General features: G+C 63.8%; 55 protein-coding genes, 1 tRNA gene and 3 pseudogenes (1 of these 59 running past the window's edge). 26 read left to right on the top strand and 33 right to left on the bottom strand.

Features of this window, described 5'->3' with window-relative positions; all coding sequences use genetic code 11:
* The 3 genes in view from dnaX to recR are tightly spaced (at most 46 nt apart) and all read left to right on the top strand, a layout consistent with a single transcriptional unit that may run on beyond the window.
* Positions 1–1,488 carry the 3' portion of a DNA polymerase III subunit gamma/tau gene (gene dnaX, locus CON76_RS00705; protein WP_101101097.1) on the top strand. Its footprint begins 306 nt before the window's first position, so only the last 1,488 of its 1,794 coding nucleotides appear in the window; its start codon lies beyond the left edge, outside the window; it ends in the stop codon at positions 1,486–1,488.
* A gap of 46 nt (positions 1,489–1,534) precedes the next feature.
* Positions 1,535–1,867, top strand: coding sequence for a YbaB/EbfC family nucleoid-associated protein (locus tag CON76_RS00700; protein WP_101101095.1), 333 nt, complete (start codon positions 1,535–1,537; stop codon positions 1,865–1,867).
* A 19-nt stretch (positions 1,868–1,886) separates the two neighbouring features.
* On the top strand, positions 1,887–2,501 hold the full coding sequence (recR, locus tag CON76_RS00695; protein WP_101101093.1) for a recombination mediator RecR: 615 nt from the start codon (positions 1,887–1,889) through the stop codon (positions 2,499–2,501).
* A gap of 30 nt (positions 2,502–2,531) precedes the next feature.
* On the opposite strand, the gene CON76_RS00690 is transcribed toward recR, so the two are convergent.
* From CON76_RS00690 to cobA, 8 genes are all read right to left on the bottom strand, one after another.
* A complete protein-coding gene (locus tag CON76_RS00690; protein ID WP_101101091.1) occupies positions 2,532–4,157 on the bottom strand; it encodes a transglycosylase SLT domain-containing protein in 1,626 nt (541 codons plus the stop codon).
* 108 nt (positions 4,158–4,265) lie between these two features.
* A complete protein-coding gene (gloB, locus tag CON76_RS00685) occupies positions 4,266–5,042 on the bottom strand; it encodes a hydroxyacylglutathione hydrolase (protein WP_101101089.1) in 777 nt (258 codons plus the stop codon).
* Positions 5,043–5,279: 237 nt separating this feature from the next.
* Complete coding sequence (locus CON76_RS12670) at positions 5,280–5,843, bottom strand: CFI-box-CTERM domain-containing protein (protein ID WP_145995283.1); 564 nt, start codon at positions 5,841–5,843, stop codon at positions 5,280–5,282.
* Complete coding sequence (locus CON76_RS12665) at positions 5,836–6,687, bottom strand: CFI-box-CTERM domain-containing protein (protein WP_169928942.1); 852 nt, start codon at positions 6,685–6,687, stop codon at positions 5,836–5,838. The genes CON76_RS12670 and CON76_RS12665 overlap by 8 nt, the downstream gene beginning before the upstream one ends.
* A gap of 179 nt (positions 6,688–6,866) precedes the next feature.
* Positions 6,867–7,223, bottom strand: a complete 357-nt coding sequence (locus tag CON76_RS00675) for a hypothetical protein (protein ID WP_101101085.1) — start codon at positions 7,221–7,223, stop codon at positions 6,867–6,869.
* Positions 7,224–7,230: 7 nt separating this feature from the next.
* Positions 7,231–7,416 (bottom strand): hypothetical protein, encoded by a 186-nt coding sequence (locus CON76_RS00670; protein ID WP_145995281.1) that lies wholly within the window; start codon positions 7,414–7,416, stop codon positions 7,231–7,233.
* A 127-nt stretch (positions 7,417–7,543) separates the two neighbouring features.
* A complete protein-coding gene (locus CON76_RS00665; protein WP_101101081.1) occupies positions 7,544–8,377 on the bottom strand; it encodes a CsgG/HfaB family protein in 834 nt (277 codons plus the stop codon).
* Positions 8,378–8,537: 160 nt separating this feature from the next.
* Positions 8,538–9,329, bottom strand: coding sequence for a uroporphyrinogen-III C-methyltransferase (cobA, locus tag CON76_RS00660; protein ID WP_101101079.1), 792 nt, complete (start codon positions 9,327–9,329; stop codon positions 8,538–8,540).
* 126 nt (positions 9,330–9,455) lie between these two features.
* Between cobA and tsaD the strand changes: the two genes are divergently transcribed.
* The gene (gene tsaD, locus CON76_RS00655) at positions 9,456–10,520 is read left to right on the top strand and encodes a tRNA (adenosine(37)-N6)-threonylcarbamoyltransferase complex transferase subunit TsaD (RefSeq protein WP_101101077.1); all 1,065 of its coding nucleotides are present in this window, start codon (positions 9,456–9,458) and stop codon (positions 10,518–10,520) included.
* Here the strand turns inward: tsaD and CON76_RS00650 are convergent.
* Complete coding sequence (locus CON76_RS00650) at positions 10,503–11,045, bottom strand: Fur family transcriptional regulator (RefSeq protein WP_240592696.1); 543 nt, start codon at positions 11,043–11,045, stop codon at positions 10,503–10,505. The two genes, tsaD and CON76_RS00650, sit on opposite strands and share 18 nt — an antisense overlap.
* 61 nt (positions 11,046–11,106) lie before the next feature.
* Here CON76_RS00650 and CON76_RS12660 point away from each other — a divergent pair, with 61 nt between their 5' ends.
* The 12 genes and pseudogenes from CON76_RS12660 to CON76_RS13360 form a co-directional block, all read left to right on the top strand.
* Positions 11,107–11,334, top strand: coding sequence for a hypothetical protein (locus tag CON76_RS12660; RefSeq protein ID WP_145995280.1), 228 nt, complete (start codon positions 11,107–11,109; stop codon positions 11,332–11,334).
* On the top strand, positions 11,331–12,077 hold the full coding sequence (gene aztA, locus CON76_RS00645; RefSeq protein ID WP_101101075.1) for a zinc ABC transporter ATP-binding protein AztA: 747 nt from the start codon (positions 11,331–11,333) through the stop codon (positions 12,075–12,077). The genes CON76_RS12660 and aztA overlap by 4 nt, the downstream gene beginning before the upstream one ends.
* Positions 12,074–12,979, top strand: coding sequence for a metal ABC transporter permease (locus CON76_RS00640; protein ID WP_101101073.1), 906 nt, complete (start codon positions 12,074–12,076; stop codon positions 12,977–12,979). Before aztA ends, CON76_RS00640 begins: the two co-directional genes overlap by 4 nt.
* 6 nt (positions 12,980–12,985) lie before the next feature.
* Positions 12,986–13,942, top strand: a complete 957-nt coding sequence (locus CON76_RS00635; protein WP_101101072.1) for a metal ABC transporter solute-binding protein, Zn/Mn family — start codon at positions 12,986–12,988, stop codon at positions 13,940–13,942.
* The gene (gene guaD / locus CON76_RS00630; protein WP_240592695.1) at positions 13,939–15,315 is read left to right on the top strand and encodes a guanine deaminase; all 1,377 of its coding nucleotides are present in this window, start codon (positions 13,939–13,941) and stop codon (positions 15,313–15,315) included. Before CON76_RS00635 ends, guaD begins: the two co-directional genes overlap by 4 nt.
* 65 nt (positions 15,316–15,380) lie before the next feature.
* Positions 15,381–16,868 (top strand): efflux transporter outer membrane subunit, encoded by a 1,488-nt coding sequence (locus CON76_RS00625; protein WP_101101116.1) that lies wholly within the window; start codon positions 15,381–15,383, stop codon positions 16,866–16,868.
* 66 nt (positions 16,869–16,934) lie between these two features.
* Positions 16,935–18,254, top strand: a complete 1,320-nt coding sequence (locus tag CON76_RS00620; RefSeq protein WP_101101070.1) for an efflux RND transporter periplasmic adaptor subunit — start codon at positions 16,935–16,937, stop codon at positions 18,252–18,254.
* Positions 18,251–19,039, top strand: a complete 789-nt coding sequence (locus CON76_RS00615) for an ABC transporter ATP-binding protein (RefSeq protein WP_240592693.1) — start codon at positions 18,251–18,253, stop codon at positions 19,037–19,039. Before CON76_RS00620 ends, CON76_RS00615 begins: the two co-directional genes overlap by 4 nt.
* Complete coding sequence (locus CON76_RS00610; protein WP_101101066.1) at positions 19,039–20,247, top strand: ABC transporter permease; 1,209 nt, start codon at positions 19,039–19,041, stop codon at positions 20,245–20,247. Before CON76_RS00615 ends, CON76_RS00610 begins: the two co-directional genes overlap by 1 nt.
* A 73-nt stretch (positions 20,248–20,320) precedes the next feature.
* A pseudogene (locus CON76_RS13370) lies at positions 20,321–20,671 on the top strand (dCTP deaminase); the annotation flags it as partial.
* Positions 20,645–21,793 (top strand): annotated as a pseudogene (locus tag CON76_RS13365) (Hint domain-containing protein); the annotation flags it as partial. The pseudogenes CON76_RS13370 and CON76_RS13365, both read left to right, overlap by 27 nt.
* Positions 21,794–21,799: 6 nt before the next feature.
* A pseudogene (locus CON76_RS13360) lies at positions 21,800–22,018 on the top strand (dCTP deaminase); the annotation flags it as partial.
* Positions 22,019–22,025: 7 nt separating this feature from the next.
* Here the strand turns inward: CON76_RS13360 and CON76_RS00600 are convergent.
* Both CON76_RS00600 and aroE read right to left on the bottom strand, forming a co-directional pair.
* The gene (locus tag CON76_RS00600; RefSeq protein WP_101101062.1) at positions 22,026–23,036 is read right to left on the bottom strand and encodes a thymidylate synthase; all 1,011 of its coding nucleotides are present in this window, start codon (positions 23,034–23,036) and stop codon (positions 22,026–22,028) included.
* 22 nt (positions 23,037–23,058) lie between these two features.
* Positions 23,059–23,892, bottom strand: a complete 834-nt coding sequence (gene aroE, locus CON76_RS00595; protein WP_101101060.1) for a shikimate dehydrogenase — start codon at positions 23,890–23,892, stop codon at positions 23,059–23,061.
* Positions 23,893–24,064: 172 nt separating this feature from the next.
* Between aroE and CON76_RS00590 the strand changes: the two genes are divergently transcribed.
* Complete coding sequence (locus tag CON76_RS00590) at positions 24,065–24,925, top strand: DODA-type extradiol aromatic ring-opening family dioxygenase (RefSeq protein ID WP_101101058.1); 861 nt, start codon at positions 24,065–24,067, stop codon at positions 24,923–24,925.
* 50 nt (positions 24,926–24,975) lie between these two features.
* Here CON76_RS00590 and gcvH read toward each other — a convergent pair whose 3' ends face one another.
* The 10 genes from gcvH to hemH form a co-directional block, all read right to left on the bottom strand.
* The gene (gcvH, locus tag CON76_RS00585) at positions 24,976–25,347 is read right to left on the bottom strand and encodes a glycine cleavage system protein GcvH (protein ID WP_101101056.1); all 372 of its coding nucleotides are present in this window, start codon (positions 25,345–25,347) and stop codon (positions 24,976–24,978) included.
* A 61-nt stretch (positions 25,348–25,408) separates the two neighbouring features.
* Positions 25,409–26,758, bottom strand: coding sequence for a methyltransferase family protein (locus tag CON76_RS00580; protein ID WP_169928941.1), 1,350 nt, complete (start codon positions 26,756–26,758; stop codon positions 25,409–25,411).
* Positions 26,759–26,777: 19 nt separating this feature from the next.
* Entirely contained in the window at positions 26,778–27,644 is an 867-nt protein-coding gene (locus CON76_RS12980) for a hypothetical protein (protein ID WP_169928940.1), read from the bottom strand.
* Entirely contained in the window at positions 27,645–28,727 is a 1,083-nt protein-coding gene (locus tag CON76_RS00570) for a pilus assembly PilX family protein (protein ID WP_169928939.1), read from the bottom strand.
* 17 nt (positions 28,728–28,744) lie between these two features.
* A complete protein-coding gene (locus tag CON76_RS00565) occupies positions 28,745–29,593 on the bottom strand; it encodes a PilW family protein (protein WP_101101050.1) in 849 nt (282 codons plus the stop codon).
* On the bottom strand, positions 29,584–30,105 hold the full coding sequence (locus CON76_RS00560) for a GspH/FimT family pseudopilin (RefSeq protein ID WP_101101048.1): 522 nt from the start codon (positions 30,103–30,105) through the stop codon (positions 29,584–29,586). The genes CON76_RS00565 and CON76_RS00560 overlap by 10 nt, the downstream gene beginning before the upstream one ends.
* Entirely contained in the window at positions 30,102–30,578 is a 477-nt protein-coding gene (locus CON76_RS00555) for a type IV pilin protein (protein ID WP_276308985.1), read from the bottom strand. The genes CON76_RS00560 and CON76_RS00555 overlap by 4 nt, the downstream gene beginning before the upstream one ends.
* Positions 30,579–30,678: 100 nt before the next feature.
* A complete protein-coding gene (locus CON76_RS00550) occupies positions 30,679–32,322 on the bottom strand; it encodes an electron transfer flavoprotein-ubiquinone oxidoreductase (RefSeq protein WP_101101114.1) in 1,644 nt (547 codons plus the stop codon).
* Positions 32,323–32,488: 166 nt separating this feature from the next.
* Positions 32,489–32,941: an RNA-binding S4 domain-containing protein gene (locus CON76_RS00545; RefSeq protein ID WP_101101044.1), complete on the bottom strand. Its 453-nt coding sequence runs from the start codon at positions 32,939–32,941 to the stop codon at positions 32,489–32,491.
* A gap of 15 nt (positions 32,942–32,956) precedes the next feature.
* Positions 32,957–34,051: a ferrochelatase gene (gene hemH / locus CON76_RS00540; RefSeq protein WP_101101042.1), complete on the bottom strand. Its 1,095-nt coding sequence runs from the start codon at positions 34,049–34,051 to the stop codon at positions 32,957–32,959.
* Positions 34,052–34,072: 21 nt separating this feature from the next.
* Between hemH and CON76_RS00535 the strand changes: the two genes are divergently transcribed.
* Positions 34,073–34,774, top strand: coding sequence for an HAD family hydrolase (locus CON76_RS00535; protein WP_101101040.1), 702 nt, complete (start codon positions 34,073–34,075; stop codon positions 34,772–34,774).
* 7 nt (positions 34,775–34,781) lie between these two features.
* Here CON76_RS00535 and hpnE read toward each other — a convergent pair whose 3' ends face one another.
* The 5 genes from hpnE to CON76_RS00510 form a co-directional block, all read right to left on the bottom strand.
* On the bottom strand, positions 34,782–36,116 hold the full coding sequence (gene hpnE, locus CON76_RS00530; protein ID WP_101101112.1) for a hydroxysqualene dehydroxylase HpnE: 1,335 nt from the start codon (positions 36,114–36,116) through the stop codon (positions 34,782–34,784).
* 5 nt (positions 36,117–36,121) lie between these two features.
* On the bottom strand, positions 36,122–36,991 hold the full coding sequence (gene hpnD, locus CON76_RS00525; RefSeq protein ID WP_101101038.1) for a presqualene diphosphate synthase HpnD: 870 nt from the start codon (positions 36,989–36,991) through the stop codon (positions 36,122–36,124).
* A gap of 54 nt (positions 36,992–37,045) precedes the next feature.
* Positions 37,046–38,002: a squalene synthase HpnC gene (gene hpnC / locus CON76_RS00520; RefSeq protein WP_101101036.1), complete on the bottom strand. Its 957-nt coding sequence runs from the start codon at positions 38,000–38,002 to the stop codon at positions 37,046–37,048.
* Between the two features lie 29 nt (positions 38,003–38,031).
* Entirely contained in the window at positions 38,032–38,376 is a 345-nt protein-coding gene (gene fdxA, locus CON76_RS00515; protein ID WP_101101034.1) for a ferredoxin FdxA, read from the bottom strand.
* Positions 38,377–38,457: 81 nt separating this feature from the next.
* Positions 38,458–38,545, bottom strand: a tRNA-Leu gene (locus tag CON76_RS00510).
* A gap of 121 nt (positions 38,546–38,666) precedes the next feature.
* Between CON76_RS00510 and cysM the strand changes: the two genes are divergently transcribed.
* Both cysM and CON76_RS00500 read left to right on the top strand, forming a co-directional pair.
* Positions 38,667–39,572 (top strand): cysteine synthase CysM, encoded by a 906-nt coding sequence (gene cysM, locus CON76_RS00505; RefSeq protein WP_240592697.1) that lies wholly within the window; start codon positions 38,667–38,669, stop codon positions 39,570–39,572.
* A gap of 54 nt (positions 39,573–39,626) precedes the next feature.
* Positions 39,627–39,857, top strand: coding sequence for a sulfurtransferase TusA family protein (locus tag CON76_RS00500; RefSeq protein WP_101101030.1), 231 nt, complete (start codon positions 39,627–39,629; stop codon positions 39,855–39,857).
* Between the two features lie 13 nt (positions 39,858–39,870).
* Here CON76_RS00500 and CON76_RS00495 read toward each other — a convergent pair whose 3' ends face one another.
* Positions 39,871–42,768, bottom strand: coding sequence for a valine--tRNA ligase (locus CON76_RS00495; RefSeq protein ID WP_101101110.1), 2,898 nt, complete (start codon positions 42,766–42,768; stop codon positions 39,871–39,873).
* A gap of 38 nt (positions 42,769–42,806) precedes the next feature.
* Complete coding sequence (locus tag CON76_RS00490) at positions 42,807–43,508, bottom strand: pseudouridine synthase (RefSeq protein WP_101101028.1); 702 nt, start codon at positions 43,506–43,508, stop codon at positions 42,807–42,809.
* Between CON76_RS00490 and yaaA the strand changes: the two genes are divergently transcribed.
* From yaaA to queF, 3 genes are read left to right on the top strand one after another with little or no spacing between them, the layout of a single operon-like run.
* Positions 43,507–44,286 carry a peroxide stress protein YaaA gene (yaaA, locus tag CON76_RS00485; protein WP_101101108.1) on the top strand — a complete coding sequence of 260 codons (780 nt, stop codon included), beginning with the start codon at positions 43,507–43,509 and terminating at the stop codon, positions 44,284–44,286. The genes CON76_RS00490 and yaaA overlap by 2 nt on opposite strands.
* 17 nt (positions 44,287–44,303) lie before the next feature.
* Positions 44,304–45,239 (top strand): 2OG-Fe(II) oxygenase, encoded by a 936-nt coding sequence (locus tag CON76_RS00480; RefSeq protein ID WP_101101107.1) that lies wholly within the window; start codon positions 44,304–44,306, stop codon positions 45,237–45,239.
* Positions 45,240–45,245: 6 nt separating this feature from the next.
* Positions 45,246–46,124, top strand: coding sequence for an NADPH-dependent 7-cyano-7-deazaguanine reductase QueF (queF, locus tag CON76_RS00475; protein WP_101101025.1), 879 nt, complete (start codon positions 45,246–45,248; stop codon positions 46,122–46,124).
* Between the two features lie 38 nt (positions 46,125–46,162).
* On the opposite strand, the gene CON76_RS00470 is transcribed toward queF, so the two are convergent.
* Both CON76_RS00470 and CON76_RS00465 read right to left on the bottom strand, forming a co-directional pair.
* The gene (locus tag CON76_RS00470) at positions 46,163–47,722 is read right to left on the bottom strand and encodes a methyl-accepting chemotaxis protein (RefSeq protein WP_101101023.1); all 1,560 of its coding nucleotides are present in this window, start codon (positions 47,720–47,722) and stop codon (positions 46,163–46,165) included.
* Positions 47,723–47,825: 103 nt separating this feature from the next.
* Positions 47,826–48,407, bottom strand: coding sequence for a PAS and helix-turn-helix domain-containing protein (locus tag CON76_RS00465; protein WP_101101021.1), 582 nt, complete (start codon positions 48,405–48,407; stop codon positions 47,826–47,828).
* A 101-nt stretch (positions 48,408–48,508) separates the two neighbouring features.
* On the opposite strand from CON76_RS00465, the gene CON76_RS00460 reads away from it, so the two are divergent.
* Together CON76_RS00460 and CON76_RS00455 are read left to right on the top strand one after the other, a co-directional pair.
* Positions 48,509–49,213 carry a CoA transferase subunit A gene (locus tag CON76_RS00460; RefSeq protein WP_101101019.1) on the top strand — a complete coding sequence of 235 codons (705 nt, stop codon included), beginning with the start codon at positions 48,509–48,511 and terminating at the stop codon, positions 49,211–49,213.
* A 14-nt stretch (positions 49,214–49,227) separates the two neighbouring features.
* Positions 49,228–49,866, top strand: coding sequence for a CoA transferase subunit B (locus CON76_RS00455; RefSeq protein ID WP_101101017.1), 639 nt, complete (start codon positions 49,228–49,230; stop codon positions 49,864–49,866).
* 72 nt (positions 49,867–49,938) lie between these two features.
* Here CON76_RS00455 and CON76_RS00450 read toward each other — a convergent pair whose 3' ends face one another.
* The 3 genes from CON76_RS00450 to recJ all read right to left on the bottom strand — a co-directional run bounded on the left by CON76_RS00450 (position 49,939) and on the right by recJ (position 53,886).
* A complete protein-coding gene (locus CON76_RS00450) occupies positions 49,939–51,378 on the bottom strand; it encodes a DNA cytosine methyltransferase (RefSeq protein ID WP_101101015.1) in 1,440 nt (479 codons plus the stop codon).
* Between the two features lie 61 nt (positions 51,379–51,439).
* Positions 51,440–52,144, bottom strand: coding sequence for an RluA family pseudouridine synthase (locus CON76_RS00445; protein WP_240592692.1), 705 nt, complete (start codon positions 52,142–52,144; stop codon positions 51,440–51,442).
* Positions 52,141–53,886, bottom strand: coding sequence for a single-stranded-DNA-specific exonuclease RecJ (recJ, locus tag CON76_RS00440; protein ID WP_101101012.1), 1,746 nt, complete (start codon positions 53,884–53,886; stop codon positions 52,141–52,143). The genes CON76_RS00445 and recJ overlap by 4 nt, the downstream gene beginning before the upstream one ends.
* A 134-nt stretch (positions 53,887–54,020) precedes the next feature.
* Here recJ and CON76_RS00435 point away from each other — a divergent pair.
* A partial coding sequence (locus CON76_RS00435; protein WP_145995279.1) for a helix-turn-helix domain-containing protein occupies positions 54,021–54,353 on the top strand: 333 nt, incomplete at its 3' end.

Raw genomic sequence — 54,353 nt, 5'->3', positions numbered from 1 at the left:
AACCGCAGCGTGGACGAGGTGCAAGCGTTGCTGGAGCAAGCGGTGTACAAGCCGGTGCAGGGGCGCTTCAAGGTCTTCATGATCGATGAAGTCCACATGCTGACCAACACCGCGTTCAACGCGATGCTGAAAACGCTGGAAGAACCGCCCGAGTACCTGAAGTTTGTGCTGGCCACCACCGACCCGCAGAAGGTGCCGGTCACGGTGTTGAGCCGCTGCCTGCAGTTCAACCTGCGCCCGATGGCACCCGACACGGTGCTGGAGCACCTGACCCGCGTGCTGGCGGCAGAGGAGGTGCCCGCCGAGGTGGCGGCGCTGCGCCTGCTGGCGCGTGCGGCGCGGGGCTCGATGCGCGACGCCCTGAGCCTGACCGACCAGGCGATTGCGTTTGGCAACGGCCAGCTGCAGGAGGCCACGGTGCGCCAGATGCTGGGTGCGGTGGACAGCGGCCACGTGTGGGCCCTGATCGAGGCCCTGGCCACGGGCGACGGCCAGACGGTGGTGCAGACGGTGGACACCTTGCGCTTCAACGGCTTCAGCGCCGTGGCGGCGCTGGACGACATGACCGGCGCGCTGCAGCGCATGGCGGTGGTGCAGGCGGTGCCCAGTCTGGCCACGGCCACCGACCCGGAGCAGACCGAGATTGCGCGCCTGGCCGCCCTGCTGCCGCCCGACGCCACGCAACTGCTCTACAGCCTGTGCCTGCATGGCCGCGCCGAGCTCGGCCTGGCCCCCGACGAATACGCCGGGCTGACGATGGTGCTGCTGCGCCTGCTGGCGTTCCGTCCGCCGGGTGTGGCTGGTTCTGCAACACCGCCCGCCCCGGAAAAAAAAACCCTGAATATTGAGTCAATGGTGCCGGTGGCGCCAGCTTTAACACCTGCACCAGCGGTGCAGCCTGCCCCCGCGCGGATGGCCACACTCGCTGCCGCGCCTCCTGTTGTCTCTGCTGTCGCGCCCGCTGCATGGGCGCCCGTACCGGCGCCTGTGGTGGCGTCGCCGCCGTTTGCTGCCGCGCCTGTGCCCGTTGCCAGTGCGCCGGTCGTGCCTTCAGCACCCGTGCCCGACGCTGCCGCCCGCACGGCAGATGCCTCTGGCGCCGCGGATGATGGGGCCGAACGCTGGTACGCGCTGGTGGCCAGCCTGGTGCAGGCTGGGGCGATCACGGCCTTGGTGCGCGAGCTGGCGCTGCAGTCGCAATGGGTGGCGGCGCAGGGCGACACTTGGTACCTGCGCGTGGCGGCGGAGTCGCTGATGCAGCCCAGCACGCGCGACGGCCTGCAAAAGGCGCTGCAGCAGGCGGGCCATGCGGTGCGGCTGCAGCTGGAGCAAGGGCCGGTGAGCGACTCGCAGGCCCGGCGCCAGGTGGCCGCAGGGCAGGCGCGCCAGCGTGCCGCCGAGGACGCGGCGGCGCAGGATCCGCTGGTGCAGGCCTTGCTGCGCGACTTTGGCGGCAAAATGGTGCCCGGCAGCATCCAGTCGGTGTAAGGCGCGGATGCTTTTTGATGTTTCTTGTATTTTGTAAGGTATCTCCATGTTCAACAAAGGACAACTCGCGGGTTTGATGAAGCAGGCGCAGGCCATGCAGGACAACCTGAAAAAGGCGCAGGACGACCTGGGCAACATCGAGGTGACGGGCGAATCGGGCGCGGGCCTGGTTCAGGTGCTGATGACGTGCAAGCACGACGTCAAGCGCGTCACCATCGACCCCAGCCTGCTGGCCGAGGACAAGGACATGCTGGAAGACTTGGTGGCCGCCGCCTTCAACGCCGCCGTGCGCAAGGCCGAGGAAACCAGCGCCGAGAAGATGGCCAAGATCACCGCCGGCATGCCGGGCCTGCCCGGCGGCATGAAGTTCCCGTTCTGACGCGCTGAGCGCCACCCCGATGCTGCACCCCGGAGCCCCGGCGTTGGAGGCCTTGCTGCGCGCCCTGCAGCGTCTGCCGGGGGTGGGGGTCAAGTCGGCGTCGCGCATGGCGTTCCACTTGTTGCAGCACGACCACGCTGCCGCGCTGCAGCTGGCGCAGGCACTGCAGTTGGCGGTGGCGCAGTTGCGCCATTGCGCGCTGTGCCACACGCTGACCGAGCTGGAGCTGTGCCCGGTGTGTACCGACCCGGCGCGCGACGATGCCCTGCTGTGCGTGGTGGAGACTCCCGCCGACCAGCTGGCGCTGGAGCGCACCGGCGCCTACCAGGGGCGCTATTTTGTGCTGATGGGGCGCCTGAGCCCGCTGGATGGCCGGGGGGTGCACGACATTGGCTTGCAGGCGCTGCTGCGCCGCGTGTTGCTGCCCACTGCGGCGGTGGTGCCACCGGTGCAGGAGGTGATTGTGGCCACCGGCTTCACCGCCGAGGGCGAGGCCACCGCGCACATTGTGGCGCAGGCGCTGCAGCCGCACGGCGTCAAGGTCACGCGGCTGGCGCGCGGCGTGCCCATCGGCAGCGAGCTGGAGTACGTGGACCTGGGCACCATTGCCCACGCCTTGGCCGACCGGCGCTGAGGGCCGGTTCAACCTCAAGCCAAGCCTGGGTCAGCGTTGCTGGCCTTTGTTTTTTGGCGGTTGGGTTTTCTTGCTGCTGCTGGTGCGGCGGTTGTTGGTCTGCCGGGTTGTCTTGTCCTTGCTGTTCACCTGGGTGTTGGTGGCTTTCTTGCTTTTGCCGCTGCTGCGCTTGCTGCTGGCGGTGTTCTTTTTCTCCGGGGCACGCAGCTGCAGGGTTTGCCCGGTCTTGAGCGAGGCCTTGGTGCTCAGGCCGTTCCACTGGGCCAGGTTGCTCACGCTGATGCCGTGTTCGCGCGCCAGGCCAATCAGGGTGTCGCCTTTGTCCACGCGCACGCTGCTGCGCTGCACCGGGGCCGCCGGGCGCGGTGGCGGGGCTTCCTTGGCCAGCAGGATCTGGCCGTGGTCGGCCACGTGGCTGGGCACGTCCTGGTCTTGCGCGCCCTGGCGCGGCACCAGCAGCGCGGAGCCGGCCTTGACCTGCATGCGCGGCGGGATCTTGTTGAGCTCGCGCAGCTCGCTTTCTTCTACGCCCAGTTGGCTGGCAATTTGCGACACGCTCATGCGGTTGGGCACCGTCCAGACAGTCCAGCTCGCCAGCGGGCCGCTGTGCTGGGCCAGGCGTTGCTCGAACAGGGTGGCGTTGTCCCACGGCAGCAAGATGGTGGTGCCGCCACCGGCCAGTATCACGGGCTTGTTGACGGCGGGGTTGAGCTGGCGGAAGTCTTTTTCGCTGATGTCGGCCAGTTGCGCGATCAGCGCCACGTCCATGTCGCGTTGCAGCGCCACGGTGTCAAAGAAGGGGTGGTTGCCGATGTCGGGCAGCTGGGTGCGGTAGCGTGCCGGGTTGGCCACGATGTTTTTGACCGCTTGCAGTTTGGGCACGTAGTAGCGGGTCTCGTCGGGCATTTTCAGCTCGGCGTAGCTGGCGGGCAGGCCTGCGCCGCTGTTGCGCTTGATGGCCTTGCCCACGTTGCCCTGGCCCCAGTTGTAGGCGGCCAGCGCGAGGTGCCAGTCGCCAAACATGCGGTGCAGTTGTTCCAGGTAGTCGAGCGCGGCGCGGGTGGAGGCTAGCACATCGCGGCGGTCGTCGCGGAACATGTTCTGGCGCAGGTCGAACGATTTGCCGGTAGCGGGCATAAATTGCCAGATGCCCGCCGCCTTGGCGCTGGAGACGGCCTGCGGGTTGTAGGCGCTTTCGATGTAGGGCAGCAGCGCCAGTTCGGTGGGCATGTTGCGCCGCTCCAGCTCCTCGACGATGTGGAACAGGTATTTGCTGCCGCGTGCGGTCATGCGTTCCATGTACTCGGGGCGGCTGGCGTACCACTGTTCGCGGTCGTGTACCAGCTCGTGTTCCAGGTCGGGCATGGCAAAGCCGCGCCGGATGCGTTCCCACAAGTCCTTGGGCGCCGACAACGGCGCCACCGCCGAGCTGGAGCGCGGCACCACCAGGCCCAGCGCCGACAGGCCGTCACCGGGGATTTGCGCCTCGCTGCGCCGCCGGGGCGCCTGCAGCACGTAGGGCGAGCCGGTGGCGGTGTCCGCGCCGGAGGGGGTCTGGAGGGCGGTATCGCCCTCGGTGGGGGCGGTCGGGGCGGTGCCGCAGCCGACCAGGGTCAGGGCAGCGAGCAGCACAGGCCAGAAGCGGGAAAGTCGCATGGGGCAAAAAAACCGGAAGAGGCGCAGCCAGGGGCCGCAGGACAAGGCCCGGTACGACCCCGGCGCCGGGTGTGGGTTCCCGCCGGGGTGGGGCCAGCGGGGCGGGCGTCAGCGGAAGTTGTTCTTCCACTCGCGCAGGGCAGCGAACACGGCCACCTCGTCGCTGGCCGGGGTGTCGGGGGCTTGCTGCTGCACGCTGGCCACCACGTCGGCCAGGCGGCTGCGCAGGAAGGGGTTGATGCGGCGCTCCAGCCCCAGCGTGCTGGGCAGGGTGGGCTGGTCGGCGGCGCGCAGTTGCTGGCAGGTTTGTTCGTAGGCCACGAGGTCGGTGTTGCCGGGCTCGACCGCCAGCGCAAAGCGCAGGTTGCTCAGGGTGTATTCGTGGGTGCAGCAGACACGGGTGGTATCGGGCAGGGCTGCCAGCTCGTCTAATGAAGCCAGCATTTGTGCGGGCGTGCCCTCAAAGATGCGACCACAGCCGCCCGAGAACAGGGTGTCGCCACAGAACAGCAACGGCGCGGCGTCCCAGTCGGCGCAGTGGTAGGCGATGTGGCCGCTGGTGTGACCCGGCACGTCCAGCACGTCAAAGCGGTGGCCCAGTAGGGTGACGCTGTCGCCACCGCCCAGGCGCTGCACCGGCTCGGGCAGGGTCTCGAACGCCGGGCCGTATACGGCGGCGCCGGTGGCCTCGCGCAGCTCCTGCACGCCGCCCACGTGGTCGGCGTGGTGGTGCGTGAGGAGGATGCCTTGCAGTTGCAGCTGGTGCTCGGCCAGGTAGGCCAGCACCGGGGCGGCGTCGCCCGGATCGACCGCCCACGCCTGCCCGGCGTGGTGCAGCACCCAGATGTAGTTGTCGGAGAAAGCGGGGATGGGGTGGAGCGTCATGGGGCGGTATTTTCGCACTGTGGTGCGAAGATGGCCAAATCCATCAGGCTGCCCTGCGCGCTTCTACAGAGTTTTTAGAAAGTAGTTTCAGTTCCGTAAAATTTCTGCCATGTGTCGTACTTCTGCAAGGGATGCGAGCAGGCCTTGCGTGCCAAGCCGATACCAAGACGATCGTCCAAGCTCGATGAGGCGCAGATGCACTGGCTGGCGCAAGCGGTGACAGATGGCACTATTGAGTTAGATAATCTTCACAACTCTTGAAATTAGGTAGCGCGAAACCTCTTTCAAGATTTTTGACTTCTTGACGATTCTAGCGATCTTTGGCCCTATTTTCCAATAGCAAGCAATAAAATATTTGCCAAAATTTGAATTGATTAATACGGTATCGCGATATTGTCTGAGGTGCATCACGTCGGGATGGTTCGGGTCATCATAAGCGACGGAGGCAACGAAACAAGTCGCACCAGACTTGCTTTCGATTCTCATATTTCCCGCCCCAGTCTTGATATCAGAGACTACGGTTTGACGTGTAGTGTTACCGCCTTTTTCGAGTATTTTGAAAGTATCAATATGATCTTCTACGGCCTTCTTGCCTATCATATAATCTATATTCTGCTCACGATGCTTGACTTCAAGTCGCAACGCCTCTTCTCCAGCCTTTGCAACTAGGTTTTGAGCTTGCTCCTTATTTAGTCTAGAAAGTGACTGATCTATCAAAGAGCCTGCTTTTAAGCCTTGGTCGTGCAATTGAATGGCATTGCCATTCTGACTTCTGTTGGAAAGATTTCTTCCGTCACTCATTTGGTGTTCCTGTACGATTTGTTTGTAATAAAGTTATTATAAAAATAATAATAGTCGTGGCTAGATATTTTAAAGTTGATGATCTGGTGGTGATTTCGGCTAGTACTTCACCGTTTTCGTAATACCAAACGATAAATTTTCTCCCCCATTCCTTTTTGATCAGGTAATCGTCGCGCCACCTTCGTAACGCCGCTGTTTCTGGGGCATTCTCGCCAAAGCAAACGGTTGCGACAAAGCACTTGGAGGGAGTGTAGGCTATAACGTTTAATTTCCCGGCAGGCATCTCAACACTGTAGCTGGCCGTTTTAATTTTCCCGGACGAAATCGTTTTTCTAAGTAATTCAATTTCTCGAGCAGCTTTGGTTCGGATCATGTCGTTTTCTAATCGCTCAGCCTTAGCAAGCATCGCTCGTGCTCCAGTGATGTCGTCATCATAGAGCCACGAAGCTGCTTTCATTACATTTGCTGGAAGATGCGCCAAAACGTCATCGTGGGACATTGAAGCTAAGGCTGATTGGAGTTCGGAAAATCCGGCGGCTGGCTCTTTGATATTTATTTCAATATATTGATTTGATGCCGATTTTTTATGGCGCTTCAAGACATTTTGAAGTATTGAAAAGCGCTGTTCAGGTAAAAGATAGGGTGGGACTAGCTCTACAAGCCGCTCCATCGTTTGACCGGAGAGATTGGTAGCGCCGCTTTTCCATTTTGGGAAAGTTTTCCGCGCATATCTTTCAGCAGAATCACCATGAATTGCGCCATAGTCGTAAAAAAGCTCGTTCCGCGCATCTTCATCAAGACTCAAAAATGCGCTACGGATTTGTCCGACCGCATCTCCAAACATGCCAACCAAAGAGGAATACTTGGAGGGTCTTGATGATCCATCCCAGCCCCTAGAACGCCAACTTCTATAATACATTTAATTACCTTATCTTATTTGCTCTAAAATCTCATAGAGAGTAATTTTTAAATTTATCCAAAAATATCTTTTACAAAAATTTTCCAATTTTTTTATTTTGGTATCTATAAATCTTCAATAAAACTATGGAGTTTGTTGCGTGACAGCGCAACCGCAATGCCGTCGCGGATGCGGTAGCTGGGGATGCCGAGGCGCATTTCGGGTGGGCGTTCGCGCGGGATGTTCGGGTGGCCCTCGTAAAAAGCCACGCAGTGCTGCTGGGTGGCGTTGGCATCGAGCTGCTGTTGGTCGGTGCAGAAATGCACGTCGCGCTGGCAGGTGGTGCAGTGCCGCACATCGTGGCGCTCGGTGGGCAGCAGTTTGAACCAGTCGGCGCTGCATTCGTATGCCATCGGGCAGTGCAGGAAGGCTTCGCGGAACCTGGGGTAATAGATCAGCGCAGGATGGCTCTGGGCGCTCATGGTGGTTTCAGCCCAACAGGTCGCGCACGCTGATGCCACGGCGGGCGAATTCGCGCTTCATCTTGCGCATGGCAATGGTCTCGATTTGCCGTATGCGCTCGCGGGTCAGGGTCTGCCGGCCTTCCTTGGTGGGCTTGTAATAGCGCAAGGCGGCGGTGCTGTCGGGTGTGGCAGGGGTGGGGGTGTGTGGCATGGCGGCTACCGTGGTGAATGGCTTCAATACACGGTAGCATGTTTTCGCAGGCCTGTTACAAACTGTTGCAACTTTGTGCGGCCTGGGATTGGCAGTGTCCTTGCCGCACCCGTTGGGCCGCGGTGCTTCAGTTGGTGGCGACCACTGGCGTGGCGGTGGCGGGCGTAGGTGTGGCCGTGGCCGCTGCGGGGGCCGGGATGGCCACGCCCTTGACGGTCATGAGGCGGTGGGCGGTGTAGGACGCTACCTGTGCCAGCACGTCGCGGATGATGGGCTCCATCGGGGTGTTCTTCATGCCCGACAGGCTGCCGCCCAGCAGGGCGCCACCGCCAAAGCCCGCCGCGCCAAACGAGGTGCTGCTGGTTTCGTTGTTGGCCTCGAAGGTCTTGGAGTCCAGCACCTTGGCCCGGGCCACGTCGATCAGCTTGATGTCCAGGCCCACGTCGGCCGTCTTGGTGGTGACCCCGATGTGGCCCAGGATGGGGATGAAACCGCCGCCGAACGACTTTTTCTCTGTGCTCATGTTCATGGAGGTGATGGAGCCGGAGATCATGAACTCGGCCTGATCGACTTCCACTTTCTTGCCCACCAGCGCCAGTTCCTTGCTGAGTTCTTCCAGGGCTTCGCGCTCCTGGATGTCGAAGCAGCCGGTGGCCTTGAGGGTGGTGGTCAGCATGGCCGACATGCCTTCGCCTGCACCGGGAAAAGTTTGTTGGCTGCCGCCTTCCTGGTTGGCCAATGCAATTCTGGCCAGCACGCCCAGTCCGTCGTTGGGCAGGTTGTTGCCGTCCTCGCGGCAGCCCGCCGATTTGCAGCTGAGCTTGCCCACCACGACCTTGGCCACGGGCTGGGCACATTGGGGCAGCGCGTAGGTTCTCTGTTCGATCTTGGAGCCGGTGTCTTGCGCGGTGGCGGTGAGGCTGGCGGCGATCAGCAGCGCAGCGGTGGCGGATTTTTTCATGGGGGTGGACAAAAAATAACAAGACCGTACGCGCGGCCAACGGCGGCTGAGTATAGCGGAGTCTTTTGTTGTTTTTGTTGCACCCTTCAGGTGGTTAAATTGATTTAAATTGTTTAAATTTGCCGATTTGGGCGTGTGTTGGCCAGGGGGGCGCCCGGGTTCAGGCGGTGCGGCGCAGGGCGGGTTGCGTCGGCTGATCCAGTTGCGCCAGCCCTTGCAACACGTCGCCAATGACGAGCACCGACGGGCTGCCCAGGTGTTGGGCGTGCAGGGTGTGGGCCATGTCGGCCAGGGTGGTGGTGGCGTGGCGCTGCTGGGGCAGGCTGGCGCGTTGCACGATGGCCACCGGCGTGCGGGCGGGCAGGCCTTGCAGCAAGCCGGCCTGGATGTGCTCGATGCTGGACACGCCCATGTAGACCACCAGCGTGAGCTTGGCCTGTTGCGCGCAGTGGGCCAGCGCGGCCCAGTCGGTGCCCGCGTCGCCGGGCTTGGCGTGGCCGGTGATGAAGACCACGCCGTGCGCGTGTTCGCGGTGGGTCAGTGGCACGTTGAGCGAGGTGGCCGCGGCCAGCCCGGCGGTGATGCCGTTGACCACGTCCACCGCCACGCCAGCGGCTTGCAGGTGTTCCACTTCCTCGCCGCCCCGGCCAAAGATGAAGGGGTCGCCGCCCTTGAGGCGCACCACGCGCTCGCCCGCCTGGGCGGCCTGGACCATCATTTTCTCGATGAACGCCTGCGGGGTGGATTGGCAGCCGCCGCGTTTGCCCACGTGGACGATGCGCGCTTGCGGCGAGGCGTGCGCCAGAATGGCCTCGTTCACCAGATCGTCCACCAGCACCACGGTGGCCGACGCGATGGCCTTGACGGCCTTGAGGGTGAGCAGTTCCGGGTCGCCCGGGCCAGCGCCAACCAGGGTCACACGGGGCAGGGCAGTGGAGGTGGTGGTGTTCATGGCGGCAGGGGGTTGAAATGCGTTGAGCGCAGATTGTCCCCGCTTTGTTAGACGAATGGGTTATTTGCAGATACCGCGCTGGCGCAGTGCGCTGGGGCTACAACGGTGGCGCGTACACTTGCCGCCATGCTGATATTGGGTATTGAATCGTCGTGCGACGAAACCGGGGTGGCGCTGGTGGACGCTGGCGCTGCGGGCACACCGCGCTTGCTGGGCCACGCCCTGCACAGCCAGATCGAGATGCACCAGGCGTATGGGGGGGTGGTGCCTGAGCTGGCCAGCCGCGACCACATCCGCCGCGTGCTGCCGCTGACCGAGGCCACGCTGCAACAGGCGGGTTGCACCTTGCAACAGGTGGATGCGGTGGCCTACACCAAAGGCCCGGGGCTGGCCGGGGCCTTGCTGGTGGGTGCGGGCGTGGCGTGTGCGATGGCCGCGGCGCTGGGCAAGCCCACGCTGGGCATCCACCATTTGGAGGGGCATTTGCTGTCGCCGTTTTTGAGTGCCGACCCGCCCGAGTTTCCGTTTGTGGCGCTGTTGGTATCGGGTGGGCACACGCAGCTGATGCGGGTGGATGGCGTGGGCCGTTACACCTTGCTGGGTGAGACGATAGACGATGCGGCGGGCGAGGCGTTCGACAAGTCGGCCAAGTTGATGGGGTTGGGTTATCCGGGCGGGCCTGCGCTGTCGCGGCTGGCGCAGCGGGGCGACCCAGCGGCGTTCAAGCTGCCACGTCCGTTGTTGCACAGTGGTGATCTGGATTTTTCGTTTGCCGGGCTCAAAACGGCGGTGTTGACGCAGGCCAAGAAGCTGGGCGATGCGCTGGAGGCGCGCAAGGCCGATCTGGCCGCTTCGACCCAGGCCGCGATTGTGGAAGTGCTGGTCAAAAAATCGATGACGGCGCTCAAGGAAACGGGTCTGAAGCGGCTGGTGGTGGCCGGTGGTGTGGGGGCCAACGCCCAGTTGCGCGCTGATTTGAACCAAGCGTGTGCCCAGCGGGGGGTGCGGGTGCATTACCCGGAGTTGCATTTGTGTACCGACAACGGCGCGATGATTGCACTGGCAGCCGGGATGCGGGTGCAGGCGGGTCTGGCCGATTTGGGTATTGACCCGACCACGTCGTACCAGTTTCAGGTGTTGCCGCGTTGGCCGTTGGCCGATGTGGCGTTGCCTTCAGGCATGGCCGCTTGAGCGCACAGGGCCCGAGGGTGCAGGCGCTGCCGCCGGGCTGACGCATCCGGCGCAGGTACCGTGTACGGCCAGATCGACCCGCGCCCCGTGGTGGCCCAGGCTGGCCAGCGCGTGGAGCAGGGCATCGGTGGCGCTGCGGGTGCTGTGGCTGGCCGCGCTGACGCGGAATTGCCGGTGGCAGGCATCGCACTCGAAGCGTGGCGCGTCGGGGTCGTTGGTGTGGTGGGCGGCCAGCGCAAAGCGCCAAGTGCGGCTGTCGGTGTCGGTGTGGCGTTCCAGCAGGCCCGCAGCGGCCAGCCGATCCAGCAGCCGGTACAGCGTCACGCGGTTGAGTGCCACGCCCAACGGGGCCAGTGCGGCTTCGACCTCGGCGTGGCTGGGGTGCCAGTGCGGGTCGTGCCAGAACAGGGCCAGCACGGTGCAGGTGGCCCCGGTGCGGCGCAGCCCGTGTTGTGCCAGCAAGGCCAGCCCCTCTGCGGGCAGCGCAGGCGGTGTAGGGAGAGGGGCTGCGGTGTGGTCGGGCATGGCGTGATGATAGCGGATGCCACTGTTATTGCAACTGTGTTGCGTTATGATGCGGTGCTTCATGACCCGCTCATCCTCCCATTCCCATGCCGACCATGCGCATATCCACCCCGCTACGGGGGAGCACGCGCACGCCCATCACACCCGCCACCACGCTACGTCACCTGCTGCGTTGGCGTTGCCTGTACCGCAGGCATCGTGGTTGCTGTATTCGGTGGCGTGGCGGCTGGGCTGGGTGCTGGCGGTGTGTGCCGTGGTGCTGGGCCTGATGCTGTGGGCCATGCAATGAATCAGGTTCCGATTGAATTGCACAACCTGACGCTGGGTTACGACCGGCATCCGGCGGTACACCACGTGTCGCTCACCATACCGCCGGGGGCGCTGGTGGCCATCGTCGGCCCCAATGGGGCGGGCAAATCCACGCTGATCAAGGCGCTGGCCGGGCAGTTGCGCCCGTTGCAGGGCTATACGCGCGGCCTGGAGCGCCAGCGCATTGCCTATTTGCCGCAAGCGGCCAGCATGGACCGCAGCTTTCCCATTTCGGTGCTGGACATGGTGGCGATGGGCCTGTGGCACGAGGTCGGGGCTTGGGGCCGGTTCTCGCGGGCGCAACTGGCGCGGTGTGAGCAGGCGCTGGTGGCGGTGGGTCTGGGGGGGTTTGAACGCCGCACGCTCGATACGCTCTCCGGTGGCCAGTTTCAGCGCGCGCTGTTTGCGCGGTTGATGTTGCAGGACGCGCCCGTGGTGTTGCTCGACGAGCCCTTTGCCGCCGTCGATGCCCGCACCACCGCCGATTTGCTGGCGCTGCTGCACCAGTGGCACGACGCGGGCAAGACGGTGGTGGCGGTGCTGCACGATCAGGCGCAGGTGTTGGGGCATTTCTCGCACACGCTGATGATTGCGCGTGAGCTGGTGGCCTGGGGGCCAACCGCCGAGGTGTTTACCGAGGCCAACTGGCAGCGTGCCCAAGGGCTGCACGAGCCGTTTGACGACCGTGCCCCGGTGTGCGATGCCGATGAGGTGGCCGCATGAACGGTCTGGAAGACAGCGGCTGGAGCTTGGCCGCGTTGTGGTGGGCGCTGGTGGGGCCGTTTGCGGAATTCGGTTTCATGCGCCGGGCGTTGGCGGGCAGTTTGGCGCTGTCGGTCAGTGCCGCGCCCATGGGCGTGTTTTTGATGCTGCGGCGCATGAGCTTGACGGGAGATGCCATCGCGCATGGCATCTTGCCGGGGGCGGCCATTGGCTATTTGGTGGCGGGGCTGTCGCTGGGGGCCATGACGGTGGGCGGCATTGTGGCTGGGTTGGTGATTGCCGTGGCCTCAGGGCTGGTGGCGCGCAGCACGGTGTTGCGCGAGGACGCGAGCATGGCCGCGTTTTATTTGTTGTCGCTGGCGCTGGGGGTGTTGATTGTGTCCACCCGGGGCAACAACGTCGATTTGCTGCACGTGCTGTTTGGCACGGTGCTGGCGCTCAACGACCCGGCGCTGTGGCTGCTGGCGGGCATTGCGTGTGTGACGTTGGTGTCGCTGGCGCTGCTGTACCGGCCTTTGGTGCTGGAGTGTCTGGATCCGGCCTTTTTGCGCGCCGTCAGCCGCTGGAGTCCCGTCAGCCATTACGGTTTTTTGGTGTTGCTGGTCATCAACTTGGTGGCGGGGTTTCACGCGCTGGGCACGCTGATGTCGGTGGGCATGATGGTGTTGCCCGCCGCCACGGCGCGGTTCTGGGTGCGCAATATCACGCCCTTGTTGGGGTTGGCGGCGCTGCTGGCGTTGCTGGCGTGTGTGGCGGGGTTGTTGGTGTCGTACCACGCCGATTGGCCCACCAGCCCGGTGATTGTGCTGTCGTTGGGGGTGTTGTACCTGCTGTCGATGGTGGTGGGGCGTTATGGCGTATTACGCAACTACTGGCGTTCGCCGGTGCATTTGAAAGCTTGATTTTTTATGACTTCTGTGCAGAAAGTTTTGTCCCGTACGGTGTCGGGTGTCACTTTGGGTGTGTTGGTGGCTGGCTGGTTGACCCCGGTGCAAGCCGCCGAGCTGCCCGCCGTGAAAGCGGTGGCCAGTTTCAGCATTCTGGGTGATGTGGTGCGCCGCGTGGGCGGCGAGCGCGTGGCCGTGGCCGTGCTGGTGGGCCCGGGCGGCGATGCCCACGTGTTCCAGCCCAAGCCGGCGCAGGCCAAGCAGGTGGGGCAAGCGCAGGTGGTGTTCTCCAACGGGTTGGGGTTTGAGGGCTGGATCAGCCGTTTGCTCAAAACCACCCAATTCAAAGGCCAGCACGTGGTGGTGAGCCAGGGCATTCAACCGCTCAAGGGCGCGGGCGATGCCCACGGCCACGACAAGCATGGCCACGGGCACAAGGCTGGCGCTGCCGATCCGCACGCTTGGCAGAACGTGGCCAACGTGCGCACTTACGTTGCCAACATCGCGCAAGGCCTGTGCGCCGCCGATGCCACGGGATGCGATGGCTACCGCCGCAACGCCAGCGCCTACACGCAGGAACTCCAGCAGCTGGAGCAGGACATTCGCAGCGCCTGGGAGGCCATCCCGGCACCGCAGCGTCTGGTCATCACGTCGCACGATGCGTTTGGCTACTACGCCGACACGTACGGGGTGCGGTTTTTGTCGCCGCAAGGGGTGAGCACCGAATCCGAGGCCTCGGCGCAAGGTGTGGCGCGGCTGGTGCGCCAGATCAAAAAAGAGGGGGCCAAGGCGTTGTTTGTTGAAAGCATTTCCGACCCGCGCCTGATCGAGCAAATTGCGCGCGAAACCGGCTTGCGCCCGGCCAAGGAGGGGTTGTATTCCGATTCGTTGTCCGCCCCCGGCACCGAGGCCGACAGCTACATCGGCATGATGCGCTACAACACCCGGGTGTTGACCAGCGCCATCCGCGCCCAATGAGCATGACCGCCCCGCCAGCGCCTGAGGCAGCACCGCTGCACGCCTACCGTGCGGCTTTGCTGTGGTTTGCGCCGGATCACACCGACGCACATGGCCAGCCCGCGCCGCGCTACGAGGCCGATGGCCTGTTGGTGGTGGCGTGGGATGGCGCGGTGGCCGGCGGTGTCTGGCGTGTGCGGGCGGTGGGCGCTTACCGCGATTTGCGCGCGGTCTACCCCGATGTGGCGGTGACGCATTGGCCGGGGCGGTTGATTGCGCCGGGTTTCATCGACTTGCACCTGCACTGCCCCCAAACCGACGTGGTGGGATCGCCCGCCGAGGGGTTGTTGCCGTGGCTGGAGCGCTACACCTACCCGCACGAGACGCATTGCGCCGACCCCGCCTACGCCACCGAGGTGGCTGGGGTGTTTTTGGACGAATTGCAGCGCCACGGTGTGACCACGGCGCTGGCGTTTGCCAGCTCGCATCCGGTGGCCGCCGACACCTTGTTGGCGCAGGCGCACCAGCGTGGCTTGCGCCTGATGGCGGGCAAGGTGCTGCAAGACCGCCATTCGCCCGATGGTGTGCGCGATGCCACCGAGCAAAGTTTGACCGACACCGAAACCCTGATCCAACGCTGGCACGGGGTGGGGCGGCTGGGCTACGCCATTACGCCGCGCTTTGCGCCCAGTTGTTCCGATGCCCAGTTGCGCGGTGCCGCTGAACTGGCCGCGCGTTACCCCGATGTGTGGGTGCAAACCCATGTGGCGGAAAACTTGGACGAAGTGCGCTGGGTGCGCGAACTCTATCCGAATGACCGCAGCTACCTGAGCGTGTACCAGCGGTTTGGCCTGTTGCGCCCACGTGCGGTGTACGCCCACGGCATCCACTTGGACGAGGACGACCGCGCCCTGTTGCGCGACAGCGGTAGCGCGGTGGCGGTCTGCCCCAGCAGCAACTTCTTTTTGGGCAGTGGCTGTTTTGACTTTGCCAGCGCCGACGCGGCGGGTTGTGCGTATGGCCTGGCCAGCGACATCGGCGCGGGCACCAGTTTCAGCCCCTTTCACACCATGCTGGCGGCGTACGCGGCGGGGCGCTCAGGCAGCGTGGCGGCTGGTTACGCCAAATTGGGCGTGAGCTTGACTCCCAGCCGCCTGTGGTGGCTGCACACGGCGGGCGCGGCACAGGCGTTGGGCTTGGGCGGCGTGGTGGGCAGCTTGTGCGTGGGCAGCGAGGCCGATTTTGTGGTGCTCAATCCGCAAGTTACGCCACTGCTGGCGCGGCGCAGCGCCCAGGCGCAGAATTTGGAAGAACTGCTGTTTGCGCTGATTGTGCTGGGCGACGATCGGGCGGTGGAGCGCACCGTGCTGGCCAGCGGGAACTTTGCGGCTTGAACGTGGCACTATCGGTGTCTGTTGTTGTCTTTTTTGCAAGGAAAGCCACTGTGCTGGCGCTGCGTATGCCTCTGAACCGAGTGTTGTCGGCGTGTGCCGTGTTGACGTTGTTGACGGCCTGTGCGCACGTCCCCCCTGTGGCGGATGGTGCGGGTGGCATGAGCGCCACCGTGGCTGGCGGTGTGCCAGCGCAGTGGGCTGCGCCCTTGCCCCCCGCAGGCCAGCCCGTGCAGTCCGACTGGTGGCGTGTGTTCCACGACGAACCGTTGACCGCGCTGGTCACGCAAGCCTTGCAAGCCAACACCAGCGTGCGCACCGCGCAGGCCGCATTGCAACAGGCCCGCGCCTTGCGTGACGTGGTGCAGGCCAACCAGGGGTTGACGCTCGGCGCTTCTGGCTCCGCACAGCGCAGCCAAGTGGGCGACAACACGCCCGGCAACACCTTCCGCGCCGGGCTGGATGCACGCTGGGAGGCCGATGTGTTTGGCCGCTTGACCAGTGCCACCGCCGCCAGTCAGGCCGATGTGCAAGCGGCCGCCACCAATGTGGGGCAGGTGCGCGTCAGTCTGGCCGCCGAGGTGGCGACCAACTACATCGAACTGCGCGGTTTGCAGGCACGTTTAGCGATAGCACGGCAAAACCTGGTGGCACAGCAGGACACCCTGCAACTCACCGACTGGCGCGTGCAGGCCGGGCTGGCCTCTTCCATCGATTTGGAACAGGCCCGCGCCGCAGTGGCACAGACCCAGGCCCAACTGCCGGCACTCGACAACAGCTTGGCCCAGACCGTGCAGGCGCTGGCGGTGTTGACCGGCCAGCCGTTGGCCGATGTGCAACGCTGGCTGGCCCATGCCCAGCCGGTGCCGCAGCCCGATACTACGCTGGCGCTGGCCTTTCCGGCAGACACCTTGCGCCAGCGCCCCGATGTGCGTACCGCCGAACACCGCATCCAGGCCGCTTGGGCCCGCCTGGCACAGGCCGATGCGGCACGCTACCCCAGCTTGAGCCTGTCGGGTTCGCTGGGCTTGGGGGCGGCCCGCTGGAGCGACCTGTTCGACATCGCTGCCCTGACGCGCATCTTGCTGGCCAGCGTCAGCGGCACTTTGTGGGATGGGGGTGCCGCCCGTGCCCAGGTGCAAGCGCAGCAAGCCGCATTGGAGCAAGCGCGTATCGGCTACGAAGCCACTGTGTTGGCGGCGTTGCAAGACGTGGAAAACGCCCTCAACGCCTTGCGCTACAACCGCGAGCGCATGGAACGCCTGCAAGCCGCCGCTCAGGCTGCGGCCAACGCCAACCTGCTGGCGCGCCAGCGTTACGCCAGTGGCCTGATCGACTTTCGCACCGTGTTGGACACGCAGCGCACCTTGCTGTCGGCACAAAGCGAGCTCGAAACCGCCCGCGCCACCCACAGCGCCGACCACGTGCGCCTCTACAAGGCGCTGGGGGGTGGCTGGACACCCAGCCCTGATGGTACCGTTGCCACTGCCAGCGGCAGCTCCGTCGTCACGCCATCCGGCCCGGCCACGGTGGCCGAGCCTGCCACCGCCCGCTGATTTCACTGCGAACCACGCCCCCGTGTGGGCTGTCCGTTCCCGTCCTTGTTTGCCCTGCCGCCTGCCATGAAAACCACCGCCGCTCCTTCCAATCTGCCCACTTCGGCCCAGGCCGCCGCCATCCAGAACCTGTTGGGGGCTGACCACCCACGCCGCTGGTGGCAACGCCCGCAATGGTGGGCCGGTGCGGTGGTGTTGCTGGCGCTGGGGGGCGGTGTGTATTACTGGCAAGGCCAGACCAGCGCCCAAAGCGGCCCGGTGTACGTGACCGAAGCCCTGCGCCGGGGCAACCTGACGTTGACCGTCGCGGCCAATGGCACCGTGCAGCCCACCCGCATGGTCAACATCGGCAGTGAACTGTCGGGCACCGTGCGCGAGGTGCTGGTGGATGTGAACGACCGCGTGACCAAAGGCCAGGTGCTGGTGGTGCTGGACACCGCCAAACTGCAAGACCAAGTGACCAGCGCCAAAGCCGGGCTGGCGGCGGCCCAAGCGCAACTGGCCCAGGCGGGGGCCACCTTGCAAGAAGCTCAGGCCAACCTGACCCGGTTGGAAGAAGTGGCGCGCCTGTCGGGTGGCAAAGTGCCCTCAGCGGCAGAACTCGACACGGGCCGCGCCTCGGTGGAACGCGCTGCCGCCACCCGCCACAGCGCCCAAGCCGCCGTGGCCCAGGCCCGCGCCACGCTCACGACCGCCGAGACCAACCTGAGCAAAGCCTCCATCCGCTCACCCATCAACGGCGTGGTGTTGTCGCGCACGGTAGAACCCGGCAACGCGGTGGCCGCGTCGCTGCAAGCCGTGACGCTGATGTCGATTGCCGAAGACTTGACCAAGCTGCGGCTGGAGGTCAGCGTGGACGAAGCCGATGTGGGTGCGGTCAAGGTGGGGCAGAAGGCCAGCTTCACCGTCAGCGCCTACCCATCGCGGCAGTACCCGGCGGACATCACCCGCGTGGCCTTTGGCTCCACCAAGACCGACAACGTGGTCACCTACACCACCACCCTCAACGTCAGCAACCCCGATTTGAGCCTGCGCCCCGGCATGACGGCTTCGGCCACCATCGTTGCCACCGAGCGCCAGAATGTGTGGGTGGTGCCCAACAGCGCCTTGCGCTTCAACCCGGACGCCGGCGCCAAGGCCAGCGGCAGCACCAGCGTGCTCAGCCGCATGATGCCCCGCCCGCCGCGCAGCAATGCGCCCAAAACCGCCAAGGTGGACGAACGCCCCGGCGCGCGCCAGCTGTGGGTGCTCAAGGATGGCCAGCCGCAGGCCCTGCCCGTCACCGCTGGCATCACCGATGGACGCATGACCGAAGTCAGCGGTGAGGGCTTGAGCGAAGGTTTGCCCATCATCACCGACCAGCGCAGCAACGGGGGCAAGCCGTGAACGCCACCGCCAGTGCGCCCGTCCGGCCCGATACAGTGCCACCGCTCATCAGCCTGCGCGCTATCACCAAGACCTACGGCCAGGGCGGCACCGCGTTCCAGGCCCTCAAGGGTGTGGATCTGGACATCGACGAGGGTGATTTTGTGGCCATCATGGGGCCGAGTGGTTCGGGCAAATCCACCGCCATGAACACGCTGGGCTGTCTGGACACGCCCACCAGCGGCCAGTATTTGTTCCGGGGCGTGCCGGTGCAATCCTTGAGCCGCGACGAGCGGGCGCGCTTGCGGCGGCGCTACTTTGGCTTTGTGTTCCAAGGCTTCCATTTGCTGGCACGCACCTCGGCGCAAGAGAACGTGGAGCTGCCGCTGGTGTACCGGGGTGAGCCAGCGGCCCAGCGCCACGCGGCGGCGCGTCAGGCGCTGGCCTCGGTCGGGTTGGCGGGGTGGGAACACCACACGCCTGCTGAACTCTCGGGTGGGCAGCAGCAGCGCGTGGCCATTGCGCGCGCCATCGTTACGCAGCCGCAGGTGTTGTTGGCCGACGAACCCACCGGCAACCTCGATTCCAAGCGCGGCCACGAAATCATGGAACTCATCCAGCGCCTCAACCGCGAGCACGGCATCACCATCCTGATGGTGACGCACGAGCCCGACATCGCCGCCTACGCCAGCCGCGTGGTGCGCTTTGTGGACGGCGTGGTGGCCGACGATTGCCGCCACACCCCGGTCGGGCTGGCGCTGCCCGACCCGTCATCCACGCTGCAACCTGTGATTGAGGTGGCCTGATGTTTCTCAACGCTCTGGTGCTGGCGCTGCGCTCCATCCGGCGCAACCTGTTGCGCTCTTTTTTGACCGTATTGGGCATTGTGATTGGGGTGGCTGCGGTCATCACCATGGTTACGTTGGGCAATGGGGCCACGCAGGCCATTCAAAACCAAATTGCTGGCCTGGGCACCAACTTGTTGCAAGTGCGGCCCGGCCAGCGTTTGGGGCCAGGCAGCAGCGGTTCCAGCGCGCCCGCCTTCAAAGAAGAGGATGCCACCGCGATGGCCGTGCAAATTGGTGGCGTACAGGTGGTGGCCCCCGAGGCCCGCAGCGGCAGCACCGTGGTGGCCAATGGCCGCAACTGGAGCAGCCTGGTGGTGGGCAGCACCAACGACTGGCTCACCACCGGCAACTGGACGCTGGCCGAAGGCCGCACCTTCAACCCGTCCGAACTGCGTGCGGGTGCGGCGGTGTGCTGGATTGGTGAAACCGTGCGCCGCGAACTGTTTGGCACCCAGTCCGCGCTGGGCGCGCCGGTGCGCGTCAAGCAGATGAACTGCGAGGTGGTGGGCGTGCTGGCCTCCAAGGGGCAGGGCGCGTTTGGCAACGACCAGGACGACGTGGTGGTGATGCCGCTGCACACCCTGCAGCGCCGCGTCACGGGCAACACCCGCGTCAACACCTTGCTGGTGACGATGGCCGACGGCAGCGACGCCGAGCGCGTCAAGGCCGGTGTGCGCGACCTGCTGCGCGAACGGCGCAAGCTGGCCGAAGCCGACGAGGACAACTTCAACGTGCTCGACACCAAACAACTGGGCGAAACCATGGCCAGCACCACCCGCGTCATGACCATGCTGCTGGGGGCGGTGGCGGCGGTCAGCTTGCTGGTGGGGGGCATCGGCATCATGAACATCATGTTGGTGAGCGTGACCGAACGCACGCGCGAAATCGGCCTGCGGCTGGCCATTGGTGCGCTGGAACGCGAAGTGTTGCTGCAATTCCTGATCGAGGCCGTGGTCTTGGCCGCGCTGGGTGGCATCATCGGCATGGTGCTGGCGCTGGGAGCCGGACTGGGCCTGTCGGTGCTGATGGATGTGCCGTTCGAGTTCGACACCGGCATCAACCTGCTGGCGTTTGCGTTTTCGGCGGGCATCGGCGTGGTGTTCGGCTACTTTCCGGCGCGCCGCGCGGCACGGCTCGATCCGATCGAAGCCCTGCGCCACGAGTGACGCGGCGCTGATGGTCAGTAGGCTTGCCGTCATGCGGCGGGCCTACAATTGATGCCAACTGGAGAGCACCAACATGAGCATCAAAAGCGACAAATGGATCCGCCGCATGGCCGAACAGCACGGCATGATTGAACCGTTCGAGCCCGGCCAGGTGCGCCAGGTCAACGGCCACAAAGTCATCAGCTACGGCACCAGCAGCTACGGCTACGACATCCGCTGCGCGCCAGAATTCAAGGTGTTCACCAACATCCACAGCACCGTGGTCGATCCGAAAAACTTCGACGAGAAAAGCTTTGTCGATTTCCACGGCGATTCCTGCATCATCCCTCCCAACAGCTTTGCACTGGCCCGCACGGTCGAATACTTCCGCATACCACGCAATGTTTTAACCATTTGTCTGGGCAAGAGCACCTACGCCCGCTGCTTCCGGGGCGATACCCGCGTGGCGTTGGTGGACGGCACCGCCCCCACGCTGGAAGACATGGCCCGCCGCGCCGACAACGGCGAAATGTTCTGGGGTTACAGCATGGGCCAGAATGGCCGCGTCATCGTGGCCCGGCTGGAGGCGCCGCGCTACATCGGGCGCGACAACCTGGTGGCGGTGGAGCTGGACAACGACCAGATCATCCACGCCACGCCCGACCACCAGTTCATGCTGCGCGATGGCCGCTGGATGGCCGCCGCCGAACTCACGCCCGGCGTGTCGCTGATGCCGCTGTACCGCAGCCTGGCGCGCGGCTACGAGACCGTGTACCACCCCCTGAGCGGCCACGCCTACCCCACCCACCGGCTGGCCGATGAGTGGAACCTGCGTCATGGCATCTACGCCGATGCTGCGGGCACCCACCGCCACCACGTGGACCACGACCGTCTCAACAACAACCCGTGGAACTTGGTGCGTATGCCCGCGAGCGAGCACATCACCCACCACAACGAAGACAACTACGGCCCCGATTTTGACCCGCAAGAGCACAGCGCCGCCATCCGGGAAGCACTGCAACAACGCCTGCAAGACCCGGCTTGGGCCGAGCGTTACGCCCAGCTGCAAAGCGAGCGCGCCACCGCCTTCTGGCAAGAAAGCCGGTACGCTGAGGCCCGCGAGCGCCTGCTGGCGCAACGTCAGCACGTGTCCGATGCCACCCGCGAAGCACACCGCCAAGCCATGCTGGAGCGTTACCGCGATCAGGCCGAGCGCGTGCGCCAAGGCGAGCGCATGCGCGCCGCTTGGGCCGATGCCAGCGACCGCCGTGTGCAACAGGCCGAACACGCCCGCCAGTTGCGCCTGCGTCAGGACATCACTGCCCAGGCCGTGACCGCAGCCCTGCACCAGACGGGTTCCATTCGTGCCGCTGCGCGTCTGCTGGACTGTGACCGCTCCACCTTCCGGCGTTTTCCGCAGGAACTGGCGGCGTTCCGGGGCCGTGCCTCGCACGCGGTGCGCAACCACAAGGTCAAGTCGGTGCGCTCCGTGGGCGGTGAACACGACGTGTATTGCCTGACCGTGCCCGAGGCGGGCAACTTCGCCCTCGAATCCGGTGTGTTCGTCCACAATTGCGGAATAATAGTAAACGTAACACCTTTTGAGCCCGAATGGGAAGGCTACGTCACGCTGGAGTTCAGCAACACCACGCCGTTGCCCGCCAAGATCTACGCGGGCGAAGGTTGCGCGCAGGTGCTGTTCTTTGAAAGCGACGAGGTGTGCGAGACCAGCTACAAAGACCGGGGAGGCAAGTACCAGGGCCAGCACGGCGTGACCCTGCCACGGGCTTGAATGTGGTTTACACCGCCATCGCCGCCGTCAGCGGTGGGTGGTGTTGGTAGCCTTCCAAGCTGAAGTCGCCCGGCTCCACCAGCTCCAGCCATTCGGGCGCGTATTCGCCCGTTTGCGCGTAGTCCGGTACCCGGTCGGAGATCACCAACTGCGGTGCGGGGAAGGGCTCGCGTTGCAGTTGTTCCTGCACCATGGGCAGGTGGTTTTCGTAGATGTGCGCGTCCCCAATGAAGTAGCTGAACCAGCGCGGGGTGTAGCCCGTCAGCCGCCCCACCAAGTGCAGCAAGGCCGCCCCTTCGGTCAGGTTGAACGGCGCGCCCAACCCCAGATCGTTGCTGCGCACGTACAGGCACAGCGAGATTTCGCGCTTCTCCACATTGGGCAAGAACTGGTACAGCAGGTGGCACGGTGGCAGTGCCATTTCCTCCAGTTGGGCCCAGTTCCAGCCGTGGAACAAAATGCGTCGGTCGCTGGGGTTCTGCACGATGGTGTCCAGACACTGGCGCAGCTGGTCGATGGCCTTGTACAGCAACATCTGGCGCGCGCTGTGGCCGTAGCCGGGCGTGAGGTGGTGGGCATCCTGCACCAGAATGCCAAGCTGCTGGTAGCCACGTTGCAGCGCATCGGCCAGTTGGTCGTGGCTGCTGGGCTGGTCCAAGTCGATCAGCTTGTAGGCGGGCCATTGCCGCCATTGCACGCCGTACACCGGCCCCAGGTCGTCGGGTTGCAGGCGGTACGGGTTGGCCAGCCAAGCGGCGTTCTCGTTGGCGTTCTGGTCCCAAACCTTGGAGCCCAGTGCCCGAAAATCCGCCGCACTGCGCGAAGCCCGCAAAAAGCCCAGCAACTCGCCAATGGCCGATTTGAAGGCCAGCTTCTTGGTGGTGACGGCGGGAAAGCCTTGTTGCAAGTCAAAGCGCATCATGGCGCCGGGCAAGCTCAGGGTGCGGATGCCGGTGCGGTTGCTTTGCCAGCTGCCGTGTTCCAGCACCTGGCGCACAAGGTCGAGGTATTGTTGCATGGTGGGGTGTCTCCTAGGCCGGTTATTGCAGCGGTACGCTGATGCGTTCAATCATGCAGCGCGTCTCGGGCCGAACGCCACGCCACCACGCAAACGCTTCGGCGGCTTGCTCGACCAGCATCCCCACGCCGTCGGCCAAATGGGCCACGCCGCTGTGCTGCGCCAGTTGCAGGAACGGTGTCAGCCCTTTGCCGTACACCATGTCATAGGCCAGACCCTCAGCGGCAAAGGCGCTGGCAGGCAAGGGTGGCAGCTCCGCCCCCAGGCTGGCCGAGGTCGCGTTGATGACGACATCGAACACCTCCGCTGCGCCCAAATCACCATAGCCCCCGCCTTCCAGCACCGCACTGGTCCCGTGGGCCAGGAATTCGGCCACCAAGTCTTGCGCCTTGGCCACGGTGCGGTTGGCAATGAACAGCCGCGCCGGGCTTTGCTGCAAGATGGGCAACACCGCGCCGCGCGTGGCACCGCCCGCCCCCAGCAGCAGCACACGTTGGCCCCGCAGCGCGTGGCCCAGGTTGTGCGTGATGTCGCGCACCAGTCCCACGCCGTCAAAATTTTCGGCGTAACAGCGGTCGCCCTCGAACTTGAGCGCATTGGCCGCCCCGGCGCTGCGGGCACTGTCGGCCAAGTCGGTGGCGTAGGCGCAAGCGTCCAGCTTGAACGGCACCGTCACGTTCAGCCCCTTGCCCCCCTCGGCTCGAAATTGGTTCACTGTGGCCGCAAACTGACCCAGTGGCCCTTCGAGTGTGGTGTAGCTCATCGCTTGTCCGCTGTCGTGGGCAAATCCGGTGTGGATCAGGGGCGATTTGCTGTGGCTGATGGGGTTGCCAATCACGGCGTAGCGGTCAATCATGGGCAGGGCAGAGGCGGTTAAGACGAAAAAAAGCCACCACGCCGCCAGTGTGACGGCGCGGGGCAGGGCGTATTGTCGCGCAGCCAATGGGCGCAGGCAGCGGTACGCACTGCTGTGGCCCCACCTGTGCTGCCAACCGCGTTGGCCGCTGATTTTGGGTACAGTGTGCCGCATGACAACCCTGAATTCCGTAGCTTCCACCGTCGCCACTGCCCCAGCCCGTGTGCCGGCGCTGTTCATCTCGCACGGTTCGCCCTTGTTTGCGCTGGATCCCGGCCAAACCGGCCCCGCCTTGCAGGCCCTGGGCCAGCGCCTGCAAGCGCCCGATGCCCCGCCGCTGCGCGGTGTGGTGGTGATGTCACCGCACTGGATGGCGCGCGCGCCACTGGTGATGACGCATCCGCAACCCGAGACCTGGCACGATTTTGGTGGCTTCCCGGACGCGTTGTACCAACTGCAATACCCCGCGCCCGGCTCGCCAGAACTGGCACAGCAAGTGCTGCAACGCCTGCAAGCCGCCGGTGCGCCCGCGCAGGCCGACCCGCAACGCCCGTTTGACCACGGCGCCTGGGTGCCGCTGCTGTTTGTGCTGCCGCAGGCCCAGGTGCCGGTGATCCAGGTGGCCTTGCCCGCCGGTTACACGCCGCAGGAGCTGTACGCCCTGGGCTACGCGCTGCGCGACCTGCGCGAGCAGGGCATCCTCATCATCGGATCGGGCAGCATGACGCACAACCTGCGCGAATTTGCCAGCGGCAGGCCGCCCCAGGCCAGCGGTGCCGAGCCGTATGTGGAAGCCTTCAGCCGCTGGGTGGAAGATACGCTCCAGCGCCAGGACAGCGCCGCCCTGTTCAACTACCGCGCCCTGGCCCCGCACGCCGTGCGCGCCCACCCCACCGACGAGCACTTCGTCACGCTCTGCTTTGCGTTGGGCGCGGCGGGTTGGGGCCAGCCCGAGGACGCGCCGCGCGTCGAGTACCTCAACCGCGAGGTGATGTACCGCTACCTGGCCATGGACGCCATCGCGCTGCACTGACGCCAGCACAACGCCCGGCGGCGGCGGCAGCGCGTTGCGGCGCTGTGGCGTTACTGCGGCAGTGCTGCGTAGGCGGTTTCGTCCAGCAACTTGTCCAGCTCGGCGGGGTTGGACAATTGCACTTTGAAAAACCAGCCCGCGTCCAGCGGTGCGCTGTTGGCCAGCGCCGGGTCGGCGCGCAGATCCTCGTTCACGGCCAGCACCGTGCCGCTGGCGGGCATGTACACATCGGCAGCGGCCTTGACCGACTCCACCACCGCAGCCACCGCACCCGCTTCAAACGTGGCCCCCACGGCAGGCAAGTCCACAAACACCACATCGCCCAGCGCGTCCTGCGCATGCACGGTGATGCCCACCGTGGCGGTGCCGTCGCCGTGCGGCTCCAGCCAGACGTGTTCAGCACTGTATTTTTTCAAGCTCATAAGTTGTCAAAATTTCAAAAAAATGGGTCGCGTAAGCGTAACACGGCTCCATGCCCTTCTCTCATTGACCGGTTGTGATGCTCAAGCGTGGCAAAAACCTTGTGCGCGTCGATTCGCTGTACCGGCGATAACCGGCATCTCGTAAAAGATGGTGTTCCTCAGTTGTGCCGCGCCACCAATAGACCATATTCCACGCCAGCAGTGCGAGGCTGGCCGCCGGATTCGTCAGTACATGGGTGTTGTCCAGCCACCACGACAGGTTTTTGGCCGCGTAGGCGGGGTGACGCAGGTAGCGGTATGGGCCTGAACTCACAATGCCGCGATTGACCAGATTGCCGAACTTGAAACCCAAGGCCATGGTTGCCCAAACGTAAACACCCATGCACACAAGGACAAGGGTCATCACCAGCATCTTGGCCCAATCCCAAGTCAGCCAGTGGGTGGTTTCAAAACGCCCATAACCAATGAACTGCGACAGCGCATCGTTGAACGGTGGATAGCACAACAAAGCCGCAGCCCAACCCGAGGCCGTCATGTCGATGCTTTGGACACGGTTGCCCAGCCATCGCGTCGATACCGTGTAGGCGATGATGGCCAAGCCGGTATCTATGGTCAAGAAAACATGAATTAATAATAAATGTATTCTACTGAAAAAATCAAAATAAAAAATTTTCCCATGTAAGTCTTGCAATATTTGTTTGAAATCGAGCGATGCGTCGGCCCATTGTTGCGCAAAGAAACGGGTCATCAAGGTCAAAAAGAACACGTTGACCAGATAGACCAAGAGCATTTTGCGCAACCGCCTGTTCTTGAGACTTGCGAGATGCCGAGCAGATGATCTGCCGTGGAGTTTGGCTGCCAGCCAGCGTTTTAAGGCACGGCCACCAGCCAGCAGCACGATCGAAAAATCGTTAAAGTCGAGCACCGATTCACCCCGGTAGCGCAGCGTGACGAGCATGTAAGGCAGCCCAAAGAGCAGCACCAGACACCAAATACTGAAATAGAAATCCCGGGTGAAATGGAAGGCATCACCCAAAAAATAGTAATGACTGTGAACCAAGGCGGTTGTTACGCTGATGGCTGCGAAGACCACCAAAAAACGCATGAATGCGGAGCGCCAACGCCACCGGGAATCAAGCGGCGGAGTGGGCATGCGCAAAGCCCGACAACGCGGCATTTCATGCAGCACCATGACATAAAAGCCGAACACCAGAGGCAGCAACAAAGCTGGCACACCACCGACCCAGGCAGATACATGGAAATTGACGTGAAAGAAAACGTCAGCTACCAGCCATGCTACCAATACCAGTGCCCCCCAGTAACCGGCGTGAGAATCGTCCGGGATGCGACATATACTATTGTGATGGAGCTGGCAGGTTAAACCACTGCGCGATTTGATAAAGTGAAACATGTGATCGGCATAACTTACTTCAGTTAGTCGTTGTAAATGTGTTGGTTTTAAACGAACACCCAGTACCACCATTATTTGATATAGTGATTTCAAAAGTTTTGCCATTTCCGTTGGCGGGCGTAATTAAGACTGAACTGTTTGCTGCACTGGTGCCGTTCTTTTTATTCGCATTGTCGTTAGATGGTGTCGCAGTTGTTATCGCGCCGGGCGCGCTAATGGTGTAAGTAATTGTGAAATCTACACCTTTCTTTATGATGCCCCCGTTTGGTGACACATTGGTGATACTGCAAGTAGCACCACCAGAAGAGCCGCTGGAAGTTGTGCTGCTGGAGGTAGTGCTGCTGGAGGTAGTGCCGCTGGAGGTAGTGCCGCTGGAGGTAGTGCCACTGGAAGTAGTGCCACTGGAAGTAGTGCTGCTGGAAGTAGTGCTGCTGGAGCCAGAGGTGGAGGAAGCCAATGCCACCCCACCTCTGACCGGATCTGTTTCGCCAATGTATGAGGTCAATTGCACGGTTTGAAATTTGCCTTGGCTGTCAGTCCAACTGGTTTGTACGTTGACAATTTTGTAGGTGCAACCCGTGGGCGTGGTGCAGTTGTTCACTGCCCAAGTGCGTCTCAGGGTGGCGTTGGCGGCGGTGATGGTGTCGTTGCCATCGCCCAAAGCGGCGTATTGATTTTTGCGGCTGAAGCTGCGCAACTGTTCTATTTTTTCTTGGGCGGTATTCAAGGCGTGTGTCTTGATGCGGCTGTCACCGGCATCGCGCAATAGCACACCCTGCAAGCGAGCCAAACCCAGCAGTGCCACGGCCAACAGTAGAAGGCCCACCATCGCTTCGATCAGGGCGATGCCTTTGTTGGATAGAAAGTTTTTATTTCTATTTTCCATTTAAAAGTCTTTCCAAGCGCCGGGAATAGTAGTGGCGTAATCTAAGAATATATTGGTTCCTGTATTGCCGGGTGTGCCTGAATTGCCTGTGGCAATGAATTTGGAATTGGCGGTAAGTTTTGTAATATTGCTTTCAGTCATTACCGACCCGTAAATGGTGGCTCCACCCCAACCTTGGTCACTACAGCCAGATGTGGCTGAAAAATATACTATGCCGTATATGGTGGGACTCCCATTAATTTTTGGGCAATGCGATGAACCTATGATGATGACAATAGGCTTGACGGATGAACCATATTCATAGCCATCATTAATGTGGCTGCTGCTGTTGTAGTAATAAAATGGGGTTGTATTGTTGGGGGGAGAGGGGTAGACGTTGTTATTTGCTTGAGCCTCGGCAATGGCTTGGCTCAGTGGAATTTTAAAGACATATTGCCACGCTGTGGATGAAAAGGCGTTCGGGAGAATGGTGTTGGTCGCAGGATTAGGCCCTATGTTTAAATGTCCTGTATCGATGCTAGATGATGGGCCGCTTGTAACAATACCCGTTGCATCAGAACTGATTTTAGTTAAAGACGGGTTGCCGGTGACGTCAGACAGTCCGCCGTTGATAATAAGCGGGGCGGGCAATGCTATATCGCTATTCAATAAGCTAACTTGTTTAATCCAACTTTCTGCTTTGGCGCTGCTGCCATCGTTTCCAATCGCTGTCGCCACCACTTTAATAAAGTTCTTTGAATTAGTGTCCGGGGTGAAAACAACGGTATTTGAATACGTAGAACCCGACGTACTGGCCGTGATAGTGGGAATGGTTGGGCAACCTGTGCCGCCAGGACAGGTCAGTGCGGCAGTGATAGGCTGTGTACCGGCCCACGCCATCGCAAATTCCAGCCCGGCCTCTGCCGCCTCCCTCGCTTCGCGCGCACGGATGTCATTGCCCGTGATTTTTTGCTCCATCAAGCTGGTGCGAGCTGCGGTCAAGGCCAGTATGCCCATGATGAGCGCCAGCACCACCGCCGTGAGCAATACGACCGTTCCTTGCTGTTGTTTCAGGTACTTAGGCGAATGGATCGAGTGCAGCATGTTCAACCTTTGATGCCTCAAGGCCATGAGGGGATGTACTTGTCGTTCCGAATGCGCACTTGATGGCTGATGGTTTGGCGGACTACCGGGCTGACATTGCGCAATTGGGCGGTCAACGTGATGGTGACCGTCCGTACTTGCAAGCATTTGTCACCAGTCTTGCAGACCGTGCACAGCTCACCGGTATCGCAGTAGCCATTGCCTTCGTTGGTGGCCGTGCAAGCACTGTTGATGTCGGTGGCAAGCAAGCGATCACCGTCTAGGCAACCATCGGCATCAGTGTCGGTGGACATGCCGGTGACGTTCAATTGCGGTATAGGAGATGGAAAACTGAACGTCAGCGCGGCGATTTCGACGGTTTTGTCTGTGATGCCTTCCCACTGTCCGTTGGTGCAATCGGCAGCGGTAGTCCCGCCCCCGCTGCGCATGTCTACCACCCCGCTGCTCGGGTCAGAGCGGAAGCCGCTGAAGTCGCTGCTCTCGACGGTGGTCGGGTCGTTGTCATTTTTGTTGTAGCTGTAAACAATGCAGTTTCTATCTCCGTCCGTGCCAAAGTTGTGAATGGTCACGTCAGTGCTGGGCGTACCGGTTTGGAAGAAGGGGTTGTTTTGAAGGCTGCTGCTGTAGAGCACCGGATTTGAGGTGACAAAACCTGCCCGTCGAATGTCCTTCACCATGACATCCATCACGGCGCGCATTTCTTGGTTCAGGCGGGCTTGTTGGATGTTGTCTGTTTGTCCGCGCAGAGAATTCAGGAAAACGCTGCCGACACCCATCAAGACGACCAAGCCGATCAGCAACCCCACCATCAACTCAACGATGGACAGACCTTGTTGAGACGAAATTTTGGCCTTGTTCAATTGCATGCTTCGTAGCCCCCAAAATTGCACAATCTGGCCCTACCCAAAGAACTGATGACGACTTTGGCGGAGAGATTGGTAGTGCTGAGTGTGACTGTTGAACCCGTGATTGAAACAAGTGTGCCGCGCACTGGATCGAAAGTGATGCTGGTACCGGTGCTGCTGATGGAAACGCCCGTGAATTCTGCTGAACTTCCGGTGCGAATAGCGGTTTCGTCGAACGTTGCGTCATTGTTGTTGTCGGCAACGATGGTGTATGACCAAGGGGTTGTGGTGGTGAAGCTGATCCTGACCCTGACGTTGCGCTTGATGGCCTCACTTTTGGCCCAGCGCACATCGGAGAGTAGGGTCTCTGCGGCGCTGGTCAAACGCTGCTTTTCCAGCATGCTGGTGTAGGACGGTACGGCAATCATGGCCAGCACCGCCACGATGGCGATCACGACCATAAGCTCCACCAAGGTGAGGCCGGTTGACCGGCCATTCATCTGAGGGTGCTTTACAGAGGATTGTGTGCTCATTTTTTCCAACAGCCTGCGGGGCCACGGGTGGTGGTGCCGGTGGTGTTGTTGATAGCCAAGGTGAGTGTGGTGCAACCGGTGTCGTTGGCTTGGCTGGTGCCTGACTTGGCAACCGCCTGAGCGGTATAGCCTGTCCCCGTAGCACCCGACTGGATGGAAATATCGTACCAGCCAGACTCTGACACCGCTGGAACACTTAGGTCACCGATGGTGCTCGTGTAAGTGGTATGGCTAATGCGCCACTTTTCTTGCGCGGTGGCGACGGCCAGTAAAGCCGCTTGACCGTCTGCCCGTCGCCCTTGTCGGGTGTAGTTTTGGTAAGCCGGCAAGGCAATGGTGGACAGAATTCCGATGATGGCCAGCGCAACCATCATTTCGATCAATGTAAAGCCGGCAGATGTTTTGCGAAGATGAGTCATGGGGTGTCCATCTTTATTGATCCGACAATCATCAAAACGAACATGGTAGTCCATCATCGCTCATGAACAAAGCGGATGCCAGAAAGCCGTTGCTTAATATGCTCAAGGCGTTGCGTATGCAACGACGGTATTGGCGTGAGCATACCGCTACATGCTACATCCCCGCGTAGTTGGGCCCGCCGCCGCCTTCAGGGGTGACCCAAACGATGTTTTGCGTGGGGTCTTTGATGTCGCAGGTCTTGCAGTGGACGCAGTTTTGCGCGTTGATGTGCAGGCGCTGCACACCGGTTTCGTTGTCTTGGACGAACTCGTACACACCAGCGGGGCAGTAGCGGCTTTCGGGCCCGGCAAACTGGGCCAGGTTGGTGGCCACGGGGGTATCGGGGTTCTTCAGTGTCAGGTGCGCGGGCTGGTTTTCTTCGTGGTTGGTGCTGCTCAAAAACACGCTGCTCAGGCGGTCGAACGTGAGCTGGCCATCGGGTTTGGGGTAGTCAATGCGCGGGCAGGTGGCCGCCGGGCGCAGGCTGGTGTGGTCGGCGTGGCTGCGGTGCAGGCTCCACGGCGGGCGCTTCATCCCCAGTTTGGGCAAGAGCCAGTGTTCTACGCCAGTCATCATTGCGCCGATGGTGTTGCCCTTTTTGAACCAGGCCTTGAAGTTGCGCGCCTGGTCGAGTTCGGTGTGCAGCCAGCTGCGCTCGAACGCGGCGGGGTAGGCGCTGAGTTCGTCGCCACTGCGGCCCGCCTGCAGTGCTGCAAACGCGGCTTCGGCGCACAGCATGCCGCTCTTGAGGGCGGCGTGGCTGCCCTTGATGCGCGCGGCGTTGAGGTAGCCCGCATCGCACCCCACCAGCGCCCCACCCGGGAACACGGTCTTGGGCAGCGAGTGCAGGCCGCCGGCGGCAATGGCGCGCGCGCCGTAGCCTATGCGCTTGCCGCCTTGCAGGTGCGCGCGGATGCTGGGGTGGGTTTTCCAGCGTTGCATTTCCTCGAACGGGCTCAGCCAGGGGTTCTGGTAGTCCAGCCCCACCACCAGCCCGAGCGTGACCTTGTTGCCTTCCAGGTGGTACAGGAAGCCGCCGCCGTAGGTGTGTTCGTCCAGCGGCCAGCCGGCGGTGTGGACCACCAGGCCGGGTTGGGCTTTGTCGGCGGGGATTTCCCACAGTTCTTTGATGCCGATGCCGTAGGTTTGCGGGTCCTTGCCTGCGTCCAGTTGGAAGCGGGCCAGCAGTTGCTTGCCCAGGTGGCCGCGCGCACCTTCGGCAAATACGGTGTATTTGGCGTGCAGTTCCATGCCGAGCTGGAACTGGTCGGTGGGTTCACCGTCCTTGCCCAGGCCCATGTGGTTGGTGGCCACGCCTTTGACGGCGCCGCCCTCGTGGTACAGCACTTCGGCAGCGGCAAAGCCGGGGAAGATTTCCACGCCCAGCGCCTCGGCCTGTTCGCCCAGCCATTTGGTCACGGCGCCCAGGCTGATGACGTAGTTGCCGTGGTTGTGGAAGCATTCGGGCACCAGCCAGTCGGGGGTGGCCTTGGCGCCGGTTTCGCTCAAAAACAGCACTTGGTCGGCAGTGACGGGCTGGTGCAGCGGCGCGCCCTGGGCTTGCCAGTCGGGCAGCAGTTCGTTGAGCGCGACCGGATCCATCACCGCGCCGCTCAGGATGTGGGCGCCGGGCTCGGAGCCTTTTTCGAGCACGCACACGCTCACGTCGTGGCTGTGCTGGCTGGCGAGTTGTTTCAGGCGGATGGCCGTGGCCAGGCCCGCCGGGCCAGCGCCGACGATGACGACGTCGTATTCCATGGCCTCGCGGGGGCCGTATTGCTCAATCAGGCGGGGGGGTGTGGCGGACACGGGTTTCCTTTGCAAAACCTGACGATTTTAATGGCCGCCACGGTGGTTAAGTGGCTGGTGCTTAGACGATCCGGTTATATGGATATGGCGCCGTTGCCGGGGCGCTGGGCGCGGTTCAGCCGTCCAGGCTGGCGCTCCAGCGGTCGTTCCAGGCCGGGGCGTGGCTGCCCACGCCTTGCAGCTGGCGCCGGTCGCGCTTGGTGGGGCGGCCTTGCGTCAGGGCGTGCGCGGGTTCGGGCGCCAGGCGGTGCTGTTCGGCCTGTGCCAGGCGCTGCGCGATGGAGGCTTCGGTTTCGGCGTAGAGCAGCGCGGCCTGCGGCGCGGGGCCGCGCACGGCGCTTAAGCTCAGCACGCGCACGGTGCGGGTGTGGTAGCCGGTCTTGAACTCGATCTCGTCGCCCACCTTGGGCTCGCGCGAGGCCTTGGCCACCTGGCCGTTGAGCTTGACGCGGCCCTTGTCGATTTCATCGGCGGCCAGGCTGCGGGTCTTGTAGAAGCGCGCGGCCCAGAGCCATTTGTCCAGGCGCACCTTGTCGCCGCTGGCGGCAGGGGTGGGGTGTTTGCTCATCGGTTGGTGCGGGGTTCAGAGTTTGGCGCCCAGGGCCATGGCGCGCTCGCGGGTGGCCTGGGCGGCGGCGGGGTCGGGGGCCTGGCGGGTGGGCCAGCCGCCCAGGTGCTGCTCGCACAGGTCGGTCAGGGCGCGGATCCAGGCCGGGCTGTCGTTGAGGCAAGGGATGTACTGGAACTGCTTGCCCCCGGCGTGCAAAAAGGCCTCGCGCGCTTCGAGCGAGATTTCCTCCAGCGTCTCCAGGCAGTCGCTGGTGAAGCCGGGGCAGACCACATCGACGCGCTGGGTGCCCGCCTTGGCCAGCGCGATTAGCGTGGGTTCGGTGTAGGGCTCCAGCCACTTGGCCTTGCCAAAGCGGGACTGGAAGGTGACGACGTACTGTTCCTTGGTCAGGCCCAGTGCCTCGGCCAGCAGGCGGCCCGTTTTGTGGCATTCGCAATGGTAGGGGTCGCCCAGCTTGAGGATGCGTTCGGGCACGCCGTGGAAGCTCATCACCAGTTTGTCGGGGCGGCCGTGGATGGCCCAGTGCTCTTCCACCCTGTGCTTGAGGGCCTGGATGTAGCCGGCGTTGTCGTGGTAGTGGTTGATGAAGCGCAGCTCCGGGATCAGGCGGGTGCGTTCGGCCCAGCGGTACACCGCATCGAACACGCTGGCGGTGGTGCTGGCGCTGTACTGCGGGTAGGCGGGCACGATGAGCACGCGCGTGGCACCAGCGGCCTTGAGCTCGTCGAGCTGCTGCGCGATGGAGGGGTTGCCGTAGCGCATGGCGTAGCGCACCAGCAGCTGCTGGTGGCCGCGTTCGCCCAAGTGGCCGCCCAGCAGCTTGGCCTGTTTCTCGGTCCACGCGCGCAGCGGCGAGCCTTCGCTGGTCCAGATGCTGGCGTACTTGGCCGCCGACTTGGCGGGCCGCACGCGCAGGATGATGCCGTGCAGGATCAGCCACCAGATGGGTTTGGGGATTTCCACCACCCGGTGGTCGCCCAGGAATTCGGCCAGGTAGCGCCGCAGCGCCGGGGCGGTGGGGGCGTCGGGCGTGCCCAGGTTGCACAGCAGGATGCCGGTCTTGGCCGCCTGGCCGTGGGTGTAAGGGGGTTCTTTGTGGAATGCCATGTGCGCTATTCTCCATCACCTATGCTTGAACTGTCCCGCATCCGCGCCATCACCCTCGACCTGGACGACACTTTGTGGCCGGTCATGCCCACCATCGAACGCGCCGAGGCCGTGCTGCAGGCCTGGCTGGCCGAGCACGCTCCCGCCACCGCGCGCCACCTGAGCCACGCCGACACGCGCCGCGCGGTGCGCGCGCAGGTCAACCGCGAGCTGGCGCACCTGGCGCACGACTTCACCGCGCTGCGCCGGGCCGCGATCCGGCTGGCGCTGCAGCAGGCGGGCGACGACCCGGCCCACGCCGAACCGGCGTTCGAGGTGTTTTTTGCCGAGCGCCAGCGGGTGGAGTTCTTTGCCGATGCGCTGCCCGCCCTGGGCGCGCTGGCGGCGCGCTTTCCGCTGGTGTCGGTGTCCAACGGCAACGCCGACATCCACCGCGTGGGCATCGGCCAGCACTTTTGCGCCCAGGTGAGCGCGCGCGAGGTGGGTGTGGCCAAGCCCGACCCGCGCATCTACCACGTGGCGGCCCAGCGCGCGGGCGTGCCGCCGGAGCAGGTGCTGCACATTGGCGACGACGCCGCGCTGGACGTGCTGGGCGCGTTGCAGGCGGGCATGCAGACGGCGTGGCTCAACCGCGATGGCCAGCCGTGGGCGCATGGCCCGCAGCAGCGGCCGCACTGCACCGTGGCCGATCTGGCGCAACTGTGCGCGCAGCTGGGGCTGTGAGCGGGCGTCAGGCGGGTGTGGTGGCGGGCAGTGCGTCGGCCACGGCCAGGCCGCTGCGCACCGCACCTTCGAGCGTGGCGGGGTAGGGGCCGGCGGTGTAGTCGCCCGCCGCCCACAGGCCGGGAGCTATGTGCAGGCTGGGGCGTTGCAGGCCGGGTGTGCAGGCGAAGGTGGCGCGTTTTTCGACCACGGTTTGCAGCACGCGCAGCGCCGGCGTGCCGAGTTGTTGCGCCGCCTGGGCCAAGGTTTGGTGTTCCAGGGTCGCCTTGTCGACACTGCACGCGCTGGCCACAAAGGCCCATTGCCCGGCTGGGCCGCCAAGCTGGCCCCGGTCGAACACAAATTGCGCGGGCGCGTCCGGGCCACTGCGCAGGGCCAGGATCGGGCTGGCGCCGGGCCAGTGGGTGCCGGGCGCCGCCTGGGCATAGACGGTGGCGATGGCCTCGTGGCGCAGCGCGCTGGCCTGGGCGTGCCAGGCGTGGAGCTGGCCGCTGGGGTCGGCGTGCGCCAAGGCGGGTTGCAGCAGGCGGGCGGCCTCCCACACTGGGCAGGCCAGGATGACGTGGTCAAACGGCTGGCCGTTCAGCGCCCAGCCGGTGTTGTCGTTGGTATGGGCGTGGCGGTTTAGCGTGTGGACGCGCTGGCCCAGCCGCAAGTCCGCGCCGCGCCGTTGCAGCCAGTGGGCGGCGGGTTGTGGCAGCAGCGCGCCTATGTCCAACTTGGGCAGCAGCAGGTCGGCACCGCGCCAGTTCCCAAAGCCGGGGCCGAACATGGCATCTTGCAGCACGCGCAAGAACACGCTGGCGCTGGCCCGATCCAACGGGGTGTTGAGCGCCGAGAGGCACAGTGGCTCCAGCAGTTCCGCCACCACACGGGGCGGCAGTCCGGCGCACAGTTGGGCGACCGTGTGGTCGGGCGCACAGGCAAAGCCTTGCCGTTGCCAGCGTGCTGTGGTGCGCAGCAGCGCCAGTTTGTCGCGCCAATTCCAGCCGCGTGCGGTGGTGATGGCGGCGAGCATGTCCAACGGTATGGGCCAGCGGGCGGCCCAAGTGGGCACGGCCAGGCCAGCACCATCGGCAAAACGCAAGGCCAGCGGCACGGTGTGGAAAGCTGCTGCCACATCCACGCCGAGGCGTTGCATCAGGCCCAGTGTGGCGGTGTAAGCGCCAATGAGGATGTGCTGGCCGTTGTCCAGCCCCGCACCGTGGGGGGTGTGCAGGGTGCGGGCGCGTCCGCCCCACTGGCGCGCAGCCTCGAACAGCGTGACGTGGTAGCCCGCTTCGGTGGCGCGCACCGCAGCGGCCAGCCCGGCCCAGCCACCGCCCACAATGCCGATGCGCAACGGCTTCACAAGCGGCCCAGGGCCTGCACTTTCCAGGCCAGCCAGAACTTGCGCAGGGGGGTGAGACTGACGCGCTGGGTCAGCACCAGTTGCGGGTCGGTGGCAATCTCGCGCAGCAGTGTGCGGTAGATGTTGGCCATCATCAGGCCGGGTTTTTGGGCGCGGCGGTCGGCTTCGGGCAGCAGGGCCAGGGCTTCGTCGTAGGTGGCCAGGGCGCGCTCGATCTGGAACGCCATCAGCGCACCAAAGCGTTGCGGGAAGTCGGTGCCCTCCAGCCCCACGCCGCGTTTGATGAGTTCGTGCGCCTTGACGTTGAACTGTTGCAGCTCGTTGATGGGCAGGTACACGCGGCCCCGCGTTGCGTCCTCGCCCACATCGCGGATGATGTTGGTGAGTTGGAACGCCAGCCCGAGCTGGTGCGCAAATTCGGTGGTCTGGGGCTGGGTTTGGCCAAAGATGCGCGCGGCCACCTCGCCCACCACGCCTGCCACCAGGTGGCAGTAGCGGCGCAGGTTGGCAAAGTCGAGGTAGCGGGATTGGTGCAAATCCATCTCGCAGCCTTCAATCACTTGCAACAGGTGTTGGGCTGTGATGCTGTAGGTGGCGGTCAAGGGCATCAGGGCTTGCAGCACGGGATGGTCGGGCGTGCGTTGCGGATCGGCAAAGGCCTGTTGCACCTCGCGTTGCCACCACAGCAGTTTGGTTTGTGCCACGTTGGCATCGCTGATTTCATCGACCACGTCGTCGATTTCGCGGCAGAAGGCGTAGAACGCGGTGATGGCAGCACGCCGTTCGGGCGGCAGAAACAAAAAGGCGTAATAAAAGCTGCTGCCTGAGGCGGCGGCTTTGTGCTGGACGTAGTCTTGCGGGCTCATGGCGGCGGTGTGGGGCGGAATGGCCCCGAGTGTACGGGCTTGCGCGCGGCGGCTTCACATGCGCCAGGCGTGCCACAGCAGCTGGGGCGCGTCGTGGGCGTGCAGGCGGGGGCGGTGCAACCAAGTGCGGTGTTGCAGCGCGCCGATCTGGTCCAGGATGCGCAGCCCGCCTTGCACCACCAGCCGCAGTTCCCAGCCGATGCGGCCCGGCAAGCGCACCGCCAGCGGCGCGCCGTGTTGCATCAGCTGGCGCGCTTGCTGGCACAGCTCGGCCAGCAGGGCTTGCGCGCGGGTGTCGGCATCGGCGGGCAGGGGCTGGCCGGTGCGGGCGCTGTGCATCAGCGCGGCTTCGTCCACGCCGTGCCGTTGCAGCGCGTCTTGCGGCAGGTAGTGGCGCAGGCGGCGCAGGTCCTGCCCCAGGTCTTGCCAGAAGTTGATGAGTTGCAGCGCGCTGCAAATGGCGTCGCTGTGCGCCAGAGAGGTCGCGTCGTTCACACCGTACAGGTGCAGCAGCAAGCGCCCGACCGGGTTCGCCGAGCGGCGGCAGTAGTCCAGCAGCGCGGCGTGGTGGGGGTAGCGGGTGCCGGTGTCGGTGTAGCGCACATCCTGTTCAAAGGCGTCGAGTAGATCGTGCAGTGGCTGGGCGGGCAGCTGGTGGGCATGTGCCTGGTGCGCCAGCGGGCCAAACACGTGCGGCCAGCGTGGCGGTGTGTCGGTGTCTGGGTGAGCATCCCAGGCGGTAGCAGGGCTGTGCGGTTGCGGCGTGTGTGGGGTGGCCAGCGCGTCGGTCAAGGCTTGCCGGTAGGTGGCCAGATCCTGCAGGCGTTGCTGTGCGCTGGCGCTGCCTTCGTCGGCCAGGTCGTCGGCGGTGCGGGCAAAGTGGTAGATGGCGGCAATGGGCGCGCGCAGCCGTGGCGGGCACAGCCACGAGGCGACGGGAAAGTTCTCGTAATGCGCAATGGGCGCCGGGGCTGGCGTGGGTGCCGCTGTGGGCGCGGTGGGGCGGGGCATGGGGCCGGTGCTGCCAGCGTTGGCGCCGCTCAGTGGGCGCCTGGGTGGCGTTGCAGCAGGTGGGCCTTGTCGGCCACGTTCTTCCACTGGGCGTGGTCGGGCAGGGCGGGCTGGCGTTTGGTGATGGGCCGCCACTGCGGGTCTTGCGCCAGTTCGGCGTTGAGCGCGATGTAGGGGCGCTGCGCCTCGGTGGCCTCGCTGGCGTTCACGATCGCACCCACTGGGCACTGCGGCACACACACCGAGCAGTCGATGCAGCCGTCGGGGTTGATGGCCAGGAAGTTGGGGCCTTCCACAAAGCAGTCCATCGGGCAGACCTCCACGCAGTCGGTGTATTTGCACTGGATGCAGGGTTCGGTCACGATGAACGGCATGGCGGTGTGGGGCAGGTGGCTGCAGGCGCTGGGGCTGATAAAGCAAAAAGCCTTGTACGGGGTACAAGGCTTGCAATGCTGTGGTGCCGGGGGCCGGACTCGAACCGGCACGGTGTTTTGCACCGGCAGATTTTGAATCTGCTGCGTCTACCAATTTCGCCACTCCGGCAGCGAGGTATCCCTGAATTATGGCACATTACCCCACTGTGTTTGTTTCCTGTTGACAAAAATTTGCCATGACCACCGCCTCCAGCCCCTCCCGCCGTTCATCGCCGCGCAAGGCGCCCCGCATCCGCGCGTACCCCACCATTGAAGCCGCCGTGGGCAACACGCCGCTGGTGGCGCTGCAGCGCATCGGGGCCGAGGCCAACCGCGCCCGGGGCAATGTGGTGCTGGCCAAGCTGGAGGGCAACAACCCCGCCGGTTCCGTCAAGGACCGGCCTGCGCTGTCGATGATCCGGCGTGCCGAGGAGCGCGGCGACATCCGCCCCGGTGACACGCTGATCGAGGCCACTTCGGGCAATACCGGGATTGCGCTGGCGATGGCAGCGGCCATCCGGGGCTACCGCATGGTGCTCATCATGCCGGAAGACCTCAGCATTGAGCGTGCCCAGACCATGAAGGCGTTTGGTGCGGAGTTGATGTTGACCCCCAAGAGCGGTGGCATGGAATACGCCCGCGATTTGGCCGACAAAATGGTGGCCGAGGGCAAAGGCAAGGTGCTCGACCAATTTGCCAACCCGGACAACCCGCGCATCCATTACGAAACCACCGGCCCCGAGCTGTGGAAGCAGACCAAAGGCCACATCACGCATTTTGTGAGCGCGATGGGCACCACCGGCACCATCACGGGCGTGTCGCGCTTTTTGAAGGAGCGCAACCCAGCCATCCGCATCATCGGTGCCCAGCCCAGCGAGGGTTCGCGCATTCCGGGCATCCGCAAATGGCCGCAGGAGTACTTGCCCAAGATTTACGATCCAGCGGGGGTGGACGAGTTGGTGTACGTGAGCCAGGCCGATGCCGAAGAAATGTGCCGCCGCTTGGCGCGCGAGGAAGGCATCTTTGCCGGTATTTCTGCCGCCGGTGCGTGCTGGGTGGCACAGCAGATTGCGGCGCAGGTCGAAAATGCCACCATCGCCTTTGTGGTGTGCGACCGGGGCGACCGCTACCTGTCCACGGGTGTGTTTCCGGCCTGAGCCGGAGCAGCCGCCGTCCGCCTTGTTGTTGCACCTTGATGGAGAAAAACCCCTATGAACGCCGACCGTGAACTCGATGCCCGTGGCCTGAACTGCCCCCTGCCCATTCTGCGCGCCAAAAAGGCGCTGGCCGACATGACCAGCGGCCAGATCCTGAAAGTGGTGTGTACCGACACCGGCTCGGTGCGCGACTTTCAGGCCTTTTGCAAGCAGACCGGCAATGAACTGCTGGCGCAGGAAACCGCCAACGGCACCGAGTACGTGACGTACCTCAAGCGCCGTTGAATCCGGGGGCGCTTTATGCGCCCAAACGCTGCAACTGTTCTTGCAGTTTGGCCAGCGTGGCGCTGAAGTCGGCGACGCGTTTTTTCTCTTGCTCGATCACCGCGGGCGGGGCTTTGGCCACAAAGGCCTCGTTGCCGAGCTTGCCGTTGGCCTTGGCGATTTCGCCTTGCAGGCGGGTGGCTTCCTTGGTCAAGCGGGCTTTTTCGGCGGCCACGTCGATTTCCATGAACAGGCACAGGCGCGCTTCGCCCACCACGGCCACCGGCGCGGCTTGGGCAGCGGCAGTCCAGCTGGCTTCGTCGGCGAACACCTTGACCTCGCTGAGTTTGGCCAAGGCTTGCAGCACTGGGGCCACGGTGTGCAGAAAGTCGGCATCGCCCACGGCGTACAGCGGCAGGCGCGTGGCGGGTGAGACGTTCATCTCGCCGCGCAGGTTGCGGCAGGCATCGACCAACGCTTTGAGCTGCGCCACGCTGGCTTCCGCCACGGTGTCGATCAGCTCCGGCTGGGCCAGCGGGTAGGCGGTCACGCTGATGGAGTCGCCACCGCAACCGGCGACCGGGGCCACTTTTTGCCACAGTTCTTCGGTGATGAAGGGGATGATGGGGTGGGCCAGGCGCAGGATGGCTTCGAGCGTGCGGATGAGGGTGCGGCGGGTGCCGCGTTGCTGTTCGGCGTTGCCGGTGTTGATCTGCACCTTGGCGATTTCGAGGTACCAGTCGCAGAACTCGTTCCACACGAAGTCGTACACGGCGTTGGCCACGTTGTCGAGGCGGTAGTCGGCAAAGCCTTTGGCCACATCGGCTTGCACGCGTTGCAGGCGCGACACGATCCAGCGGTCGGCCTGGGTCAGGGTGACGCTGGCACCGTCGCGGGTACCGCAGTCCTGGCCTTCGCAGTTCATCAGCACAAAGCGGGTGGCGTTCCAGAGCTTGTTGCAGAAGTTGCGGTAGCCCTCGCAGCGTTTGCTGTCGAAGTTGATGCTGCGGCCCAAGGAGGCCAGTGCGGCAAAGGTGAAGCGCAGCGCGTCGGCACCGTAGGCGGGGATGCCCTCAGGGAATTCTTTTTCGGTCTGCTTGCGGACTTTGGGCGCGGTTTCGGGCTTGCGCAGGCCGGTGGTGCGTTTTTCGAGCAGTGGGCCGAGTTCGATGCCGTCGATCAAGTCCACCGGGTCGAGCACGTTGCCTTCCGATTTGCTCATTTTCTGGCCTTGCGCGTCGCGCACCAGACCGTGGATGTACATGTGCTTGAACGGCACTTTGCCCGTGAAATGGGTGGTCATCATGATCATCCGGGCGACCCAAAAGAAGATGATGTCGTAACCCGTGACCAGCACGCTGCTGGGCAGGTAGAGGTCGCAGTCTTGGGTTTGCTCGGGCCAGCCCAGGGTGCTGAAGGGCACCAGCGCGCTGGAGTACCAGGTGTCGAGCACATCGTCGTCGCGCTTGAGACCACCGGCCAGCAGGGCGCTGCGCTGGGTCTCGCTCAGGTGGTGGGCGTAGGCTTGGAGTTGGGTTTGCGCCTCGTCGGCGTTGCGCGCCACGTACACGTTGCCTTCAATGTCGTACCAAGCCGGGATTTGGTGGCCCCACCAGAGCTGGCGGCTGATGCACCAGTCTTGGATGTTGTTCATCCACTGGTTGTAGGTGTTGACCCAGTTTTCGGGCACAAAGGAGACTTGGCCGCTTTGCACCGCGTCGATGGCTTTTTGCGCGATGGATTTGCCGGTCGGGTCTTGTTCGCTGACTTTGGTCATGGCCACAAACCATTGGTCGGTCAGCATGGGCTCGACCACCTGTCCGGTGCGCGCGCAGCGTGGCACCATCAGTTTGTGTTTTTTGACTTCGACCAGCAGGCCCGCGGTTTCCAGGTCGGCCACGATGGCTTTGCGGGCCACAAAGCGGTCCAAGCCACGGTATTTTTCCGGGCCGTGGTCGTTGATTTTGGCATCCAGCGTCAGCACGCCAATCATGGGCAACTGGTGGCGCTGGCCCACGGCGTAGTCGTTTGCGTCGTGCGCTGGGGTGACTTTGACCACGCCGGTACCGAAGGCGCGGTCCACGTATTCGTCGGCAATCACCGGGATCTCGCGGTCGCACAGCGGCAGTTTGACGTACTGGCCAATCAGGTGGGCGTAGCGTTCGTCTTCGGGGTGGACCATCACGGCCACGTCGCCCAGCAGGGTTTCGGGGCGGGTGGTGGCCACCACCAGTTGACCTTCACCGCTGGCCAGCGGGTAGGCGATGTGCCACAGGCTGCCGTCTTCTTCTTCGCTTTCCACTTCCAAGTCGGACACGGCACTCATCAGCACCGGGTCCCAGTTGACCAGGCGTTTGCCCCGGTAGATCAGGCCTTGCTGGTACAGCTTGCAAAAAGTTTCGGTGACGACGGTGGAGAGCTTGTCGTCCATCGTGAAGTATTCGCGGCTCCAGTCCACGCTGTCGCCCATGCGGCGCATTTGTTGCGTGATGGTGTTGCCGGATTGTTCTTTCCATTCCCACACTTTGGCCACGAAGTTCTTGCGGGCTTCGGCGGGGGTGGGGCCCATGTCGTGGCGGCTGATGCCTTGGCCTTGCAACTGGCGTTCCACCACGATTTGGGTGGCAATGCCGGCGTGGTCGGTGCCCGGAATCCAGACGGTGTTGTGGCCCAGCATGCGGTGGTAGCGCGTCAGGCTGTCCATGATGGTCTGGTTGAACGCGTGGCCCATGTGCAGCGTGCCAGTGACGTTGGGCGGCGGCAGCTGGATGGCAAACGAGGGTGCATTTACATCTGCCGCACCTGTGCCCCGAAAGCCTGCGGCACCGTAGCCACGGCGTTCCCATTCGGGGCCCCAGTGGGCTTCCAGCGCGGCGGGCTCAAAGGATTTGGACAGGGATTGCAGGCCGGGTTGGGCAACGGTGTCGGTCATGGTGTGTACGGCAGAGCTGAAGGGCAAAACGTTCGATTTTACGGGGTGGTGGCGCACGGCCAGCGTGCCCATTCTGGCCCCAGCGGGGCGTGCAGGTGCAAGGGCTGGCCGGTGACGGGATGGGGCAGTGTGAGCGTGCTGGCGTGCAGCCACAGCCGTTGCAGGCCCAGCCACGCGGCCAACTGGCGGTTGAGTGGCCCTTTGCCGTGGGTGGCATCGCCAATGATGGGGTGGGCGATATGCTTCATGTGGCGGCGCAGTTGGTGCCGTCGGCCCGTGTGGGGTTGCAGCTCGACCAGAGCGCAGCGGGTGGTGGCAAAGTCGCCTTGGGGCAGTGGCAGTTCGCAGCGCGCCAAGGTGCGGTAGTGCGTCAGTGCGTCCTGGATTTCCTCACGCTGGTGGCGCATGTCGTCGGGCATGCGTTTGAGCGGGTGGTCGATCACGCCCGCCTCGGCGGGCCAGCCGCGCACGATGGCGTGGTAGGTTTTTTGCAGGTCGGTGCCGTGCTCGAACGCCTGGGCCAGTGCGCGGGCGGTGTCGGCATCGAGCGCAAACAGCAGCACGCCGCTGGTGCCTTTGTCGAGCCGGTGCGCCGGCCACACGGGCTGCCCGATCTGGTCGCGCAGCAGTTGCACCGCAAAACGGGTTTCGCCCGCGTCCAGGCCGGTGCGGTGTACCAGCAGGCCCGGCGGCTTGGCGATGGATACCAGATAATCGTCTCGATAAAGGATGGTCAGCATGTTGTTTGTATTGTCACCGGCCAAGGCGCTGGATTACGAAACGCCCCCCATTACCACCACCCACACCCAGCCGCTGTTTGTGCCGCAGGCCTGCGAATTGATCGAGGTGCTGCGCGGCAAGTCGTTGCAGGAAGTGGCCTCTTTGATGGACTTGAGCGACCCATTGGCGGCCCTGAACGTGGCCCGCTACCAGGCGTGGCAACCTGTTTTTACGCCCGAGAACGCCAAGCAGGCGGTGCTGGCCTTCAATGGTGATGTGTACGATGGCTTGAGCGCCAAAACCTTGGCCGAGGCCGACTTGGCGTGGTTGCAGGCGCACTTGTGCATCCTGAGCGGCTTGTATGGCGTGCTGCGCCCGCTGGATCTGATGCAGCCGTACCGGCTGGAAATGGGCACCCGCCTGGCCACCGCGCGCGGCAAGAACCTGTACCAGTTCTGGGGCGGGCAGATTGCCGATTACCTGAACCAGTGCAGCGCCGCTCAGCCTGAGCCGGTGCTGGTCAACCTGGCCAGCGAGGAATACTTCAAGGCCGTGAACCGCAAGGTGCTCCACGCTCGCGTGGTGACGTGCGTGTTCGAGGAGCTCAAAGCCGGGCGGTACAAAATCGTCAGCTTCATGGCCAAGCGTGCGCGGGGGCTGATGATGCGTCATGCCGTGCAGCAACGTGCCCGCACGGTGGCCGACCTCCAAGGTTTTGCCGCCGAAGGTTACCAATACGTGCCCGCTGCGTCCGAGCCGGACCGGCTGGTGTTTCGCCGTGATGCGCGCCCGGCTTGAGCGGTGGCGGTATGAACATGACGCAAACCATTTCCCCTGAACTCCGGAGCTGGATCATCGCCCAGACCGAGGCCGGCTGCGCGCCCGAGGCGCTGTTGCAGTCCATGCGCCAGGTGGGCTGGCAGGACGACGTGGCGCTGGACGCGCTGGTGGTGACGCTGCATGCGCACCTGGCGCACCATGCCCCCGACGCCCGCGCCGCGTTGCCCGTCGAGGTGTGGCAGCAGGCCGAGGCGCTGGCACAGCAGCATGTGCCCGGTGCAGATGATGGATCCGCCGCTGGCGCTGTGCCACGGGTCACCTTTCCGCAGCCCGACTTGCGCGGTTCGCCGCGCGAGCTGGACCTGGGCGACCGCGTGGTGCCGGTGTGGCTGCACATGCGCCGTCCGCAGCTGGCGGTGTTCGGCGACTTCTTGTCGCCCGAGGAGTGCCAGGCGCTGATCGAGGCCGCGCAGCCGCGCATGGCGCGCTCGCTGACGGTGGAGACCGAAACCGGTGGCCAGGCCGTCAACGACGACCGCACCAGCAGCGGCATGTTCTTGCGCCGGGGCGAGAACGAGCTGGTGGCCCGCGTCGAGGCCCGCATCGCGCGCCTGCTGCAGTGGCCGGTGGAGAACGGCGAGGGCATCCAGGTGCTGCACTACCGCCCCGGCGCCGAATACAAGCCGCACTACGACTACTTTGACCCCGACCAGCCCGGCACCGCCCGCATCACCCAGCGCGGTGGCCAGCGCGTGGCCACGCTGGTGATGTACCTCAACGAACCCGCGCGCGGCGGCGGCACCACCTTCCCCGACATCGGGCTGGAAGTGACGCCCCAGCGCGGCACCGCCGTCTATTTTGGCTACGAGCGTCCGCACCCCTCCACCCAGACCCTGCACGGCGGCGCGCCGGTGCTGGAGGGCGAGAAATGGGTGGCCACCAAGTGGCTGCGCGAACGCGAATTTGTCTGAACTGCTATGACACCACACACTTTTGCCCACCCCGCCGGGGTGCAACCCGAACATTCGCCGCTGGGTCAGATCAGCGCCTACGCCGACCGGTACGACCCGGCACTGCTGTTCCCGCTGCCGCGTGCGCCCAAGCGCGCCGAGCTGGGCCTGAGCGGCGCCACGCTGCCCTTCATGGGCGCCGACCTGTGGACGGCCTACGAGCTGAGCTGGCTCAACCCGCGTGGCAAGCCGCAGGTGGCGCTGGCGCACATCATGGTGCCCAGCGAGACGCCCAACATCATTGAGAGCAAATCGTTCAAGCTCTACCTCAACAGCTTCAACAACAGCGTGTTCGACAGCGCGCAGGCGGTGCAGGACAGGCTGCGCGCCGACCTGAGCGAAGCGCTGTGGCGCGGCGAGGCGGTGCGCTCCAGCGTCGGCCTCAAGCTGCTGCTGCCCGAGCAGTTTGGCCGCGAGGCGGTGCAGGCGCTGGACGGCCTGAGCCTGGACCGGCTGGACGTGGAATGCACCGACTACACGCCCGCGCCGCACCTGCTGGGCGCCGACCACAGCCAGGCCGTGATGAGCGAGGTGCTGGTGAGCGACTTGCTCAAGAGCAACTGCCTGGTGACGGGACAGCCCGACTGGGCCAGTGTGCAGATTGCCTACACGGGCGCGCCCATCGACCACGCGGGCTTGTTGCGTTACTTGGTGAGCTTTCGCAACCACAATGAGTTCCACGAGCAGTGTGTGGAACGCATTTTTATGGACGTGTGGACACGCTGCAAGCCGCTCAAGCTCAGCGTGTACGCCCGCTACACGCGCCGGGGCGGGTTGGACATCAACCCTTGGCGCAGCAGCCACCCACAGCAGCCACCGGCCAACGTGCGCACCGCACGCCAATAATCCACAGCAGCCCGCCAAGGTCGGCGGGCCATGCCACTTTAGGGCAGCCGGAAGATGGCCACCGCACGGTGCAGGCTGTCGGTGCCTTGGCTCAACTGGTGGGCCGCGGCGCTGGACTGTTCCACCAGCGCGGCGTTCTGGTGCGTCACGCTGTCGAGCTGCGTCACGGCGGTGTTGACCTCGGCAATGCCTTGGGATTGTTCCTGCGTGGCGGTGCTGATGTGGTCGGCCAGGCCGCTCATTTTGCGCACCTCGTCGGCCAGCGTGTCGATGGTGCTGGCGGTGTCGTTCATCTGGCGCGCGCTGTGGTGGACTTGCTCCACCGACTGGCCAATCAGGGTGTGGATCTCTTTGGCGGCATTGGCGCTGCGTTGGGCCAGCGCCCGCACTTCCGACGCCACCACGGCAAAGCCGCGGCCTTGTTCGCCCGCGCGGGCCGCTTCCACGGCGGCGTTGAGGGCCAGGATGTTGGTTTGGAAGGCGATGCTTTCGATGGTGCCGATGATCTCGCCCATCTTCTGCGACGAGCGTTCCATCTCCTGCATCGACTGGCTGACCGCCTTGAGCATCTGCTGCCCCTGTGCCGCCACCTGGCTGCTGTGGTGCGACTGCTGCGCCACCTGTTGCGCGGCGTCGGCGGTGTGGCGCACGGTGCTGGAGACCTCCTCCATGGCCGAGGCGGTTTTTTCCAGGCTGGTGGCCTGGGCCTCGGTGCGGTGCGACAGGTCGGCGCTGCCCGAGGCGATCTCCTGCGCCGAGCGGCTAAAGCCGTCCACCTCGCTGCGCACGTCGCCAATCACGGCCCGCAGGTTGACCTGCACCTGCGCCAGGTTGCGCACCAGCGAGTACATGGGTTCGGGGTAGTGGTTGTCGATTTGTGTGGTCAGGTTGCAACTGGCCATGTCGCTGGCAAATTCATTGGCGTGCTCAATGGCTTGCACCAAGTGCGCTTTGAACCACAGCAAAATACCGCCTGCACCCAGCGACAGCGCCAGAAACTGTGCCCCGGTTTCTGCCATGCCGCTCAAACCCAGCAGGCCCGGTGCCAAGCCCAACAGCGTCATCAGCAACAGGCCGCTGCCCAGACGCTGGGTGCTGTTGAGGTGTTTGTAGCCATCGAGCCAGCCGCGCCAGCCCAAACGGCGTACATGGCCCGCGACCAAGGTGGCGGTGGGGCGGCCTGTCTCGCGTTCGTGGTTGACTTGGGCGTACAACGCCTCGGCGGCTTGAATTTGTGCCCGCGTCGGTTTGGTGCGCACCGACAGGTACGCCACGGGCTTTTTGCCCTGCATGATGGGCGTGACGTTGGCCACCACCCAGTAGTGGTCGCCGTTCTTGCGCCGGTTCTTCACCAGCCCGGTCCACGGCTTGCCGCGCCCGATGGTCTGCCACAAGTCCTTGAAGCCCTCGGGCGGCATGTCGGGGTGGCGGATCAGGTTGTGGTTCTGCCCGATCAGCTGGTCGTGCTCGTAGCCGCTGACGTCCACGAACGCCTTGTTGCAGTGCGTGATATAGCCGCGCGTGTCGGTGGTCGAGACCAACATCTCGTGGGCGGGGTAGTCGTACTCGCGCTGGGTGACGGGAAGATTGAGTTTCATCGGAAAACAGGAGGGGCTGCGGGCGTTGTGGCGTGTTGTACCCTGATTTCGGCACGCCGCGCGGCAAAAATATGGCAATGGCGGATTATTTTCGCCTTTTTGATCACTCCGACACCAGCTTGCGCGCCAGTTCGGCGGAACTCTTGGCCTGGTACTTGCGCATCAGGCGCGCGCGGTAGATGTCCACCGTGCGCGGGCTGATGCCCAGCACCTTGCCAATTTCCTTGGCGGTCTGGCCCTTGAGCACCAGTGCGGCCACCTCGCGCTCGCGTGCAGTGAGCTCAGCGCTGACGGGGCGGCGTGAGCTCAAATCCTCAAAACTCCAGATGCCGCCCGCGTGCGGGTCGGTGCGGTCAAAGGCGCGCCCGGTCACGTGGCACCAGAAGGTTTGCCCCTTGAAGCGGCCATCGACGCGGCGCATGATGCGGTCGTCGGCGTAGTGCCCATGCGCGTTCAGAATCGGGCTGATGCGCTCGCCGGTGCGCTCGAATTCGCTGGCGCTGGGGTACAAAATCTGGAAGCTCTGGCCGATGAGCTGCTCGCGGCTGGCGCCGAACATCTCGCACAGCGCCTGGTTGCAGTCCACCATGGTGCGGTGGTACGACAGCACCAGCCCCACCGGGGCCAGGTGGAACGCCAGCTGGTAGTCCACCGGGGGTACGGTGGCAAGGGAGGCCAGGGACATGGGGCAACGCGGGGTAAGGGTTGGTCTTTACGCAATACTGCGTATGTCGGCACGTAGTATCGTATGCGTTTTACGGGCTTTCCAACAGGAGACTTCAAGCGATGAACAAGGTATATCCGAGCGCCGCGGCGGCGCTGGACGGTGTGGTGGCCGATGGCCAGCTGATCGCCGTGGGCGGTTTCGGCCTGTGCGGCATCCCAGAGGCGCTGATCGACGCGCTGCGCGACAGCGGTGTCAAGAACCTGACCGCCATTTCCAACAACGCGGGCGTGGACGGTTTTGGCCTGGGCAAGTTGCTGGAAACGCGCCAGATCAAAAAGATGATCTCGTCCTACGTGGGCGAGAACAAGGAGTTTGAGCGCCAGTACCTGGCCGGTGAACTGGAACTCGAATTCACCCCGCAAGGCACGCTGGCCGAAAAGCTGCGCGCCGGCGGCGCGGGCATTCCGGCTTTCTTCACCAAAACCGGTGTGGGCACGCTGGTGGCCGAGGGCAAGGAACACCGCGAATTCAACGGTGAAACCTACATCATGGAACATGGTTTGTTCCCCGAAGTGGCGCTGATCAAGGCCGACGTGGCCGACCGCTCGGGCAACCTGCGCTTTAACCTGACCGCGCGCAACTTCAACCCCGCCGCTGCCACCGCTGGCAAGATTTGCATTGTGGAGGTGGAGCGCATTGTGGAAACGGGTGACATTGCCCCCGATGACGTACACCTGCCCGGTATTTACGTCCACCGCATCGTGGTCAACCCGACCCCCGAAAAGCGCATTGAAAAGCGCACCACGCGCGAACGCAAAGTTTAAGGAGCTGGTAGAACATGGCCTGGAACCAAGACCAAATGGCCGCACGTGCGGCACAAGAACTGCAAGACGGCTTTTACGTCAACCTCGGCATCGGCATCCCCACCCTGGTGGCCAACCATGTGCCCAACGACATTGAAGTCTGGCTGCAAAGCGAAAACGGCATGTTGGGCATTGGCCCATTCCCGTACGACGATGAAGTCGATGCCGACCTCATCAACGCGGGCAAACAGACCGTGACCACCATCAAAGGTTCGTCCATTTTTGGTTCGGATCAGAGCTTTGCCATGATCCGTGGCGGCAAGATCAACCTCTCGATTCTGGGCGCGATGCAAGTCACGGCCAGCGGCGATTTGGCCAACTGGATGATTCCGGGCAAGATGGTCAAGGGCATGGGCGGCGCGATGGACTTGGTCGCCGGTGTCAAGCGCGTGATTGTGCTGATGGAACACGTGGCCAAGAAAAAAGACGGTACCACCGACCTGAAGATCCTGCCGCAATGCACCCTGCCGCTGACGGGCAAGGGCGTGGTAGACCGCATCATCACCGATTTGGGCGTGATGGACGTGACCCCCGAAGGCCTGAAGCTGGTGGAGTTGGCCGACGGCGTGACCCGCGAGGAAATCCAGAGCAAGACCGGCGTGCCGCTGCTGTAAGCCGACAGTTGCCCTGTTAAAGAACGGTGCCAGTCGCGAGCCTGGGGCCGTTTTTTTATGCGTGTCTATTTTTCAGGCAGAGTCCGTCTTGGTGTGGCGACGGTCGGCTGTGCGCTGGAATTGCGCTTCCCACTCCACATCGCTGGTATTTTTGTAGCGGGAATAGGAAAAGCCCGGTACTTGGGCCACGGGCTGGCCCTTGAGCAGCGCCATCACGGTTTGCCCAATGGCACGGCCCAGGCTGGCAGGTGCCGTCTTGCTAACCTGTTTGTATTGCTCCACCAATGGCCCGGCCAGCGTCCAGTCGTCGGGGAATTCCTGCACGCGCTTGTATTCCTCCACGGACAGCGGACGCAATTCCTGCGGATGCGCCAAGTCGGTGGCGGGCATGGCCGGGTGTGTGACCAGTGTCGGTGCGGGCTTGTCCCAGGCCAGACGGCGCAAAAAGCCGGTTTTGCCACCGCCTGCATGGTAGGAGTTGCCCAAGGCCTCTTTTTGCAAGGCTTCGGGCAAGTTTTTCCAGTTTTGGCCTTCACCCAGCAAGCGGTAGTAGTGCAGGCGCTTTTCCGGAAAGTTCAGGTGGTGGTGCGCGGTGTGTTCCAGCCCTTTGGTGGCTTGGCGGAAGGTTTTCCACTTTTTCAGGCCGTGCTGGCCTTGTTCGCTGTGGCTGGGTGGCAGGTAGGGCGGGCGTGAGCCATCGCGCGTACACAGAATCACCACACGTTCGCGCACCTGCGGCGTGCCAAAGTTGGCGGCGTTGTACAGGTTGAACGAGTAACCATAGCCGTGGCGGCGGATTTCATTCAAGACAAAATTCAGCGCGCCACCGGGTAGCTCGTCCAGTGTCAGATCGGGAAACTCCGTGCCGCGCAGTTCGTGGGGGCGGTGTTGCATCGGGCACGACAGCAGGCCGCGCACGTTTTCAATCACCAGATAGCGCGGGCGGATGGCAAAAGCCAGATTCAGGTAGCTCAGGAATGCGTTGCCGCGCTCATCGTTGAAGCCCTTGCGCTTGCCTGCCGTGCTGAAGGCTTGGCATGGCGGGCCACCCACCATCAAATCGACTTCCTGCCCCGGTTCCAGTCCGGCGTAGTGCAGCACTTGTTCGGCGCTGTATTGGTTGATGTCGCCGATCAGGGCCGTGTCGGGGCGGTTGAGTGCAATTGTCTGGCGGCAGTATTTGTCCATCTCGCAGGCCAAGCGCACGTCAAAACCGGCCTGTTCAATGCCCAGATCCAGTCCCATCGCGCCGGAAAAAAAGCTCAAGGCAATCGGTTTGCCGCTGCTGGCGCTGCGCCGTTGGGCGGCGCAGTTGGCCATATAGCGCGGGTGGTCTTCAGCCACTTGGTGCGCGGTGCGCAGGGCGTAGCGGTGCAGGCTGGCGGCGGATACCAGCCAAGTGGAGCCTATTTTGCGTGCGTCCAGACTGCCATCACGGCAGAGCGTACGCACGCGCTGTACGCTGACTTGGAGTTGTTCTGCGGCTTGCTGGATGGTGTGTTCGGTACTCATGCAATGTTTCCTTGTCGAAACTTTTTGCATGATAGCATCTTGGCGATTTGTCCAAATTTTTTTAAAACGGTGGCGGGCAATCAAAGCGCATAGTTTGTCCATTGCCCGGATGCGGCAACTCAATGGCACACGCGTGCAGCAGCAGGCGTGGGGCGGCTTGCAACGCCGCATCGTCGGCGTACAGCTCATCGCCCAGAATGGGATGACCGATGGCTTGCAGGTGTACCCGCAGCTGGTGCGATCGACCGGTGACGGGCTCCAGGGCCAGCCGCGTGGTGCCGTGTGCCAGTTGGGGGTGGGGGGCGGTGTGCAGCGCGCGCCAGCGTGTGTGGCTGGGTTTGCCGATGTCAAAATCCACTTTGCTTTTGGGGCGGTTGGGCCAGTCCACGATCAGCGGCAAGTGGATGTCGCTCCAGCCGTCGGCATCGGCGCTGGCGGTGTCGGGCTGGCCCGCCACCACGGCCACGTACTGTTTGTGGACTTGGCGTTGGGCAAACGCGCGGCTGAGCCGGCTTTGTGCCTCGGGGCCACGTGCCAGCACCAGCAGGCCCGAGGTGCCCATGTCGAGCCGGTGCACGATCAGCGCATCGGGGTACAGGGCTTGCGCGCGGGCGCTGAGGCAGTCGGCGTTGTCGGGGCCGCGCCCAGGCACCGACAGCAAGCCAGCGGGTTTGTTCAGCACCAGCAGTGCGTCGTCGGCGTACAGCACGGCGATGCCATCGGGCACTGGCAAGGCTCGCCAGGTGCGGGGCGGGGCAGGGGTCACAGTTCGGCCCCTTCCACCAGAAAACGCACCCGGCGCTGGCCGTTCCAGTCGTCGGAATCCATCCGGAACGCCAGCCGCGTGCGCTCGGGCAGGGTGTTGGTGTGGCCAAACCAGATGGCATCCACCAGTTCGTGGCCGTGCTTGACCTTGAGGGCAAGGTGCTTGCTGGTTTGCCCCACCAAGCGTTGGCTCACAATTTCCAGTTCCTCGCAGAACACCGGCGGCGCAAAGCCTTGGCCCCACACTTGCTGTTGCAGGGTATCCACCATGTCCGAGGCGCGGTATTTGGGGTCGAGCGGGCCGTCGGTTTCCAGCTTGCGTTGCAGCGTGGCTTTGTCCAGCCATTCGTTGGCGATGTGTTGTAAGGCTTGGCAAAAGGTGTCGAAATGGTCTGCTGCAATGGTGCAACCCGCAGCGGCGGCGTGGCCCCCAAAGCGCAGCAGCACGCCGGGGTGGCGTTTGGCGATCAAGTCCAGTGCGTCGCGCAGGTGAAAGCCTGGAATGGAGCGCCCGGAGCCTTTGAGTTCGTGTGTTTTGCCGGTGGCCTGGCTGGCGGCAAACACAAAGGTCGGGCGGTAGAGCTTGTCCTTGAGGCGTGCGGCCACAATGCCCACCACGCCTTCGTGAAAGCCGGGGTCGAACAGGCACAGCGCAGGCGGTGGCGTGTCGGTGCTGTCGTCCCACAGTTGTTCGGCCAGTTGCAGCGCCTGGTCGCGCATGTCGCTTTCGATGGCTTTGCGGTTGCGGTTGATGCCGTCCAGCGTTTGTGCCAAGGTGGCGGCGTGTTGTGGGTCGTCGGTGCTCAGGCAGGCGATGCCCAGCGTCATGTCGGCCAGTCGTCCGGCGGCGTTGAGGCGCGGCCCCAGGCCAAAGCCCAGATCGGTGCCGTTGGCTTGGCGCGGTTCGCGTTGCGCCACACGCAGCAGTGCCGCCATGCCAGCTGGCAACTGCCCGGCGCGGATGCGCTTGAGTCCTTGGGCCACCAAACGCCGGTTGTGTGCGTCGAGCTTGACGACATCGGCCACCGTGCCCAGTGCCACCAGCGGCAGCAGGGTGTCGATGCGGGGTTGGCTTTGGGTATCGAACACGCCCCGCGCACGCAATTCGGCGCGCAAGGCCAGCAGCACGTAGAACATCACGCCCACCCCGGCAATGGCTTTGCTGGCAAAGCCGCAGCCCGGCTGGTTGGGGTTGACGATCACGCAATCCTGCGGCAACTGCACTTCGCCATTGATGACGGCGGGCAGGTGGTGGTCGGTGATGAGCACTTGCAGCCCCAGTTCGCGCGCACGCGCTACGCCGTCCACGCTGGCAATGCCGTTGTCCACCGTCACCAGCACATCCGCCCCGCGTGCGTGGACGCGCTCGGCAATGCTGGGGGTCAGGCCGTAGCCATCGGCCACGCGGTCGGGCACCAAAAAGTCCACCCGGTCAAAGCCCAGCGGCGCGCCCAGCATGCGCAGGCCACGCAGGCCGGTGGCGCAGGCGGTGGCACCGTCGCAGTCGTAGTCGGCCACGATGCAGATGCGTTGCTGCTGTGCCATCGCGTCGGCCAGCAGGCGGGCGGCCTCGGTGGTGCCCAGCATCTGCGCTGGGGGTTGCAGCAGGCTGAGTGCGTCGTCCAGTTCGGTGGTGTTGGTGACACCCCGTGCGGCGTACAGCCGGGCCAGCAGGGGGTGAACACCCGCCTTTTCCAGTGCCCAGGCGGCGCGTGGGGGTACGTCTCGGGTCACAATTTTCATCAATCTGCGCGGGAAACCCCGACATTCGTGCCGGGGAGGGATAGCGCGGCTTGCACGGCAAGCCCCTGAACCCGCTCCTTTCTGGGCGAACTATCTTCTGGGTGGATGGGATGGTTTTCGTGTAAATTGCGCACATGGACATCAAGCGCGCGTACCGCTTCCGGTTTTACCCTACGCCCGAGCAAGAAACTCTCTTGGCCCAGACGTTTGGTTGCGTGCGCTTTGTCTACAACCACATGCTGCGCCTGCGCCGCGGAGCGTGGGAACAGCGTCAAGAACGGATGGGCTACCATGACACATCTGCCACGTTGACGTTGCTCAAAAAGCAGTCTGAATACGCTTGGCTCAACGACGTGTCCAGCGTGCCGTTGCAGCAGGCGCTGCGCCATTTGCAAACAGCGTTCGGCAATTTCTTTGCCAAACGAGGGCGCTATCCGCAGTTCAAACGCAAGGGCGGCCACCAGTCG

The organism is Macromonas bipunctata, assembly GCF_002837135.1.
Classification (GTDB): domain Bacteria; phylum Pseudomonadota; class Gammaproteobacteria; order Burkholderiales; family Burkholderiaceae_C; genus Macromonas_A; species Macromonas_A bipunctata.
Note: the sequence above shows the minus strand (reverse complement) of the source record. Positions and strands in the feature narration are given on the sequence as shown.

What these genes read in the sequence shown, in the direction of transcription:
- CON76_RS00700 (WP_101101095.1), top strand. Translation starts at nt 1,535, where the DNA reads ATGTTCAACAAAGGACAACTCGCGGGTTTGATGAAGCAGGCGCAGGCC.
- recR (WP_101101093.1), top strand. Translation starts at nt 1,887, where the DNA reads ATGCTGCACCCCGGAGCCCCGGCGTTGGAGGCCTTGCTGCGCGCCCTG.
- CON76_RS00690 (WP_101101091.1), bottom strand. Translation starts at nt 4,157, where the DNA reads ATGCGACTTTCCCGCTTCTGGCCTGTGCTGCTCGCTGCCCTGACCCTG.
- gloB (WP_101101089.1), bottom strand. Translation starts at nt 5,042, where the DNA reads ATGACGCTCCACCCCATCCCCGCTTTCTCCGACAACTACATCTGGGTG.
- CON76_RS12670 (WP_145995283.1), bottom strand. Translation starts at nt 5,843, where the DNA reads ATGAGTGACGGAAGAAATCTTTCCAACAGAAGTCAGAATGGCAATGCC.
- CON76_RS12665 (WP_169928942.1), bottom strand. Translation starts at nt 6,687, where the DNA reads ATGTTTGGAGATGCGGTCGGACAAATCCGTAGCGCATTTTTGAGTCTT.
- CON76_RS00675 (WP_101101085.1), bottom strand. Translation starts at nt 7,223, where the DNA reads ATGAGCGCCCAGAGCCATCCTGCGCTGATCTATTACCCCAGGTTCCGC.
- CON76_RS00670 (WP_145995281.1), bottom strand. Translation starts at nt 7,416, where the DNA reads ATGCCACACACCCCCACCCCTGCCACACCCGACAGCACCGCCGCCTTG.
- CON76_RS00665 (WP_101101081.1), bottom strand. Translation starts at nt 8,377, where the DNA reads ATGAAAAAATCCGCCACCGCTGCGCTGCTGATCGCCGCCAGCCTCACC.
- cobA (WP_101101079.1), bottom strand. Translation starts at nt 9,329, where the DNA reads ATGAACACCACCACCTCCACTGCCCTGCCCCGTGTGACCCTGGTTGGC.
- tsaD (WP_101101077.1), top strand. Translation starts at nt 9,456, where the DNA reads ATGCTGATATTGGGTATTGAATCGTCGTGCGACGAAACCGGGGTGGCG.
- CON76_RS00650 (WP_240592696.1), bottom strand. Translation starts at nt 11,045, where the DNA reads ATGCCCGACCACACCGCAGCCCCTCTCCCTACACCGCCTGCGCTGCCC.
- CON76_RS12660 (WP_145995280.1), top strand. Translation starts at nt 11,107, where the DNA reads ATGACCCGCTCATCCTCCCATTCCCATGCCGACCATGCGCATATCCAC.
- aztA (WP_101101075.1), top strand. Translation starts at nt 11,331, where the DNA reads ATGAATCAGGTTCCGATTGAATTGCACAACCTGACGCTGGGTTACGAC.
- CON76_RS00640 (WP_101101073.1), top strand. Translation starts at nt 12,074, where the DNA reads ATGAACGGTCTGGAAGACAGCGGCTGGAGCTTGGCCGCGTTGTGGTGG.
- CON76_RS00635 (WP_101101072.1), top strand. Translation starts at nt 12,986, where the DNA reads ATGACTTCTGTGCAGAAAGTTTTGTCCCGTACGGTGTCGGGTGTCACT.
- guaD (WP_240592695.1), top strand. Translation starts at nt 13,939, where the DNA reads ATGAGCATGACCGCCCCGCCAGCGCCTGAGGCAGCACCGCTGCACGCC.
- CON76_RS00625 (WP_101101116.1), top strand. Translation starts at nt 15,381, where the DNA reads ATGCCTCTGAACCGAGTGTTGTCGGCGTGTGCCGTGTTGACGTTGTTG.
- CON76_RS00620 (WP_101101070.1), top strand. Translation starts at nt 16,935, where the DNA reads ATGAAAACCACCGCCGCTCCTTCCAATCTGCCCACTTCGGCCCAGGCC.
- CON76_RS00610 (WP_101101066.1), top strand. Translation starts at nt 19,039, where the DNA reads ATGTTTCTCAACGCTCTGGTGCTGGCGCTGCGCTCCATCCGGCGCAAC.
- CON76_RS00600 (WP_101101062.1), bottom strand. Translation starts at nt 23,036, where the DNA reads ATGCAACAATACCTCGACCTTGTGCGCCAGGTGCTGGAACACGGCAGC.
- aroE (WP_101101060.1), bottom strand. Translation starts at nt 23,892, where the DNA reads ATGATTGACCGCTACGCCGTGATTGGCAACCCCATCAGCCACAGCAAA.
- CON76_RS00590 (WP_101101058.1), top strand. Translation starts at nt 24,065, where the DNA reads ATGACAACCCTGAATTCCGTAGCTTCCACCGTCGCCACTGCCCCAGCC.
- gcvH (WP_101101056.1), bottom strand. Translation starts at nt 25,347, where the DNA reads ATGAGCTTGAAAAAATACAGTGCTGAACACGTCTGGCTGGAGCCGCAC.
- CON76_RS00580 (WP_169928941.1), bottom strand. Translation starts at nt 26,758, where the DNA reads ATGTTTCACTTTATCAAATCGCGCAGTGGTTTAACCTGCCAGCTCCAT.
- CON76_RS12980 (WP_169928940.1), bottom strand. Translation starts at nt 27,644, where the DNA reads ATGGAAAATAGAAATAAAAACTTTCTATCCAACAAAGGCATCGCCCTG.
- CON76_RS00570 (WP_169928939.1), bottom strand. Translation starts at nt 28,727, where the DNA reads ATGCTGCACTCGATCCATTCGCCTAAGTACCTGAAACAACAGCAAGGA.
- CON76_RS00565 (WP_101101050.1), bottom strand. Translation starts at nt 29,593, where the DNA reads ATGCAATTGAACAAGGCCAAAATTTCGTCTCAACAAGGTCTGTCCATC.
- CON76_RS00560 (WP_101101048.1), bottom strand. Translation starts at nt 30,105, where the DNA reads ATGAGCACACAATCCTCTGTAAAGCACCCTCAGATGAATGGCCGGTCA.
- CON76_RS00555 (WP_276308985.1), bottom strand. Translation starts at nt 30,578, where the DNA reads ATGGACTACCATGTTCGTTTTGATGATTGTCGGATCAATAAAGATGGA.
- CON76_RS00550 (WP_101101114.1), bottom strand. Translation starts at nt 32,322, where the DNA reads ATGGAATACGACGTCGTCATCGTCGGCGCTGGCCCGGCGGGCCTGGCC.
- CON76_RS00545 (WP_101101044.1), bottom strand. Translation starts at nt 32,941, where the DNA reads ATGAGCAAACACCCCACCCCTGCCGCCAGCGGCGACAAGGTGCGCCTG.
- hemH (WP_101101042.1), bottom strand. Translation starts at nt 34,051, where the DNA reads ATGGCATTCCACAAAGAACCCCCTTACACCCACGGCCAGGCGGCCAAG.
- CON76_RS00535 (WP_101101040.1), top strand. Translation starts at nt 34,073, where the DNA reads ATGCTTGAACTGTCCCGCATCCGCGCCATCACCCTCGACCTGGACGAC.
- hpnD (WP_101101038.1), bottom strand. Translation starts at nt 36,991, where the DNA reads ATGAGCCCGCAAGACTACGTCCAGCACAAAGCCGCCGCCTCAGGCAGC.
- hpnC (WP_101101036.1), bottom strand. Translation starts at nt 38,002, where the DNA reads ATGCCCCGCCCCACCGCGCCCACAGCGGCACCCACGCCAGCCCCGGCG.
- fdxA (WP_101101034.1), bottom strand. Translation starts at nt 38,376, where the DNA reads ATGCCGTTCATCGTGACCGAACCCTGCATCCAGTGCAAATACACCGAC.
- CON76_RS00500 (WP_101101030.1), top strand. Translation starts at nt 39,627, where the DNA reads ATGAACGCCGACCGTGAACTCGATGCCCGTGGCCTGAACTGCCCCCTG.
- CON76_RS00495 (WP_101101110.1), bottom strand. Translation starts at nt 42,768, where the DNA reads ATGACCGACACCGTTGCCCAACCCGGCCTGCAATCCCTGTCCAAATCC.
- yaaA (WP_101101108.1), top strand. Translation starts at nt 43,507, where the DNA reads ATGTTGTTTGTATTGTCACCGGCCAAGGCGCTGGATTACGAAACGCCC.
- CON76_RS00490 (WP_101101028.1), bottom strand. Translation starts at nt 43,508, where the DNA reads ATGCTGACCATCCTTTATCGAGACGATTATCTGGTATCCATCGCCAAG.
- CON76_RS00480 (WP_101101107.1), top strand. Translation starts at nt 44,304, where the DNA reads ATGACGCAAACCATTTCCCCTGAACTCCGGAGCTGGATCATCGCCCAG.
- queF (WP_101101025.1), top strand. Translation starts at nt 45,246, where the DNA reads ATGACACCACACACTTTTGCCCACCCCGCCGGGGTGCAACCCGAACAT.
- CON76_RS00470 (WP_101101023.1), bottom strand. Translation starts at nt 47,722, where the DNA reads ATGAAACTCAATCTTCCCGTCACCCAGCGCGAGTACGACTACCCCGCC.
- CON76_RS00465 (WP_101101021.1), bottom strand. Translation starts at nt 48,407, where the DNA reads ATGTCCCTGGCCTCCCTTGCCACCGTACCCCCGGTGGACTACCAGCTG.
- CON76_RS00460 (WP_101101019.1), top strand. Translation starts at nt 48,509, where the DNA reads ATGAACAAGGTATATCCGAGCGCCGCGGCGGCGCTGGACGGTGTGGTG.
- CON76_RS00455 (WP_101101017.1), top strand. Translation starts at nt 49,228, where the DNA reads ATGGCCTGGAACCAAGACCAAATGGCCGCACGTGCGGCACAAGAACTG.
- CON76_RS00450 (WP_101101015.1), bottom strand. Translation starts at nt 51,378, where the DNA reads ATGAGTACCGAACACACCATCCAGCAAGCCGCAGAACAACTCCAAGTC.
- recJ (WP_101101012.1), bottom strand. Translation starts at nt 53,886, where the DNA reads ATGAAAATTGTGACCCGAGACGTACCCCCACGCGCCGCCTGGGCACTG.